This window comes from Bradyrhizobium sp. JR4.3 (assembly GCF_040547695.1).
Taxonomy (GTDB): domain Bacteria; phylum Pseudomonadota; class Alphaproteobacteria; order Rhizobiales; family Xanthobacteraceae; genus Bradyrhizobium; species Bradyrhizobium canariense.
Window position 1 is genome coordinate 1 of the sequence record NZ_JBEPQF010000038.1, and the last position, 55520, is coordinate 55520.

The 55520-nt window shown below is 64.4% G+C and carries 57 protein-coding genes (1 of these 57 running past the window's edge); 19 read left to right on the forward strand and 38 right to left on the reverse strand.

All coding sequences use genetic code 11. The features are described 5' to 3' along the window. The coding region (locus ABIB91_RS35380) for a GltB/FmdC/FwdC-like GXGXG domain-containing protein (protein ID WP_502917064.1) at positions 1-492 on the forward strand (492 nt) is incomplete at its 5' end. Positions 493-635: 143 nt separating this feature from the next. Continuing rightward, positions 636-2087 (forward strand): glutamate synthase subunit beta, encoded by a 1452-nt coding sequence (locus ABIB91_RS35385; protein ID WP_354171504.1) that lies wholly within the window; start codon positions 636-638, stop codon positions 2085-2087. A 214-nt stretch (positions 2088-2301) separates the two neighbouring features. Here ABIB91_RS35385 and ABIB91_RS35390 read toward each other — a convergent pair whose 3' ends face one another. Beyond that, positions 2302-4083, reverse strand: a complete 1782-nt coding sequence (locus ABIB91_RS35390) for an outer membrane beta-barrel protein (protein ID WP_354171502.1) — start codon at positions 4081-4083, stop codon at positions 2302-2304. Between the two features lie 191 nt (positions 4084-4274). On the opposite strand from ABIB91_RS35390, the gene ABIB91_RS35395 reads away from it, so the two are divergent. Next, positions 4275-5282 (forward strand): KpsF/GutQ family sugar-phosphate isomerase, encoded by a 1008-nt coding sequence (locus ABIB91_RS35395; protein ID WP_354171500.1) that lies wholly within the window; start codon positions 4275-4277, stop codon positions 5280-5282. Between the two features lie 105 nt (positions 5283-5387). Here the strand turns inward: ABIB91_RS35395 and ABIB91_RS35400 are convergent, their stop codons facing one another. After that, complete coding sequence (locus ABIB91_RS35400; protein ID WP_007597148.1) at positions 5388-5939, reverse strand: carboxymuconolactone decarboxylase family protein; 552 nt, start codon at positions 5937-5939, stop codon at positions 5388-5390. A 72-nt stretch (positions 5940-6011) separates the two neighbouring features. Between ABIB91_RS35400 and ABIB91_RS35405 the strand changes: the two genes are divergently transcribed. Then, the gene (locus ABIB91_RS35405; protein ID WP_354171497.1) at positions 6012-6341 is read left to right on the forward strand and encodes a winged helix-turn-helix transcriptional regulator; all 330 of its coding nucleotides are present in this window, start codon (positions 6012-6014) and stop codon (positions 6339-6341) included. 169 nt (positions 6342-6510) lie between these two features. On the opposite strand, the gene ABIB91_RS35410 is transcribed toward ABIB91_RS35405, so the two are convergent. From ABIB91_RS35410 to hemH, 4 genes are all read right to left on the reverse strand, one after another. After that, the gene (locus ABIB91_RS35410; RefSeq protein WP_219680332.1) at positions 6511-6957 is read right to left on the reverse strand and encodes an NfeD family protein; all 447 of its coding nucleotides are present in this window, start codon (positions 6955-6957) and stop codon (positions 6511-6513) included. Positions 6958-7027: 70 nt separating this feature from the next. Next, positions 7028-8029: an SPFH domain-containing protein gene (locus ABIB91_RS35415; RefSeq protein WP_219680333.1), complete on the reverse strand. Its 1002-nt coding sequence runs from the start codon at positions 8027-8029 to the stop codon at positions 7028-7030. A gap of 273 nt (positions 8030-8302) precedes the next feature. Then, positions 8303-9274 (reverse strand): ABC transporter substrate-binding protein, encoded by a 972-nt coding sequence (locus ABIB91_RS35420; protein ID WP_354171494.1) that lies wholly within the window; start codon positions 9272-9274, stop codon positions 8303-8305. 22 nt (positions 9275-9296) lie between these two features. Then, entirely contained in the window at positions 9297-10337 is a 1041-nt protein-coding gene (gene hemH, locus ABIB91_RS35425; protein ID WP_219680338.1) for a ferrochelatase, read from the reverse strand. 81 nt (positions 10338-10418) lie between these two features. Between hemH and ABIB91_RS35430 the strand changes: the two genes are divergently transcribed. Continuing rightward, complete coding sequence (locus ABIB91_RS35430; protein ID WP_354171492.1) at positions 10419-10817, forward strand: MAPEG family protein; 399 nt, start codon at positions 10419-10421, stop codon at positions 10815-10817. Positions 10818-10925: 108 nt separating this feature from the next. On the opposite strand, the gene ABIB91_RS35435 is transcribed toward ABIB91_RS35430, so the two are convergent. Genes ABIB91_RS35435 through ABIB91_RS35445 form a run of 3 tightly spaced genes read right to left on the reverse strand, consistent with a single transcriptional unit; the run spans position 10926 to position 14706 of the window. Then, the gene (locus ABIB91_RS35435; RefSeq protein ID WP_354171490.1) at positions 10926-11990 is read right to left on the reverse strand and encodes a nickel/cobalt transporter; all 1065 of its coding nucleotides are present in this window, start codon (positions 11988-11990) and stop codon (positions 10926-10928) included. Further along, the gene (locus tag ABIB91_RS35440) at positions 11987-12625 is read right to left on the reverse strand and encodes a DUF1007 family protein (protein WP_354171488.1); all 639 of its coding nucleotides are present in this window, start codon (positions 12623-12625) and stop codon (positions 11987-11989) included. Before ABIB91_RS35440 ends, ABIB91_RS35435 begins: the two co-directional genes overlap by 4 nt. Continuing rightward, positions 12625-14706: a M3 family metallopeptidase gene (locus ABIB91_RS35445; protein ID WP_354126803.1), complete on the reverse strand. Its 2082-nt coding sequence runs from the start codon at positions 14704-14706 to the stop codon at positions 12625-12627. The genes ABIB91_RS35440 and ABIB91_RS35445 overlap by 1 nt, the downstream gene beginning before the upstream one ends. Positions 14707-14842: 136 nt before the next feature. Between ABIB91_RS35445 and ABIB91_RS35450 the strand changes: the two genes are divergently transcribed. The 5 genes from ABIB91_RS35450 to ABIB91_RS35470 all read left to right on the forward strand — a co-directional run bounded on the left by ABIB91_RS35450 (position 14843) and on the right by ABIB91_RS35470 (position 19645). Continuing rightward, the gene (locus ABIB91_RS35450) at positions 14843-15097 is read left to right on the forward strand and encodes a hypothetical protein (protein ID WP_007597166.1); all 255 of its coding nucleotides are present in this window, start codon (positions 14843-14845) and stop codon (positions 15095-15097) included. Positions 15098-15769: 672 nt separating this feature from the next. After that, positions 15770-16912, forward strand: coding sequence for a type III PLP-dependent enzyme (locus tag ABIB91_RS35455; protein WP_354171485.1), 1143 nt, complete (start codon positions 15770-15772; stop codon positions 16910-16912). Positions 16913-17044: 132 nt separating this feature from the next. Continuing rightward, positions 17045-17632, forward strand: a complete 588-nt coding sequence (locus tag ABIB91_RS35460; RefSeq protein ID WP_354171483.1) for a GNAT family N-acetyltransferase — start codon at positions 17045-17047, stop codon at positions 17630-17632. 135 nt (positions 17633-17767) lie between these two features. Further along, a complete protein-coding gene (locus ABIB91_RS35465) occupies positions 17768-18157 on the forward strand; it encodes a RidA family protein (RefSeq protein ID WP_354126805.1) in 390 nt (129 codons plus the stop codon). A gap of 45 nt (positions 18158-18202) precedes the next feature. Continuing rightward, positions 18203-19645, forward strand: coding sequence for a homospermidine synthase (locus tag ABIB91_RS35470; RefSeq protein WP_354171481.1), 1443 nt, complete (start codon positions 18203-18205; stop codon positions 19643-19645). 73 nt (positions 19646-19718) lie between these two features. Here the strand turns inward: ABIB91_RS35470 and ABIB91_RS35475 are convergent, their stop codons facing one another. The 11 genes from ABIB91_RS35475 to ABIB91_RS35525 all read right to left on the reverse strand — a co-directional run bounded on the left by ABIB91_RS35475 (position 19719) and on the right by ABIB91_RS35525 (position 27769). Beyond that, on the reverse strand, positions 19719-20054 hold the full coding sequence (locus tag ABIB91_RS35475; RefSeq protein ID WP_007597175.1) for a hypothetical protein: 336 nt from the start codon (positions 20052-20054) through the stop codon (positions 19719-19721). An 88-nt stretch (positions 20055-20142) separates the two neighbouring features. Next, positions 20143-20859: an MgtC/SapB family protein gene (locus ABIB91_RS35480; protein WP_219680356.1), complete on the reverse strand. Its 717-nt coding sequence runs from the start codon at positions 20857-20859 to the stop codon at positions 20143-20145. A 30-nt stretch (positions 20860-20889) separates the two neighbouring features. Continuing rightward, a complete protein-coding gene (locus tag ABIB91_RS35485; protein ID WP_354171506.1) occupies positions 20890-21909 on the reverse strand; it encodes a WD40 repeat domain-containing protein in 1020 nt (339 codons plus the stop codon). Further along, positions 21909-22958: a CobW family GTP-binding protein gene (locus ABIB91_RS35490; RefSeq protein ID WP_007597188.1), complete on the reverse strand. Its 1050-nt coding sequence runs from the start codon at positions 22956-22958 to the stop codon at positions 21909-21911. Before ABIB91_RS35490 ends, ABIB91_RS35485 begins: the two co-directional genes overlap by 1 nt. 54 nt (positions 22959-23012) lie before the next feature. Further along, positions 23013-23876 carry a metal ABC transporter solute-binding protein, Zn/Mn family gene (locus ABIB91_RS35495; protein ID WP_007597189.1) on the reverse strand — a complete coding sequence of 288 codons (864 nt, stop codon included), beginning with the start codon at positions 23874-23876 and terminating at the stop codon, positions 23013-23015. Positions 23877-23881: 5 nt separating this feature from the next. Next, a complete protein-coding gene (locus ABIB91_RS35500) occupies positions 23882-24751 on the reverse strand; it encodes a metal ABC transporter permease (RefSeq protein WP_007597190.1) in 870 nt (289 codons plus the stop codon). A 6-nt stretch (positions 24752-24757) separates the two neighbouring features. Beyond that, positions 24758-25513, reverse strand: coding sequence for a metal ABC transporter ATP-binding protein (locus ABIB91_RS35505; RefSeq protein WP_354171477.1), 756 nt, complete (start codon positions 25511-25513; stop codon positions 24758-24760). Positions 25514-25515: 2 nt separating this feature from the next. Continuing rightward, positions 25516-25764, reverse strand: coding sequence for a hypothetical protein (locus ABIB91_RS35510; protein ID WP_354171475.1), 249 nt, complete (start codon positions 25762-25764; stop codon positions 25516-25518). Positions 25765-25808: 44 nt separating this feature from the next. Further along, positions 25809-26309 (reverse strand): hypothetical protein, encoded by a 501-nt coding sequence (locus ABIB91_RS35515; RefSeq protein ID WP_148775145.1) that lies wholly within the window; start codon positions 26307-26309, stop codon positions 25809-25811. Further along, positions 26306-26917, reverse strand: a complete 612-nt coding sequence (locus tag ABIB91_RS35520; protein ID WP_007597202.1) for a permease — start codon at positions 26915-26917, stop codon at positions 26306-26308. Before ABIB91_RS35520 ends, ABIB91_RS35515 begins: the two co-directional genes overlap by 4 nt. Before the next feature lie 255 nt (positions 26918-27172). Continuing rightward, positions 27173-27769 (reverse strand): superoxide dismutase, encoded by a 597-nt coding sequence (locus ABIB91_RS35525; RefSeq protein WP_007597204.1) that lies wholly within the window; start codon positions 27767-27769, stop codon positions 27173-27175. 238 nt (positions 27770-28007) lie between these two features. On the opposite strand from ABIB91_RS35525, the gene ABIB91_RS35530 reads away from it, so the two are divergent. From ABIB91_RS35530 to ABIB91_RS35540, 3 genes are all read left to right on the forward strand, one after another. After that, positions 28008-28535 carry a GNAT family N-acetyltransferase gene (locus ABIB91_RS35530; RefSeq protein WP_354171472.1) on the forward strand — a complete coding sequence of 176 codons (528 nt, stop codon included), beginning with the start codon at positions 28008-28010 and terminating at the stop codon, positions 28533-28535. 82 nt (positions 28536-28617) lie between these two features. Beyond that, the gene (locus ABIB91_RS35535; RefSeq protein ID WP_354171470.1) at positions 28618-30003 is read left to right on the forward strand and encodes an MATE family efflux transporter; all 1386 of its coding nucleotides are present in this window, start codon (positions 28618-28620) and stop codon (positions 30001-30003) included. A 107-nt stretch (positions 30004-30110) separates the two neighbouring features. After that, entirely contained in the window at positions 30111-30545 is a 435-nt protein-coding gene (locus tag ABIB91_RS35540) for a DUF2147 domain-containing protein (RefSeq protein WP_354171468.1), read from the forward strand. 4 nt (positions 30546-30549) lie between these two features. On the opposite strand, the gene ABIB91_RS35545 is transcribed toward ABIB91_RS35540, so the two are convergent. Beyond that, positions 30550-31689: a DUF3095 domain-containing protein gene (locus ABIB91_RS35545; RefSeq protein ID WP_354171466.1), complete on the reverse strand. Its 1140-nt coding sequence runs from the start codon at positions 31687-31689 to the stop codon at positions 30550-30552. Positions 31690-31864: 175 nt separating this feature from the next. Between ABIB91_RS35545 and ABIB91_RS35550 the strand changes: the two genes are divergently transcribed. Then, positions 31865-32290, forward strand: coding sequence for a ribbon-helix-helix domain-containing protein (locus ABIB91_RS35550; RefSeq protein ID WP_354171464.1), 426 nt, complete (start codon positions 31865-31867; stop codon positions 32288-32290). A 4-nt stretch (positions 32291-32294) separates the two neighbouring features. Here ABIB91_RS35550 and ABIB91_RS35555 read toward each other — a convergent pair whose 3' ends face one another. From ABIB91_RS35555 to ABIB91_RS35575, 5 genes are all read right to left on the reverse strand, one after another. Beyond that, entirely contained in the window at positions 32295-32510 is a 216-nt protein-coding gene (locus tag ABIB91_RS35555; protein WP_354171462.1) for a hypothetical protein, read from the reverse strand. A gap of 125 nt (positions 32511-32635) precedes the next feature. Continuing rightward, on the reverse strand, positions 32636-33358 hold the full coding sequence (locus tag ABIB91_RS35560; protein WP_219680369.1) for an SDR family NAD(P)-dependent oxidoreductase: 723 nt from the start codon (positions 33356-33358) through the stop codon (positions 32636-32638). Further along, a complete protein-coding gene (locus tag ABIB91_RS35565; protein ID WP_219680371.1) occupies positions 33351-34733 on the reverse strand; it encodes a class I adenylate-forming enzyme family protein in 1383 nt (460 codons plus the stop codon). The genes ABIB91_RS35560 and ABIB91_RS35565 overlap by 8 nt, the downstream gene beginning before the upstream one ends. Beyond that, on the reverse strand, positions 34720-34965 hold the full coding sequence (locus ABIB91_RS35570) for an acyl carrier protein (protein ID WP_007597226.1): 246 nt from the start codon (positions 34963-34965) through the stop codon (positions 34720-34722). The genes ABIB91_RS35565 and ABIB91_RS35570 overlap by 14 nt, the downstream gene beginning before the upstream one ends. A gap of 141 nt (positions 34966-35106) precedes the next feature. Continuing rightward, on the reverse strand, positions 35107-36921 hold the full coding sequence (locus ABIB91_RS35575) for a long-chain-acyl-CoA synthetase (RefSeq protein ID WP_354171459.1): 1815 nt from the start codon (positions 36919-36921) through the stop codon (positions 35107-35109). Between the two features lie 232 nt (positions 36922-37153). Here ABIB91_RS35575 and ABIB91_RS35580 point away from each other — a divergent pair, with 232 nt between their 5' ends. Continuing rightward, positions 37154-38134 carry a Bug family tripartite tricarboxylate transporter substrate binding protein gene (locus tag ABIB91_RS35580; protein ID WP_354171457.1) on the forward strand — a complete coding sequence of 327 codons (981 nt, stop codon included), beginning with the start codon at positions 37154-37156 and terminating at the stop codon, positions 38132-38134. Positions 38135-38222: 88 nt separating this feature from the next. Continuing rightward, entirely contained in the window at positions 38223-38924 is a 702-nt protein-coding gene (locus tag ABIB91_RS35585; RefSeq protein WP_007597229.1) for an SGNH/GDSL hydrolase family protein, read from the forward strand. Between the two features lie 58 nt (positions 38925-38982). Here ABIB91_RS35585 and ABIB91_RS35590 read toward each other — a convergent pair whose 3' ends face one another. Both ABIB91_RS35590 and ABIB91_RS35595 read right to left on the reverse strand, forming a co-directional pair. Then, positions 38983-39252, reverse strand: coding sequence for a DUF3551 domain-containing protein (locus ABIB91_RS35590; protein WP_219680377.1), 270 nt, complete (start codon positions 39250-39252; stop codon positions 38983-38985). 33 nt (positions 39253-39285) lie between these two features. After that, the gene (locus tag ABIB91_RS35595) at positions 39286-39567 is read right to left on the reverse strand and encodes a DUF3551 domain-containing protein (RefSeq protein WP_219680379.1); all 282 of its coding nucleotides are present in this window, start codon (positions 39565-39567) and stop codon (positions 39286-39288) included. Positions 39568-39986: 419 nt separating this feature from the next. On the opposite strand from ABIB91_RS35595, the gene ABIB91_RS35600 reads away from it, so the two are divergent. Further along, complete coding sequence (locus ABIB91_RS35600) at positions 39987-43124, forward strand: efflux RND transporter permease subunit (protein WP_354171454.1); 3138 nt, start codon at positions 39987-39989, stop codon at positions 43122-43124. Positions 43125-43152: 28 nt separating this feature from the next. Here ABIB91_RS35600 and htpG read toward each other — a convergent pair whose 3' ends face one another. From htpG to ABIB91_RS35620, 4 genes are all read right to left on the reverse strand, one after another. Then, a complete protein-coding gene (htpG, locus tag ABIB91_RS35605) occupies positions 43153-45030 on the reverse strand; it encodes a molecular chaperone HtpG (RefSeq protein ID WP_354171452.1) in 1878 nt (625 codons plus the stop codon). Between the two features lie 122 nt (positions 45031-45152). Further along, positions 45153-45566: a hypothetical protein gene (locus ABIB91_RS35610; RefSeq protein WP_354171450.1), complete on the reverse strand. Its 414-nt coding sequence runs from the start codon at positions 45564-45566 to the stop codon at positions 45153-45155. A 251-nt stretch (positions 45567-45817) separates the two neighbouring features. Continuing rightward, positions 45818-46417 (reverse strand): nuclear transport factor 2 family protein, encoded by a 600-nt coding sequence (locus tag ABIB91_RS35615; RefSeq protein WP_219680387.1) that lies wholly within the window; start codon positions 46415-46417, stop codon positions 45818-45820. Positions 46418-46579: 162 nt separating this feature from the next. Continuing rightward, positions 46580-47386 (reverse strand): response regulator, encoded by an 807-nt coding sequence (locus ABIB91_RS35620; protein WP_007597237.1) that lies wholly within the window; start codon positions 47384-47386, stop codon positions 46580-46582. A 221-nt stretch (positions 47387-47607) separates the two neighbouring features. Here ABIB91_RS35620 and ABIB91_RS35625 point away from each other — a divergent pair, with 221 nt between their 5' ends. Next, on the forward strand, positions 47608-47841 hold the full coding sequence (locus tag ABIB91_RS35625; protein WP_007597239.1) for a NepR family anti-sigma factor: 234 nt from the start codon (positions 47608-47610) through the stop codon (positions 47839-47841). Continuing rightward, the gene (locus tag ABIB91_RS35630) at positions 47841-48389 is read left to right on the forward strand and encodes a sigma-70 family RNA polymerase sigma factor (protein WP_007597240.1); all 549 of its coding nucleotides are present in this window, start codon (positions 47841-47843) and stop codon (positions 48387-48389) included. Before ABIB91_RS35625 ends, ABIB91_RS35630 begins: the two co-directional genes overlap by 1 nt. Positions 48390-48520: 131 nt before the next feature. Here the strand turns inward: ABIB91_RS35630 and ABIB91_RS35635 are convergent, their stop codons facing one another. The 6 genes from ABIB91_RS35635 to ABIB91_RS35660 all read right to left on the reverse strand — a co-directional run. Further along, positions 48521-49219 carry a nitroreductase gene (locus ABIB91_RS35635; RefSeq protein ID WP_007597241.1) on the reverse strand — a complete coding sequence of 233 codons (699 nt, stop codon included), beginning with the start codon at positions 49217-49219 and terminating at the stop codon, positions 48521-48523. A 139-nt stretch (positions 49220-49358) separates the two neighbouring features. After that, positions 49359-50603: an acyl-CoA dehydrogenase gene (locus ABIB91_RS35640; protein WP_354171446.1), complete on the reverse strand. Its 1245-nt coding sequence runs from the start codon at positions 50601-50603 to the stop codon at positions 49359-49361. Positions 50604-50741: 138 nt separating this feature from the next. Continuing rightward, positions 50742-51989, reverse strand: a complete 1248-nt coding sequence (locus ABIB91_RS35645; protein WP_354171444.1) for an acyl-CoA dehydrogenase — start codon at positions 51987-51989, stop codon at positions 50742-50744. 140 nt (positions 51990-52129) lie between these two features. Beyond that, the gene (locus ABIB91_RS35650) at positions 52130-53257 is read right to left on the reverse strand and encodes an acyl-CoA dehydrogenase family protein (protein WP_354171442.1); all 1128 of its coding nucleotides are present in this window, start codon (positions 53255-53257) and stop codon (positions 52130-52132) included. Positions 53258-53368: 111 nt separating this feature from the next. Then, entirely contained in the window at positions 53369-55240 is a 1872-nt protein-coding gene (locus ABIB91_RS35655; RefSeq protein ID WP_354171440.1) for an AMP-binding protein, read from the reverse strand. Between the two features lie 43 nt (positions 55241-55283). Continuing rightward, positions 55284-55520: the 3' portion of an enoyl-CoA hydratase/isomerase family protein gene (locus tag ABIB91_RS35660; protein WP_354171438.1), read on the reverse strand. The gene runs 570 nt beyond the window's last position; the window shows 237 of its 807 coding nt (coding positions 571-807); its start codon lies off the right edge, out of view; it ends in the stop codon at positions 55284-55286.

A 55520-nucleotide genomic window follows, 5' to 3' on the forward strand; every position in this document is an offset into this window, starting at 1 on the left:
CGCAATTCCGGCGCCGTGGCGGTGGTCGAGGGCGCGGGCGACCATTGCTGCGAATACATGACCGGCGGCATCGTGGTCGTGCTCGGCAAGACCGGACGCAACTTTGCGGCCGGCATGTCGGGCGGCATCGCCTATGTGCTGGACGAGACCGGCGACTTCGACAGGCTGTGCAACATGGCAATGGTCGAGCTCGAGCCGGTACTGTCGGAAGAGCTGATCAACGCGGGCACCTATCACCATTCCGGTGACCTCGAGGCGCACGGCCGGGTCGACGTGTTCAAGGACCTGCTCGCCTCCGACGTCGAGCGGCTCCACGTCCTGATCACGCGCCATGCCAAGGCGACCGGCTCCAGGCGCGCCGCCGACATCCTGGCCAACTGGAAGGACTGGCTGCCCAAATTCCGCAAGGTGATGCCGGTCGAATACCGGCGCGCGCTGCGCGAGATGGCCGCCAACGCGGACGCCGAGCCGAAAATCGCGATCGGGGCGTAGGACATCAGCGCCCGTCATTGCGAGCGCAGCGAAGCAATCCAGACTTTCTACTCGGAAGCAGACTGGATTGCTTCGTCGCAAGAGCTCCTCGCAATGACGGTGAGGAAACAACAAACGATTAGACGGCAGGGACTTCGGGTTTAATGGGCAAGATCACGGGTTTTCTCGAAATCGAACGGCATGACCGCAAGTACACCCCGGTCGCCGAGCGCGTGAAGCATTTCCACGAGTTCGTCGTTCCCCTCTCCGAGAAGGAAACGCGCGACCAGGCCGCGCGCTGCATGAACTGCGGCATTCCCTATTGCCACGGCACCGGCTCCGTCGCGCCCGGCACGCCGGGCTGCCCGGTCAACAACCAGATCCCGGACTGGAACGACCTCGTCTACCAGGGCAACTGGGAAGAAGCCTCGCGCAATCTGCACTCGACCAACAATTTCCCGGAGTTCACGGGACGCATCTGCCCGGCGCCGTGTGAAGCGTCCTGCACGCTCAACATCGACGACAACCCCGTCACCATCAAGACCATCGAATGCGCGATCGTCGACCGTGCCTGGGACAATGGCTGGCTGAAGCCCGAGGTCGCCGCCCACAAGACCGGCAAGAAGGTCGCGGTGATCGGCTCGGGTCCGGCCGGCATGGCCTGCGCGCAGCAGCTCGCGCGCGCCGGCCACGACGTGCATCTGTTCGAGAAGTTCGCCAAGGCCGGCGGCCTGCTGCGCTACGGCATTCCCGACTTCAAGATGGAAAAGAACGTCATCGACCGCCGCGTGGCGCAGATGGAAGGCGAAGGCGTCACCTTCCACTACAACAGCCATGTCGGCGTCGACGGCAACGTCGATCCGCGCGAGATGCTCAACGAGTACGACGCCGTCGCGCTGACCGGCGGCGCCGAAGCCCCGCGCGACCTGCCGATCCCCGGCCGTGACCTCGCCGGCATCCACTACGCCATGGACTTCCTTCCGCAGCAGAACCGCCGCGTGTCCGAGGAGCCGCTCGGCGGCGTCCAGGAGATTCTGGCCGGCGGCAAGCATGTCGTTGTCATCGGCGGCGGCGACACGGGATCCGACTGCATCGGCACCTCGCTGCGCCAGGGCGCGCTCTCCGTGACCCAGCTCGAGATCATGCCCGCTCCGCCCGAGCACGAGAACAAGGGCCTGACGTGGCCGAACTGGCCGCTGAAGATGCGGACGTCCTCGAGCCAGGCCGAAGGCGCGGTCCGCGAATTCGCAGTGCTGACGCAGAAGTTTTCGGGCGATAACGGCAAGGTCAAGAAGCTGCATTGCGTGCGCGTCGACGACAAGTTCAAGCCGATCGCCGGCACCGAGTTCGAGCTCGACGCCGACCTCGTCCTGCTCGCGATGGGCTTCGTCCATCCCGTGCACGAGGGCCTTTTGAAGCTGCTGTCGGTCGAGCTCGACCCGCGCGGCAACGTCAAGGCCAACACGCTCGACTACCAGACCTCACGCCCGAACGTGTTCACCGCCGGCGACATGCGCCGCGGCCAATCGCTGGTGGTCTGGGCCATCCGCGAGGGCCGGCTGTGCGCAAGGTCGATCGATACGTTCCTGATGGGGAAGACGGATCTGCCGCGCTGAACTTTGCGCGAGCCGCGCAAGCTCGGAGTCAGGCAATAAATCCGCTGTCGTCCTGGCGAAAGCCAGGACCCATACCGCGTGATCCCTCGATCGTTGGCCGGTCGCAGTACCAAACGACGAGTCTTCGCCAAACTACTCCCTGGGGTAATGGGTCCTGGCTTTCGCCAGGACGACACCTCGGGCTTGGTATCGCCAATGGCAACGGCCACACGCGCTAATTCTGCAGCCTCACCCCGACCATCACTACCGTCCCCTCCGAGCTTGAGCCCGCCTGGTTCGAATCCAGGATGTCGTGGCGGAGCGTGCCCTTGATCCAGATGTTGCGGTTGAGCTTGTAGATCAGATTGCTTTCGAACGAGTAGGTCTTGTCGTTGCGATTCTGGCCCTGGTAGTCGTAGGTGCCGTAGGTGAATTTGCCGACGGCAGTGAGCCAGCGGCGGAAGTCGTGATCGACTTCGACCCCGTAGGTATGCACCAGCACGCCGGAGGAGCCGGGGATAGTGGTTTCGGCGATCTGCGTGTCGGTGGCGAATTTCACCGTGGTGAGGCCGCTTGCGTTCCAGATCAGCGAGCCCGAGGTCAGGAAGCCGGAGAGCTGGCTCAGGCGCGGATCGACATAGTTGCGTGCGGAATAGCCGACCGAGACCTCGCCGGTCAGGATGCGCGAGAACTCGAAGGACGTGCCGACCTTGGCGTAGCCGCCGTTTGAATCGCGGAAGAAGCCGTTGCGGTCGGCGGCCTGGTCGTGCACGCGGGTGTCGCCCTGGATCTCGACGAACGGCTTCAAGCCCGGCTTCAATTCGTAGGAGAAACGCCCCACGCCGCCATACTGGTTGAAGTCGCGGTCATCGTTGCTGAAGGTCGAGCCGTCGGTGAGTTTCGAGTTGGTGTAGGCGGTGCGATCGACGGTCGCGCCAGCCGCGACCTGGAAGCGGTTGAAGGTCTGGTCGAAGCCGACGGTCGTGCCATAGGTGGCATAAACAGGAAATTTCTGCAGGCCGGCCTGCACGTTCGGACTGCCGGGATTGTCGGTGGCGAGCCGCAGTCTCAGCTGCGTGGTCAGCTTGAGATCGCGATTGACGTCGATGCGGCCGTCGATGTGGCCGTTGAAGTCGGGGCGGTCAACCTCGACCGGCGACGGCGAGGCAAAGCCGTCGATCGTCGCCGGCATGTTGTTGGTGTAGCCCGAGAACGAGCCGCGCAGATCCGCGACCAGCGCGTGGCGCTCCCAATCGGACGCCACGAGAAGGTCGGGCGCAACGACATAGGCCGGCGAGCCGACCGGCTTGTTCAAGCGCGCCGGGTTGGTGTCGTAGCCGGTGGAGAGCTCGAGCCCGCCCTTGATCAGGAAGCTGCCCGCATAGTCGCCGACCGCGCCGAACGCATCCTCGTCGAGCTTGAGGCGGCGGCGCAGCGGCTGACCGGGCACGTTGCCGGCCAGCGCCGGCGGCACCGGCGTCTTGTGCGCGGTCTCGGAGGGCGGCGGCGCGATGCGCGGCGGGCCGAGCGTTCGCTCCGGCGTTGCCGGCGGCACCGGCGAGCCGGGGCCGACCGGGCGCTTCGGCTTCGGCTGTCCGGGATAGAGCTTCGGCTGCTGTCGCTTGCGGTTGAGCGAATCGTAGCCGGAGGCGCTGGCGCCATTGGCGGCAGGCAGGCCGTAGATCGGGACCTGGTTGGTCGGGTTTGGGTTGGTCGGGTTTTGGCTGTTCGGGTTCTGGCCTGGGCGCGCCGGCGCCTGCTGGCGCTTTCGCAAATCGGCATTGGGATCTGGCAGCGTCGGCAGTGCATCCGACGGTGCCTGCGGCACGCCCGCGGTCCGGCGCGTCGGCAGCGTGTCGGGCGATGCGAAGCCACCGCGGTTAGGACTGAACAGATCGGGGGTGAGGCTCTGGGCCGTCCCGGGGGCGCTTCCGAGGACCGTCAGCGCAAAGCACGGCAAAGCCGCGCGCAGAAAATGCGCGCGCTTGCTCCGGCTCGTGCCTGGAGACGACCCCACGATGGAAGAACTCCAACGAAATCAAACACTTTCGCGATCATCCCAGCCGATCGGCGGGAACTATCGTTAATGGAGTTAAAACAATTATGGTTAACGACCGGTTGAGGGTTGGGGCGCCCTCGTCGCCTCGAAGGCCGTGGCGTGCTAAGCAGGCGCCAACGGACGAACGCCCCTCCTCCCTGGACCAGAACATGCCGAGTTCGAAACCGCTGATGACCCAATCATCCGGCCCCATTCCCGACAGCGTCGAATCCGCACTCCGCACGCTGGAAACGGAGAGCGGCGGTATCAACGCGCTCGCCGCCGCCCTGCGCGGCCCGCTTGGCGCGAGCTTCGCCCAGGCGGTCGATCTGATCCGCAACGCGAAGGGCCGCGTCATCGTCACCGGACTCGGCAAGTCGGGCCATATGGGCCGCAAGATCGCGGCAACGCTGGCCTCGACCGGCACGCCCGCCTTCTTCGTGCACACCGCCGAAGCCGCCCATGGCGACCTCGGCATGATCACCACCGACGACGTTATCATGGCGCTGTCCTGGTCCGGCGAGCAGCCGGAGATGAAGACGCTGGTGAACTATTCCGCGCGGTTCGCGATCCCCATGATCGCGGTGACGTCGAACGCGGCGTCCTCGCTCGGACAAGCGGCCGACATCGTGATCGAGCTGCCGAAGGCGCGCGAGGCCTGCCCGCACAATCTGGCGCCGACCACCTCGACCCTGATGCAGGCCGCGATCGGCGATGCGCTCGCGATCGCCCTGCTCGAAGGCCGCGGCTTCACCGCGCTGGAGTTCGCGCATTTCCACCCCGGCGGCAAGTTAGGGGCGATGCTGAAGTTCGTCCGCGACTACATGCGCACCGGCGCGGAGATCCCGGTTAAGCCGCTCGGCACCAAGATGTCGGACGCGGTGATGGAGATGTCGGCCAAGGGCCTCGGCTGCGTCTGCATCGTCAACGATGCGGCCGAGGCTGTCGGCATCATCACCGACGGCGACCTGCGCCGTCACATGCGGCCGGACCTGCTGGCGGCATCGGTCGATGACGTCATGACCAGGCAGCCGAAAACCGTGCCGCCCTCGATGCTGGCCACCGAGATGATCGAGGTGCTCAACACCCGCAAGATCACGACGCTGGTGGTGACCGAGGCTGACAAGGTGGTGGGCATCGTGCACCTGCACGATTTGCTGCGGGCGGGCGTGGCGTAGGGGGCCCATCTCCTCCGTCATTGCGAGCGTAGCGAAGCAATCCAGACTGCCTCCGCGGAAAGACTCTGGATTGCTTCGCTACGCTCGCAATGACGACGGTTAAAGCTACGCCGGAAATCTTGCCGCCGTCTCCTCCAGCGGCAACCGCAGTCCGTTCGCCAGATACGAGACCGTGCGGTAGAAGCCGCACAGCAGCATGATCTCCAGGATCTGCGCCTCGTCGTAATGCGCCGACAGCGCGGCGAACTCGGCGTCGTCAAGCGACGCACGGTGATGCAGCGCGTCAACGGCTGCGATCAGCGCCTGCTCGGCCGGGGACCAGCACGATGACGCCGCATCGCCCTGCACGGTCGCACGCACCTCGTCATTGGTAAGCCCCGCCGGCGCGCCGAAGATCGCGACGTGCACGCCCCATTCATATTCGCATTTGTTCAGCGCGCAGGTGCGGTCAATGACGATCTCGCGCTGGCGCAACGAGAGCGGGCCGGGATCGAGCAGGCCGGCGGCGCGAAATTTGTCCCAGGCGCGGGTTTGGCCCGCCATCACCCGGAACAGCAGCAGCGGCGGCGCACCGCGCATGATGCGGTCGAACTGCGCCTGGATCTCCGGGGGATAAGGCGGGGTGAGCGGGGCAATGCGCGGCGTGGCCTGGGACATCGGCCGTCTTCCTTGCTACATTTACTGTAGCATTACGCTACACTATTTGTAGCGACACGCAAGAGGCCGACAATGGCGAAACAGACCACTTCCAGATCGCGCGGCGTCCGTGGCTCGCGCACCGGGCGGCCGACCATGGTGCTGCTCGACCTCCTGGGACGACGCTGGAGCCTGCGGATCCTGTGGGAATTGCGCGATGCCCCCCTCACCTCGCGCGCATTGCGCACCGCCTGCGACGAGGCCTCGCCGACGGTGCTGCAGGCGCGGCTGGACGATTTACGCGAGGCCGGGTTCGTGGCGCTCGGCGAAGCCAGCGGTTACGGGCTGACGGCGCTCGGACGGGAATTGTGCGAGACGTTCATGCCACTGCACCGGTTTGCGGAGAGGTGGAAGAAGAGCTGAGATGCAGCGGCGCTTCCGACCTTCCTTCTCCCCTTGCGGGAGAAGGTGGCGCGAAGCGCCCGATGAGGGGTGTGCATCCCCAAACTCAGTTCGGCATTCGGGGAGAGATACCCCTCACTCGCCGCTCCGCGGCGAGCCACCCTCCCCCACAAGGGGGGAGGGAAAATAGCTACGCCGCCGCCACCGTCAGATTCGCGCCGTCCACTTGCACCACCTTCACACGCGTGCCTGCCGGCGTATCGGGGCCTGCGACGCGCCAGACGGTGTCGCCAATGCGCATGGTGCCGTTGCCGTCGACGATCGGCTTCTCCAGCGTGAACTCGCGGCCCAAGAGCGCCTCGGAGCGCTTGTTGAGGAAGGGGCTGGCGGCAATTGCATCCGGCTTCGGCCGGGCGAGGCGGCGCCATACCGGCACGGCGGCGGCGGCGAAGATCGCGAACATCACGAGCTGGATCTGCCAGGATATCGCTACTCCGAACGAGATCAGCCCGACCAGCAGCGCGGCGAGTCCGAGCCAGAACAGGAAGACTCCCGGCGCCAGCACCTCCAGCGCCATCAGGATGAAGCCGAAGATCAGCCAGTTCCAGGTGCCGAGCGATACGAACATGTCGGTCATGACACGACCTCTTTCAAATGACGCATGCCCTTGTCGGAAAACCGGTGTCCACTTTTCCGGGGCATGCGCTTTACCCCTGACGCGGCGGCACCGCGGGTGGCGTGCTGCCGGTCGTCGGCACCGAGCCGCGGCGGGCGGCAGCGGCCGCGGACGCCGCGCTTTCACCGAACGTTGCCTTTGCAATCTCGCCGATGCCGGCGAGCGAGCCCAGCATGCTCATGGCTTCGACCGGAAGCATGATGACCTTCTGGTTCGGCGATTCAGCCAGTTGCCCGAACGCCTTGATATACTTGTCGGCGATAAAATAGTTCAGCGCCGCGACGTCGCCCTTGGCGATGGCTTCACTGACCATCTGCGTCGCCTTGGCCTCAGCTTCCGCCGACCGCTCGCGTGCTTCGGCGTCGCGGAAGGCGGCCTCGCGGCGACCTTCCGCCTGGAGAATTTGGCCCTGCTTGGCACCCTCGGCGCGCAGGATCTCGGACTGGCGTGCACCTTCAGCCTGAAGGATGTCGGCGCGTTTGACGCGCTCGGCCTTCATCTGTCGGCCCATGGCTTCGACGAGGTCCGCCGGCGGCACGATGTCCTTGATCTCGATACGATTGACCTTAAGGCCCCAGGGCGAGACGGCGGCATCGACCACACGCAGCAGGCGCTCGTTGATTTCGTCGCGATGCGACAACACCTGGTCGAGATCCATCGACCCCATCACCGAACGGATGTTAGTCATGGTCAGCACGGTGACGGCTTGGGTCAGGTTTGAGACCTCGTAGCTCGCCTTGGCGGCGTCGAACACCTGAAAGAAGGCGACGCCGTCGACGGTCACGGTGGCGTTGTCCTTGGTGATCACCTCTTGCTCGGGAATGTCGATCACCTGCTCCATCATGTTGATCTTGCGTCCGACGCGATCGAAATAGGGCACGATCAGATTGAGCCCGGGGCTCAGCGTCTGGGTGTATTTGCCGAACCGCTCGATGGTCCAGTCATAGCCCTGCGGCACCGTCTTTACGCCGGCCACCAGCGTGACGATGACGAGCAAAACCAGGACAATCGCGAAAATGTCGAAACCGCTCATATTTCCTCCAAGGCGGAAAAGATTGTTGGAAAAGGCCCTTTTCCGCGCTGTCATTGGTCGGGATCACGACCCCAAGGGTTCAGTAAAGCGTTCGGTAAAGGATCCAGTGTTCAGCGGTCGTAGATGATTTCGGCATCGGCAGGATTCTACACAAGACGCCGGGAGAGGGAATGGTCGCGATTATGTATTTGCGAGGCGCTCTTGAAAGCGCGCTGGAGCAGACCTAGCGACGACGTTAACGAATCCGGCCGTGCCGGCGGTCGCAGCCAAATCCTACTCGATGACCTCGTTCGCGGTTGCGAGCAGGCTTGGCGAAAGCGTGACGCCGATCGCCCTGGCCGTCTTCAAGTTGATCGCCAGCTCGAACGTGGTTGGATTTTGGACCGGCAGGTCGGCCGCCCGCGCCCCCTTCAGGATGCGATCGATATAGGAGGCGGCGCGGCGGAGCTGCTCGGCGCTGTCGGTGCTGTAGGACATCAAGCCACCCTCGTCGACGAAGGTACGGCTCCAGAACACCGCCGGCACGCGCGCTTCATTGATGGCCGCCAGCAGAAGCGCACGGTTGGACATGGTGAAGAAGTCCGGCAGCACCAGCAGGCCGCCGTCTTTCCGCGAAGCCAGGGCGACGATCGAGGCCGTGTCATGGATCGGCGCCGGCTCCACCGTCACATCGAGCGCGCGGCCAGCATCCTCGATCGTACCCAGCATCAGCGGCGCGAACGGCGCGGTGGCGGGATTGTAGACCACGAAGACACGGGACGGTCTTGGCACGACCTGCGTCAGCATCTCGAGCCATTTTCCGGCCAGCGGGCCGTCGTAATCGGTGAAGCCGGTGACATTGCCGCCGGGATGGGCGAGATTCTGGACAAAGCCCTGGCTGACCGGATCGGTGACGACGGCGAAAACGATCGGGATCGTCGTCGTGCGCCGGCGCAGCTCCTCGACCGAGGGCGTGCCGACCGCAAGCAGGATGTCGGGCTTGAGCGCCACGAGTTCGTCAGCGAATTGCGCGATCCGTGCGCGGTCGCCGCCGCCGTTGCGCCAATCGATCTTGAGGTTGTCGCGCTCCTTCCAGCCATGGCCGGCAAGCGCCTGGACCAGGACCGCGCTACGCGTCGGCCCGATCGCATCGTCGGCCGCCGTGACCGAGAGCACGCCGAGCCGGCGCGTCGGCTGCTGCGCCAGCACTGAGGCCGGCAGCGCAGCGGCCACCCCAAGAAGCGCCAGAACCTCGCGGCGGTTCATGGGGCGCTCCTCGGATCCAGGCTCACTCTATCCAGCCCTGGAGTTCGCGCAGCACCAGCGTTCGGATCACATCCATGCCGGGGTTGCTGTCGTTGAGGCAGGGGATCGCGGAAAACTGCTCGCCACCATTGTGCTCGAAGATCTCGGCATTCTCCTGCGCGATCTCCTCCAGCGTCTCGAGGCAGTCGGCGGAAAAACCCGGCGTGATCACCGCGATGCGGCGCACGCCCTCTTTCGCCAGACGCTCCATGGTCTTGTCGGTGTAGGGCTGCAGCCACTCGTCGAATCCGAAGCGCGACTGGAAGGTCAGCAGCAACTTTGTCTCGTCCATCCCCAGCCGGCGGCGCAGCGCCTCCGTCGTGGCCACGCATTGGTCCTGATAGGGATCGCCCTTGTCGACATAGGCCTTCGGCATGCCGTGGAAGGAGGCGACGATCAGCTCCGGCTTGAACGGCAGGCTCGCCAGATGCGTCTCGACCGAGGTGGCGAGCGCCTCGATATAGGCTTCGTCCTCGTAATAAGGCGGCGTCACCCGCAGCGTCGGCTGCGCGCGCAGCCGCGCAAGCACGCGAAACACCTCGTCGCAGACGGTGGCCGACGTCGCAGCCGAATATTGCGGATAGAGGGGTACGGCAAGAATGCGATCGCAGCCCTTCGCAATCAGCGCATCGACGCCCGACTTGATCGAGGGGTTACCGTAGCGCATCGCCCATTCCACCGTCACCTGCTCGCGGTCCGACAGCATGGCTCCGAGCTTGTCGCTCTGCGAGCGCGTGATGGTCTTGAGCGGCGACTCGTTCTTCTCGGTGTTCCAGATCTTGAGATAGTCGCGCGCCTTGGCGCGGGGGCGGGTGCGCAGGATGATGCCGTTCAGCACCAGCTTCCAGATCAAGCCCTGATCCTCGATGACACGGGCGTCCGAGAGGAACTCCTTCAGATAGACCCGCACGCCGCGCGCGTCGGCGGTATCGGGCGTGCCGAGATTGACCAGGAGCACGCCGACGCGCGAGGGGGCGGGCTGCGTGGCCGGCATCGCGGTCTTGAGAGGGGCTAGGGTTGTCATGCCTCGTTGGGTCGCGCGTTGCCCCGAGCTTGTCAAGATCAGGCCGGTTTCGCTAGGGTCGCACCGAGGCGGGGAGGAAAGATGACACTCGCGGAATGGTGCGTCTTCGGAGCATTGCTGCTCTATTTGGTGACGATCGCCTCGGTCAAATGGATCAGGTTTCGCGGGTTCGACAATTCACGCCCGCGCGATCCCGCCTTCTACGAAGACGCCATCGCGCAGCGCGCGCTCGGCGCCCACCAGAATGGTATCGAGACCTTTCCGTTCTTCGCCTTTGCGGTGCTGCTGGCCGAATACAGGGATTCGCCGCAGCGCCTGATCGACGAGCTCGCGGTGCTGTTCCTGATCGTGCGGATCGCCTATGTGCTGACCTATCTCGGCAACCGCCCGACGCTGCGCTCGATCCTCTGGAGCATCGGCTTTGCGATCAATCTCGGGATATTCTTCATGCCGGCGTTGAAGCAGTTTCTGCCGGTGTGAGTTCGTGAAACCGTAGCCCGGATGGAGCGAAGCGTAATCTGGGGTCCCCTCCACGGCGGCACTGTCCCGGATTGCGCTTCGCTCCATCCGGGCTACAACACCTGCCGCTCAAAAACACGTCGTCCGTTCGGCCGCGACGTAACCCAACAACAGGCCTGCGCCGAACAGCAGCACGAGGCCGGCGGCGGCGAATTCGATGCCGCGCATGAACATTGCGCCGCTGCCGTCGCGTCCGGCGCTCAGGCGGGCGGCGATGTCCTTGGCGGAGACGGCGACCACCGCAATGGCCGCGACGGTGATCGCGGTGCCGAGCCCCATCAGCAAGGTCGCGGCGATGCCGGCCCAGAACAGGCCTTGGGCCAGCGCGAACACCAGCACCAGGATCGCGCCCGAACAGGGACGGATGCCGACGGTCAGGATCGCGGCAAAGCCGCGTCCCCAGCCACCCGGGCCGCCGAGTTCGCTCGGGGTGGGGCCGTGGGAATGGCCGCAATGCTCGTCATGGACGTGGTCATGCTGGTGGTGATGATGGGCGTGCGCATGGTGATGGTCGTGATCATGGTCATGCGGCACGCCCGCGATCGCCGGCACCGGCTGGACCACCTGGAGCGCGCGGATGAAGGTGCGGCCCTTGACCCAGACCAGGCGCAGACCGAACAGCGCGATCAACGCGTAGCTCGCGATCTCGATCACGCCCTCCGCCTTGCACATAGTCTTGGCGGTCGCATTCAGCACCCAGGCCGAGATGCCGACCATCAGGATCGCCACCAGCGACTGCATCAACGCCGAGGCAAACGACAGCGCGATGCCCCGCCGGGCGGTCTCGCGATTGGCGACGAGATAGGAGGCGATCACCGCCTTACCGTGGCCCGGGCCGGCCGCGTGGAAAATGCCATAGGCAAAGGAAATGAACAGCAGCGTCCACACCGCGGAGCCATCGGACTTCGCGGCGCGGATGGTCGCCGACATCTGCCGATAGAATTCCGACTGTTTTGCCAACAGCCAGCCGATCAAGCCGCCGGCCTCGGGCTGGGCAGCTTGTGGCGAACGCGGCGCGCCGAACGGGTTCTGCGCGAGGAGATCGTGGAGCGCCGCATCGGTCACGCCCACGACGAGAAGAACGCCGGCGCAGACAGCGAGCCCGCGTGCCATGGGCGTGAGTTGCCGCTTCACGGGCAATCCACCGTGATCTTGTTGGCGAACATCATGCCGAAATTGGAATTCTCGCCGTTCATGAAGGTCTGCTCGTTGAGCTTCTGCGCACTCGCGGTGCCGTCGCTCGGCCGCTCAAGTTTCATCTGGCAGCCGGCGGGCGCGCCGACCAGCTTGACCGGTTTGTCCTTGGCCATCTGGAAGTCGATGAAGAAGGAGCGGTCGAACACTTCGAGCATCAATTGCTTGGGCTTGACCGGGTTCTTCAGCGGCAGCGTGAAGTGCAGGGTCAGCACGGTATCCTTGTAGTCGAGGAAATAGTCGACCGGCTCCTGGAATCGCTCCTTCTTGCCGTCGGCTCGCGCGAAGGTGAAGTAGGCATATTCCTTCAGCGACTCGACATTGGTCTGCGCCAGCGGCCCCAGCTCCTCGCGGGTGTAGGCGCCCTTGGTCTTGCTCTCGAGCCCCTGCACCGCATAGGCCGAGAACATGTCGTCAAACGTCCAGGCGTGGCGCACGCCGGTGATGCTGCCGTCCGCGGCATAGAGCAGCTCGCTCATCGCTGTGATCCAGACATGCGGGTGCGCCTGCGCCGCGCCCGAGGTGAGCGACAGGGCGACACCGAGCAGCAGCCCCAACAGGGCCCGCATGCCCATCAGGCCGCCTTCGGAGCGTCGAGCAGGCCGCGGCGACGCAAGAGCGCGTCGGGCTCCGGCGGGCGGCCGCGGAAGGCCTCATAGGCGGCTTCCGGATCGACCGATCCGCCGCTCGAGTAGATGTCGTCATGCAGGCGTTTTGCGACGGCGGGATCGAAGATGTCGCCGGCTTCCTCGAACGCGCCGAAGGCGTCGGCATCCATCACCTCCGACCACATGTAGCTGTAATAGCCGGCGGCATAGTGATCGCCGGTGAAGATGTGACCGAATTGCGTGGGACGGTGACGCAGCGAGATCTCCTCGGGCATGCCGATCTTTTCCAGCTCGCGTCTCTCGAAGGCGCGGACATCCTGCGCGGCGGAGGCCGGCTGGGTGTGGAATTCGAGATCGATCAGCGCCGAGGAGACGAACTCGACGGTGGCAAAACCCTGGTTGAATTTTCGGGCGGCCAGGAACCTTTGCAGCAGATCGTCCGGCAGCGGCTCGCCGGTCTGGTAGTGGCGGGCGAACTGCTGCAGCACCTCCGGTCGCTCCTGCCAGTGCTCGTAGAGCTGCGACGGCAACTCGACGAAATCGGTGAACACGGAGGTGCCCGACAGCGACGGATAGGTCACGTTGGAGAGCATGCCGTGCAGGCCGTGGCCGAACTCGTGGAACAGGGTGCGGGCGTCGTCCGGCGACAGCAGCGAGGGTTCCCCATCCGCGCCCTTTGAGAAGTTGCAGATGTTGAGGATCAGGGGTGCGACCTCGCCGTCGAGCTTCTGCTGGTCGCGCAGCGAGGTCATCCAGGCGCCGGAGCGCTTCGACGGCCGGGCGAAGTAGTCGCCATAGAACAGCGCCTTGTGCTTGCCGTCCTGCCCCTTCATCTCCCAAACCCGGACGTCCGGATGCCAGACCGGCACGTTCTTGCGCTCCTCGAAGGTGACGCCGAACAGGCGCGTGGCACAGTCGAAGGCGGCGGCGATCATGTGATCGAGCGCCAGATACGGCTTGATCGCGGCGTCGTCGAAATTGGCGCGCTGAAGGCGGAGCTTTTCGGCATAGAAGCGCCAGTCCCAGGGGGCGAGCTTGAAATTGCCACCCTCCTCCGTGATCAGCGCCTGCATGTCGTCGCGGTCGGCGAGGGCCCGCGCCCGCGCCGGTTTCCAGACCCGCTCCAGAAGGCCGCGCACCGCTTCCGGCGTCTTGGCCATGGAATCCTCGAGCCGGTAGGCCGCGAAAGTCGGATAGCCCAGGAGATTGGCGCTCTCCTCGCGCAGCTTCAGGACCTCGACGATGGTCGCGTTGTTGTCGTTGGCATTGCCGTTGTCGCCCCGCGCGGTGAAAGCCTTGTAGACCTTCTCCCGCAGGTCACGCCGGGCCGAGCTCTTCAGGAACTGTTCCACCGAGGAGCGCGACAGCGTGACGATGGCCTTGCCGGCCATGCCGCGTTCTTCTGCCGCAGCCTTGGCGCTGGCGACAAAACTCTCCGGCAGGCCCTGGCGGTCGGCTTCGCCGAGCTCCATGAACCATTCCTGCTCGTCGCCGAGCAGATGATGACTGAAGCTGGTGCCGAGCTGGGCGAGTCTCTCGTTGATCTCTGCCATCCGCGTCTTTGCCTCTTCGGAGAGGCCGGCGCCGGAACGGTGGAAGCGGGTGTAGGTACGCTCGAGCAGGCGGAGCTGTTCCGGTGTCAGACCGAGATTGGCGCGGTTCTCGTGCAGCTGGGCGATGCGGCCAAACAGCACGGCGTTCATCATGATGGGATTCCAGTGCCGCGCCATCCGCAAGGAAACCTCCTTGTCGATCTCCAGGATGGCCGGGTTGGAATGCGCCGAGACGAGGTCGTAAAAGACTGACGCAACCTTGCTGAGCAGCTTGCCCGAGCGCTCCAGCGCCGTGATGGTGTTGGCGAAGTCGGGCGCAGTCGGGTCGTTGGTGATCGCAGCGATCTCGGCGGAGTGGTCCGCGAAGGCCTGCTCGAAGGCCGGGAGGAAGTGCTCCGGCCTGATCTCGTCGAAGGGCGGGGTCGCAAATGGCGTCACCCAGGCCTTCAGCAGCGGGTTGGTCTCGGAGTCCGTAGTTTGGCGGGTTTCTGACATTACAAGTCCCGATTTGTGGCTCGATTGTTGCGGCCAGCTATAGCACGCGATGGGGCTTTTTTGGGCCATTTGCCCTTGCTCCCGGCTGCCTTTTCGGGGAGATTGCGGCCCTTCAAAGCCTAGGACCCCTGAGCTCATGAACGCGACTTCCTCGTCTTCCCGTCGGATCGTCTGGCCGAGCGTCATCACCGTCATCAGCGCCGCCATCCTGATCGGCGCCGAGGTGTTCGGCGCGGCGTTTGCCGGCGGCTGGGCGCTCGCGATCCTGTTCGGGCTGGGCGAGCAGGGCACGCACATCCTTCAGGCCGCGCTGTTCGCGCTCGGCGTGCTCGTCATGACTGCCTTCATCCGCGCCGCTCAGCGCGTCGAGCCGTTCACGAAGCGCGGCTGAAGCGCGCACGCGCGCGAGTGACGCGCGCCGCACAGAAAACTTAACGCGCGTTCATCTTCCGCGTCGCTCGCGCAACACTGCGCAAGCAGATGTTAGGCAATTCTGTTCGCAGGCTAAAAAATCTCTTGCGAAGCAGAGTCAAAACACTTATGTGCGGATTGCCCAATTTCGCACGTGCCTGTGGTCGTGTGTCAGTCGGTAGGTATCCGGACAAGAGGCCGGACAGCCGCCAAGGGGTGAAGAAGCCGAGGGGCTCTTCGGAAGTGTGGAAGTCGGAAGGCTCATAGCCGGAAGACGAAAGCAAACCCGGAGCGTCCAGCATCTCTCTCAAAGAGATGCCTTGTCGAAGGTGACTTTGCTCTTTGCAACCGTGACTGGCAGCCGGAGGCGAACCGGCGCACCCCGCTCTCAACGGGGGACGCGACTTAAAGCAACGACGGATCGGGCTTTTTTGGTCTCTACCGGCAGTCCAACGCCGGCGCGGGCTACTGAAAAGGCTTGTCCTTCATTGCCAGGTGTGCGGGCGGGAACATTCCCAACCAATCCACGGCAGCACAGTCTGATCTGAGTCTTTGGCTCGTCGCGCCTCCATCGCGCGATCTGGCCGGAGCGCTCTTATCCGACGTCATTTTTTGAACGGATCCCCGTCGCTGGGCCGTTTGGGAGAGTGCTATGACCGACCGTATCCAGGAATTCCTGCGCAACCGCCGCAGCGAGGGCCTCGACACCGAACCGTGCCTCGTCGTCGACCTCGAAGTCGTGCGCGACAATTACCAGACCTTTGCCAAGGCGCTGCCCGACAGCCGCGTGTTCTATGCCGTCAAGGCGAACCCGGCGCCGGAAGTGCTGGCTTTGCTCGCCTCCATGGGCTCCTGCTTCGACACCGCCACGGTCGCCGAGATCGAGATGGCGTTGGCCGCCGGTGCGACGCCCGACCGCATCTCCTTCGGCAACACGATCAAGAAGGAGCGCGACATCGCGCGTGCCTTCGCGCTCGGCATTCGGCTGTTCGCGGTCGATTGCGTCGCCGAGGTCGAGAAGGTCGCCCGTGCAGCCCCCGGCGCAAAGGTGTTCTGCCGCATCCTCTACGACTGCGCCGGCGCCGAATGGCCGCTGTCGCGCAAGTTCGGCTGCGACCCGGAGATGGCCGTCGACGTGCTCGACGTTGCCAAGCGTCTGGGCCTGGAGCCGTGCGGCATCTCCTTCCATGTCGGGTCGCAGCAGCGCAAGGTGAAGGCGTGGGACCGTGCACTGGCGATGGCCTCGCAGGTGTTCCGCGACTGCGCGGAGCGCGGTATCAACCTGACCATGGTCAACATGGGCGGCGGTTTCCCGACCAAGTACCTGAAGGACGTGCCGCCGGTGGTCACCTACGGGCGCTCGATCTTCCGCGCGCTGCGCAAGCACTTCGGCAACCAGATTCCGGAGACCATCATCGAGCCGGGCCGCGGCATGGTGGGCAACGCCGGCATCATCGAGTCCGAGGTCGTGCTCATCTCCAAGAAGAGCGACGAGGACGAGGTGCGCTGGGTCTATCTGGACATCGGCAAGTTCGGCGGTCTCGCCGAGACCATGGACGAGTCGATCCGTTACGCCATCCGCACCCCGCATGACGGTGCGGACATGACACCGTGCGTGCTCGCTGGGCCAACCTGCGACAGCGCCGACGTGCTGTACGAGAAGAACCCGTATCCGCTTCCGGTGACGCTCGAGATCGGCGACAAGCTGCTGATCGAAGGCACCGGGGCCTATACGTCGACCTACTCGGCGGTGGCGTTCAACGGCATCCCGCCGTTGAAGACCTACCACATCTGATCCGCCTCTCGTCTGAGGCCTGACGAACCCGGGAGCCGGCTTGCCGGCTCCCTCCCTGACATTTCGATTTCTGACGACGCCTTGGACCGGCGTGCTTTGCGCACGTCGGCTTCAAGCGGGGACTGACGCGCCATGACTGCTCTTCGGAAGACACAGGTTGACCCCACCTCGAAAGCCGCTCCGTTCGCGATCCGTGCGGAGCGTGCTGGCGACGTTGCGATGCGTGAAGCGCTGCTCGATGCGTCCTTTGGCGATAACCGCCATGGCCGCACCTGCCAGCGCCTGCGCGACGGACGCGCACCCGCAGCCGGCCTTGCGCTGGCCGCGATGCGCGAGGGGAAGCTCGTGGGAACCGTGCGGCTGTGGCACGTCAGCGCCGGAGGCAGGCCCGCTCTGGTCCTCGGACCGCTGGCGGTGGACCCTGCCTGCCGCGAGCTCGGGATCGGCGCCGCGCTGATGCAACAAGCGCTGGCTGCCGCCCGGGCGCGCGGGCATGAAGCCGTGATCCTGCTCGGCGATGCCCCTTATTATGCTCGCTTCGGTTTCTCGCCCGAGAGGACCGGCGCGCTGGTGCTGCCCGGCCCGTTCGAGCGCGACCGCCTGCTGGCGGTCGAATTCCAGACCGGTGCGCTGGATGGCGCCGAAGGGATGATCGTCCCGACCGGCGCGGCCTTGCCCAAACGGAGGGTAGTTCGCGCCCTCGAGGCGCGCGCGGCCTAAGGGATTGCCATGATGGCGAGGACCGAAGCCGCATTGAGCGGCGATGCTCGCGCGTGTCCGTTTCTTTAGGGTTGCGCGGGCCTGAGAAACGCCCTTTAACCCGCCAAACGCCCCCTTCAGTCGAGGCCCAAGACCATGTCCCGTCGCCTGATCTCCACCGGCTCTCCGCTTGAGAAGACCGTCGGCTACAGCCGCGCCGTGATCGACGGCGAGTTCGCCTTCGTCGCGGGCACCACCGGCTATGACTACACGACGATGGCCATGCCGGCCGATGTCACGAGCCAGTCACGCAACTGCTTCAAGACCATCGAAGCCGCCCTGCAGGAGGGCGGATTCGAGATGGCCGATATCGTCCGCGCGACCTATTACGTCACCGACGCTAGCTATATCGATGCCCATTTCGCCGTCTGCGGCGAGGTTCTCGGTGACATCAGGCCGGCCGCGACCTTGCTGGTCGTCAGCGGCCTCGCCAAGCCCGAGATGAAGGTCGAGATCGAAGTCACCGCCAAGCGCCGTAGCGCTTGATCCACCCACCCTTTGTCCGCCAGCACGTTCCGGAGAAACCATCCCATGAGCCCCGCCTCGCAGATCTACGCGAAGATCACTGGTCCCATCGTCATGGTCGGCTTCGGCTCCATCGGGAAAGGCACGTTGCCGCTGATCGAGCGGCATCTCGATTACGACAAGTCGCGCGTCACCGTGATCGATCCCAAGGACGAGGGCCGCAAGGCGCATTGCGAGAAGCACAATGTGCGTTTCATCCAGAAGGCCGTGACCAGGGACAATTATCGCGAGTTGCTGACCCCGCTGCTCACTGAGGGCGGCGGCCAGGGCTTTTGCGTCAATCTCTCGGTCGATACCGGTTCCACCGACATCATGGAGCTCTGCAACGAGCTCGGCGCTCTCTATATCGACACCGTCAACGAGCCCTGGCTCGGCTTCTATTTCGACTCCTCGAAAGGCCCGGAAGCGCGCTCCAATTACGCCCTTCGCGAAGCGACGCTGGCTGCCAAGAAGGCGCGCCCCGCCGGCTCGACGACGGCGGTCTCCTGCTGTGGCGCCAATCCCGGCATGGTCTCGTTTTTCGTGAAACAGGCGCTGCTCAATGTCGCCGCCGATCTGAAGCTCAATGCCCCCAAGCCGAAAACCAAAGCCGAATGGGCGGACTTGATGCGACAGGCCGGCATCAAGGGCATCCACATCGCTGAACGCGACACCCAGCGCTCCAAGAAGCCGAAAGAGCCGGATGTCTTCGTCAACACCTGGTCGGTGGAAGGTTTTCTGTCGGAAGGCGTGCAGCCATCAGAACTCGGCTGGGGCACCCATGAAAAATGGATGCCCGAAAATGCGCGGACTCACGAAGCCGGCTGTGGCGCTGCCATCTATCTGATGCAGCCCGGCGCCAACACGCGCGTGCGCACCTGGTGCCCGACCCGCGGCGCGCAGTATGGCTTCCTCGTCACCCACAACGAGTCGATCTCGATCGCCGACTATTTCACCGTGCGCGACGCATCGGGCACGGCGGTGTACCGTCCGACCTGCCACTATGCCTATCATCCGGCTGACGACGCCGTGCTGTCACTGCATGAAATGTTCGGCCGCGCCGCGAAGATGCAGGAGAAGCACCACATCCTCGACGAGAACGAGATCGTCGACGGTATCGACGAACTCGGCGTGCTGCTGTTCGGCCATGACAACAATGCCTATTGGTACGGCTCGCAGCTCTCCATCGAAGAGACCCGCAAGCTCGCGCCCTACCAGAACGCCACTGGCCTGCAAGTGACCTCCGCCGTGCTCGGCGGCATGGTGTGGGCGCTCGAAAACCCGAACGAAGGCATCGTCGAAGCCGACGAGATGGATTTCGATCGCCTGCTGGAAATTCAGCTGCCGTATCTCGGCCCGGTGAAGGGGTTTTATACCGACTGGACGCCGCTGACGGATCGTCCGGGACTGTTTCCGGAGGATATCGATACGTCAGATCCGTGGCAGTTCCGGAACGTTCTGGTGCGGTGAGAGCCGTCACCCAACTCTCCGCTCGTCATTCCGAGGCGCGCCACTTGGCGCGAGCCCGGAATGACAGGGGAGCCTACTTCCTCTCAATCGGCGGCGCGATCTTCTCGGCTGGCGCTGGCGGCAATGCTGGTTTAGCCGCACCGGCAGCCCCTTGCGTCTGTGGGTCGGGTCGCGCCGGCTCTGGGGCGGGCGTGGTCGGCCGGTCGCCGCCGGGCTTGGCTTCCGCGGGCTTGTTCTGATCGTCGGACGGCGTGCCCTGAAGGGGTTGCGTCGCCTGGGCCGTCTGCATCCGGGTCTCGGCGCGGATTTGCGCCAGCGACATGCCTGACACTACGACGCCTGCCGCGAACAGCGAGCAGGCAACCATCAGGTCGAGCTTCAGTCTGCGCTTGTCATATTGGCCGGGCATGTCGATCACCGCCTTTGTCCAGGGGATCAACGAAATCGCCGGTCTGCGGTTCCCTGCCCGTGACGGCCGGAACTCGACGCCTGCGCGCTCAATCCGTGGTGCTGACCTCCCAGGTGGCGTGGCGGACGCCGGGCAGGTGCTGGAGATCGGTCGCCACCGCATTCAGCTCGTTCGGATCGACGGCGCTCGCGACCAGCTTTGCCACGATCTCGATCAAATCATCCCCGGTTTCGACCATTTCGATATCGGCCACCAGATATTTTGCGCCCTCGAGCTTCTCGACGAGCCGGTCGCGCATGTCGGGCAAGGCGTCCGGTGCGACCGCGAGCTTGAAGTAATAGGTCGCCTCGGAGGTCTTCTCGTTCAGCGGAATGCGGTTGATGGCGTTGACCAATGGCCGCAACATGGTGTTGCCGGCAATCACGAACACCGTCAGCGCCGCCGCCTGGGCAATCATGTCGGCGCCCGCGCAGGAGCCGACCGCGGCTGAAGCCCATAGCGTCGCCGCGGTATTGAGCCCGCGCACGTCCATGCCCTGCTTCATGATGACGCCGGCGCCGAGGAAGCCGATGCCCGAGACGACGTAGGAGATCACCCGCACCGCGCCGTCGGCGCCGGTCAGGTGCATGGCGAGATCGACGAAGGCGGCGGCGCCGACCGCGACCAGCACGTTCGTACGCAGGCCCGCGGTGCGCTGGCGGTACTGCCGCTCGGCACCGATCAGCGTGCCCAGCACGAAGGCCGTGAACAGACTGACCAGCGTGTCCGCAAAGTCAGCGATCTGGAAGGTCGTCAGAAACCGCATGGCCCCATCTACGGCCGGAACGATGACAGATCAAAGCTCCAGCAGCCCGCCATCCCCATTTTCGTCGGCGAACGCCAGCAGCGTCCCCTTGGCGTTCCAGGCGAGCGCGGCCACCGGCGGCGTGCCATTGCGGCGGACAAGGATCTCGGCGCCGTCCTCCAGACGCACCATCAGCACGGTGCCGTCGCTATAGCCGGCGGCGAAGATGTCGTTCCTGGGATGGCATGCGACGACCGACACGCGCGCCTGGAGCGGCGCGAGCATCGCGGGCTCCTTGCCCATCGGGCCGTCCTTGCTGGCAAACGGCCACAGGATCACCGTGTCGGCGCCCGAGGTCGCCAGCGCCTTGCCGCCCGCGCTCCACGACATCGAGCGGACGCGGCCGGGATAGCCGGTCATACGCATGTGCCTGTTGTCGGCAAGCCGCCACCCGTGCAGCGCGGATTCGTGCATCGTGGTGACCAGGAATTTGTTGTCCGGGCTGAAGGTGACGCCGAGATGCGAGCCAGCCCAGGGCAGGAATTCGGCCGATCCCGCCATGTTGGGAAACCACAGCGTCGCGCCGTTGTAATGGGCGATCGCGAGACGCTGGCCCTTCGGCGCAAACGCGAGGCCGCCAACGGTTGAGGGCACCTCAAGCGACTTCTCCTCGCTCTTGCCGCTCTTGAAGAAAGCGGTCTTGCCGGCCGACCAGGCGTAGGCACCGTCCGGATGCAGCGCCACCGCATCGATCCAGCGCCGTTTCGGGTCGCTCGCAAGCAGCGTCACCTCGCCCTTGGCGTCGAGCGACACGACTTTTCCATCGTCGCCGCCCATCACGAGGCGCTTGCCATCGGAGGCGGCCGAGAGAATGCCGCCGCTGTGCACGGCGACCTTGCTGATCTCGCCCTGGCCATCCACGAACGCGACATTCTCCTCGCCGCCGACGAAGGCAGCGCGGGGCCCAAGGAAATGCACGGAGGTCACGACCATGCCGAGCGCGAGCGGCTTGACGCGCTCGGTGACGGAGACGATCGAGGCGGAATCGGCGGGCGGCGTAAACTCTTTCATCACGAGACGATGCAGCTCTCAAAACCCTGGCGAATGAGATCTTGCGGCAATTCGCGGCCGATGAAGACGAGGCGGCTCTCGCGCGGCTCGCCGTCCTTCCACTTCCGCTGGTGGTTGCCCTCCAGCATCATGTGGACGCCCTGGAAGACGTAACGGTCGTCGTCGTCGTGGAAGGCGAGGATGCCCTTGGAGCGCAGGATCTTGCCGCCCTCCACCTGCACCAGATTCTGGAGCCAGGGCATGAACACGTTGGGATCGAGCGGCTTGTCGGTCTTGAGCGACAGCGATTGCATATCCTCGTCGTGATAGTGCTTCAGGCCGTGGCCGTGATCATGATCGTGATGATGGTCGTGGCCGTGGTGATGATGATCATGGTCGTGGTCATGATCATCGGCATTCAGGAAGTCCGGCTCGATGTCGAGGATGCGATCGAGGTCGAAGGCGCCGCGGTCGAGCACGTCGGCCAAAGCCACCGAGCAGCGCTCGGTGCGGTGCAGCTTCGCATAGGGGTTGATGGCACGGATGCGGGCCTCGACCTCGGCAAGCTCGCCCTTGGTGACGAGATCGGTCTTGTTCAGCACGATGACGTCGGCAAAGGCGATCTGGTTCTTGGCCTCGGGCGCGTCCTTGAGACGGTCGGACAGCCATTTTGCGTCCGCAACCGTGACCACCGCATCGAGACGCGCGTTCTTCTGCACGTCCTCGTCGACGAAGAAGGTCTGGGCCACCGGTGCCGGATCGGCAAGACCGGTGGTCTCGACGATGATGGCGTCGAACTTGCCCTTGCGCTTCATCAGGCCTTCCATGATGCGCACGAGATCGCCACGCACGGTGCAGCAGATGCAGCCGTTGTTCATCTCGAACACTTCCTCATCGGCGCCGATGATGAGGTCGTTGTCGATGCCGATCTCGCCGAATTCGTTGACGATGACGGCGTACTTCTTGCCGTGGTTTTCCGACAGGATGCGGTTCAACAGCGTGGTCTTGCCGGCACCGAGATAGCCGGTCAGGACGGTCACGGGAATTTTTGGGGCGGTCGCTTCAGACATAACAACTCCGGACTTCGGGCTTTTCGCGCGACGCGAGGCGGGGTGGCCCCTGCCCTAGTGGTCAAGCGCGCTGGTCAGGGCCTTTATATTGTGCCTGACCATATCAATGTAAGTGGGTGCAGGCCCCTTTTCGCCGGTCAAACCGTCCGAAATCAGGGTCCCGCCGACTTTTGAGCCGGTCTCCGCCGCGATCCGCCGGATCAGCCGGTCGTCGCTGATATTTTCCAGGAACACGGCTGGGATTTTCTGGGCCTTGATCTGGCCGATGATGGTGGCGATGTCCCGCGCGCTGGGCTCGGTTTCCGTGGAGACGCCGAGCGGCGCGATGAATTGGACGCCGTATTCGGCGGCGAAATAGCCGAAGGCGTCATGGGTCGAGATCACCTTGCGCCGCTCCTGCGGGATTTTGGCCACGGCATCGCGGACCTCGCGGTCAAGCGTTTCGAGCTTTTCCAGATAGGCCTTGGCCTGGGCGCGGAAGAGCTCCGCGTCATCAGGGTCGGCCGCGGCCAGCGCATTGGCGATGTCGGTGACGTAGATTTTGGCGTTGGGAACGGACTGCCAGCCATGCGGGTCGGCGGCCGAACCGAGCTTGAGCGGCGCGATGCCGGCGCTCGCGGTGATCACCTGCGCCTTGGATCCGGAGGACTGCACGAGGCGCGGCAGCCAGCCCTCGAGACCAAGGCCGTTGACGATGACCAGCTTTGCGTCCGCGATCCGCTTCGCATCGCTGGGCGCGGGCGTGTAGACGTGGACGTCGCTGTCGGCCCCGACCAGCGTCGTCAGATTGATCCGGTCGCCGCCGACATTACGGACGAAATCGGCGAGGATCGAGAAGCTCGCGACGACCTTCAGCTGCTCCGCAGCGTGCAGCGGCGAGGCGATCAGCAAGAGCACACAAAGCAGGATGCGCCGCATCGCTGTCACGCTTCCAGATGCCGGCCGGGAAACAGCTGCCTGACGACGCCGCCGACCCGGCCGAACAGGACGGAGACGGTGTAGAGCGCGCTCGCCACCAGAATGATCGCAGGGCCCGAGGGCACACGGGTCTGGAACGACAGCACAAGACCTGCATAGCCGGAGACGGCGGCAGCGACGACCGCGATGCAGATCATGACGGTGAGATCGCGCGACCAGAACCGCGCGATGCCGGCCGGCAGGATCATCAGGCCGACCGCGAGCAGCGTGCCGAGCGCCTGAAAGCCGTTGACGAGGTTGATCACGACCAGCGCAAGGAAAGCGAGATGCGCAGGCCCGCCAGCCCGGCTCACGGTGCGCAAGAACAAGGGATCGACGCTCTCGATCACCAGCGGGCGATAGATCACGGCGAGCACCAGCAGCGTCACCGTGGCGTTGAAGGCGACGACCAGCAGCGTCTGATCGTCCATCGCGAGGATATTGCCGAACAGCACGTGCAGCAGGTCGATATTGGTGCCCTTGATCGAGACGATGGTCACGCCCAGTGCCAGCGAGGCCAGATAGAAGGTCGCGAGCGAGGCATCCTCCTTCAACCCGGTCGAGCGTGCGACGAGGCCTGCGAGGATCGCGACGGCAAAGCCCGCGATCAGGCCGCCGGCCGTCATCGCGAACAGGTTGAGACCGGAAAGCAGGAAACCGACAGCGGCGCCGGGGAGGATGGCATGCGCCATGGCGTCGCCGACCAGGCTCATTCGCCGCAACATCAGGAACACGCCGATCGGCGCGCCCGCGAGCGACAGCGCGATGACGGCCGCGAGCGCACGTCGCATGAACTCGAATTCGGTGAACGGGCCGATCAGCGCGTCATAGAGCATCGGATATCAAGCCGCCCGTGAGCGGGCATCATCGGCCGAGCAGGCGGCGGCGCTGTCGTCGAAGGCTTCGCACATCCGCATCGCGACCATAAGGTTTTCCGACGTCAGCACCTCTGCCGTCGGGCCCCACGCCACGGGCCCGCGCGCCAGCACCAGCGTCTCGCTGAAATGGGTGCGCACCATCTCCATGTCGTGCAGCGCGGCGAGCACGGTGCGGCCCTCGCCATGCCAGTGCTTCACCAGCGCCAGCAGATCGGCCGTGGTCTTGCTGTCGATGGCGTTGAAGGGCTCGTCCAGCACGATCAGCCGCGCGTCCTGGAGCAGCACGCGCGCAAACAGCACGCGCTGCATCTGGCCGCCCGAGAGTGTGCCGATCGGGCGGTTTTCGAAACCGTTGAGACCGACGGAAGCGATCGCGCGGAGGATCTTTTCGCGCGCCGCCTTGCCGATGCCGCCGAACAGGCCGGTCCCGCGCCACAGCCCGGTGGCAACGAAGTCCAGCACCGAAATCGGGAAGCTGCGGTCGATCTCCGCACTCTGCGGCAGATAGGCGATATCGCGGCTGTCGAGCCCGCCGAGATGGATGCTGCCGTCGAGTGGTCTGAGGATGCCGACAATGCCGCGCAGCAGTGTCGACTTGCCGGCCCCGTTCGGGCCGATCACGGCCAGCAACGCGCCCGGGGCGACCTCACCATTGAGGTGGTGCACGGCCGGGTGACGGTCATAGCCGAGCGTAACGTTGTGGAAATGCAGCGCCGCCATGGTCACCTCATCGCCAGGAAGACCACGCCCCAGAGCACGGCACAGACCGCGAGCGCGGCCGCGAGGCGGGCGGCCATCGTCATGCGCAGGATCGACCAATGCGCCGCCTGAGCCGGATGCGGAGAGGCCGCACCATGGATGTGTGCGTGGGTATGATCGTGTCCATGCGAATGCCCGTGGTCACGGGAATGATCATGGGAATGGCCATGAGCATGATCGTGATGATGGGCTTGGGACGCGGCGGGAACCATGCCGAAACGTTATATTATAACATTACCTCTGTCCACGCCGGGCTCTAGGGCTTCCCGATCACCATGGCGATGGCGGCGGCGACGAACGGGAACGGCACCGAAACCGCACAGCGGAACCAGACGAAACGGGCCGGCATGAACGGAATTTCCCACAAAATCACCCGCTGGAAGGCAAACAGCGCCCAAGCGACGACATAGGCGACCACCTGCGGTACCCCACCGCCCGATTTCAGCGCCACCGTACCGATCGAGAACCCGATCACCGGGCCGCCGGGGGTCGCGGCCCCGGCGACCACGGCAGTCGCAACCCCGAGCCAACCGCTGTCCGGGCCGAGCCAGCCGCTGATCACCTCCTGCGGGATGATGGCGGCGATGTAGCCGGAGCCGATCACCCCCAGCGCGATCCGGGGCACGATGTTGATGAAGTCCATGGAGCCTTCGCGCAGCGAGGCCTTGAACACCGGTGGGCCGCGGCGAAAGGCGATCAGGCCGACGCCGAACACCGAGCCCCACAACAGGATGTCGATCAGAAGCGCGGCGCTCAATTCTCGTCGTCCTTCAGGGCTGGCTTCGGATAGAGCCGGACATAGACGAAGCGGCCGAGCGCGCCTGCGAGCACCGGCAACGGCAGCGAGATGACGATGCGCCACAGCGTGAAGTCGGTACCCATGATCGGGATTTCCCAGGCCACCGCCCGGCCATAGCCGATCAAGGTCCAGCTCACGACCATGGCGATGGTGGCACCGAAATCGGCGCCGACCGCGAGCAACGCACTCGCCACGGGATAGGCGGTGAAGGGACCGCCGGGCAGGATCGCGCCGAAGGCAGTGCCGATCAGAAGGCCTTTCAGGCCCGATTTCGGCCCGAGCGCGCGCGAGACTTTTTCGTGCGGCAGGATCTCGGAGATGAACGCACCGAGCAGGCAGCCGGCCAGCACGCGCGGCAGGATGCCGCCGAACAGCGAGAGATCGTGGGTCAGGATCTCGAGAACACCGTCGGTGCCGTCACGCCGCCAGACCAGACCCGCGCTCACCGCCACCAGCGCTGCGATGATGATGGTCGACCAGCCGATCGGCTTGCGCACGCGCCCCGGCCGTGGCTCGGAGTCCGCGTCCTCGGCGGGCGCCGGGTCTTTCGGGGAGGGTTCTGACAACGGGCGCGTTCGGCTCGAGGGTGATGCCCGTCCTGATTAAGGGCGCCGCAGATGCGATGCAAACAGTACGATGACGGGAGCGATGCGCACCTCGCGCAGGGCCATGCGGGGCCGAATTCCGCACAGCAAAAAGGCGGCCGCACGTGCGACCGCCTTCCGTTGTTTCCGTCATTCCGGGGCGGCGAAGCCGAACCCGGAATCTCGAGATTCCGGGTCTGGTGCTAGCGCACCATCCCGGAATGATGGCGTAAAATCTTACGCCTTGTCGAACAGGGACTCGACGTATTCCCAGTTCACGAGGTTCTCGACGAACGCCTTGAGATAGTCCGGACGGCGGTTGCGATAGTCGATGTAGTAGGAGTGCTCCCAGACGTCGCAGCCGAGGATCGGGGTGGCGCCGTGCACCAGCGGATTCTCGCCGTTCGGGGTCTTGGATATCTCGAGCTTGCCGTTCTTGACTTGGAGCCAGCACCAGCCGGAGCCGAACTGGCCGACGCCGGCCGCCTGGAAGTCGGTCTTGAACTTCTCGAAGCCGCCGAGATCCTCGTTGATCTTCTTCTCGATCTTGCCCGGCAGCTTGGTGCCGCCGCCATTGGGCTTCATCCAGCTCCAGAAATGGATGTGGTTGTAGTGCTGGCCGGCATTGTTGAACACCGCGGGGTTCTTGCCGAACGAGCCCTTGACGATCTCCTCAAGGGACTTGCCTTCCCATTCGGTGCCCTTGAGTGCGTTGTTGCCGTTGGTGACATAGGCCTGATGATGCTTGTCGTGGTGGAATTCGAGCGTTTCCTTCGACATGAATTGCCCGAGGGCGTCATAGGCGTAGGGGAGTGGGGGCAGCGTAAAGGTCATGGGTGTTGTCCGCGACTGATGGGGGAACGAGACTTAACGGTCACCCCTTATAGAAGGTTCCGTGGCCGTTAAATACCGCGAATTTTCCAGAAGGCATGGTGCGGCGGCTTGGCCGGATTGCATAAAATCGTCGCAAGGATGTGGGGCGTTTCAACCGGGCCGTAAAATATCATTGCCTTTGAGGTGCTTATGGCAGAACGAAACGCACCCACGGCGCGGAGATGCGAAAGAGAGAGCGATGAGCATCGAGATCGACATTTTGAACGGCGACGCCTCGTGGCCGATCGCACAGCCCCTGCTCAGCGCCGTCTGGGGACGCGACGCCGCCGAGAAGCCCTCCTGGGCTCACGTCAAATGGGCCAATGCCGATTTGCGCGTGCTGATCGAGACGCCCGAGGATGGTCTCGTCTGCCATGTCGGCATCTACTTCCGCACCGTCACCTGGAACGGGCAGAAGGTTCACATCGGCGGCATCGGCGGCGTCTGCACGCGGGAGGACCGGCGCGGCCGCGGCTATGCCACCATGGCGATCGAAGCCGCGCTGCATACCATGCGTGCCAACGAGGCGGTCCGCTTCGCGCTGCTGTTCTGCGAGCCGCACAATGTCGCGTTCTACCAGAACCGCAGCTGGCTCCCCTTCAAGGGCGAGGTCTATTGCGAGCAGCCGGAGGGGCGGATCCGCTTCACCCACATGGCGCCCTATGTCTGCAACATCGTCAGCGCGCCGACGCTGGGCACCATCGACCTCTGCGGCCTGCCCTGGTGAGCCCTGCGTGAAGCGAGGCTGGCGCCGGCGCCGCACGCCATATAATATGTCGGTCATCATCCAATATTCCGCGCGGTGACACATGACGATCGACGCCTCGATAGACGCCGTGCCGCCGCCTGCCCCGGTCGCCTCCCCCATCGCCGGCTTGCTGACGGCACCGATCCTGCCCACACTGCTGCGGCTTGCGATCCCCAATATGATCGCGATGGTCGGCAGCACGCTGGTTGCGGTCGCCGAGACCTCCTATATCGGCCGGCTCGGCACCATCCCGCTCGCAGCGATCGCGCTGGTGTTTCCGTTCGCCATGCTGACGCAGATGATGAGCGCGGGCGCGATGGGCGGCGGCGTCTCGTCTGCGATCAGCCGCGCGCTCGGCGCAGGCGACCGGAACCGTGCGGCGACGCTGGCGCTGCATGCCGCCATGATCGGCCTCTGCGGCGGGCTTTTCTTCACGGTGACGATGCTCGTCTTCGGCCGCTCGTTCTTTACGCTGCTGGGCGGGCGCGAGCGCGTGCTCGAGGAAGCCAGCGGCTATTCGCAAATGCTGTTCTCCGGCGCGGTCGCGATCTGGCTCGTCAACACGCTGGCCTCGGTGATCCGCGGCACCGGCGACATGCGTCTGCCCTCGATGGCCCTGATCGGGACGAGCGTGCTCCAGATCGCGCTCGGCGGCACGCTGGGGCTCGGCCTGTTCGGCGTGCCGCAATTCGGCATGCCCGGCGTCGCCGCCGGTCAGTTGATCGCGTTCACCTGTGCTGCGATCTTTTTCCTCTGGTATCTCTGGTCCGGCCGCAGCCGGCTGCCGCTGGATTTCCGCGCCTTCCATTTCGATCGCGCGTTGTTCTTCGACATCCTCAAGGTCGGCGCGGTCGCCTGCCTGTCGCCGCTCCAGACCGTGCTCACCATTTTGATCTTCACCAAGATCCTGGCGACCTTCGGCACCGAGATGTTGGCCGGTTACGGCATCGGCTCGCGACTGGAATTCTTGCTGATCCCGATCACCTTCGCCTTCGGCATCGCATCGGTGCCGATGGTCGGCATGGCGATGGGCGCCGGACAGGTGAAACGCGCGCGGCGCGTGGCCTGGACCGCGGCCGCGGCCTCGGGAATTACGGTCGGCCTGATCGGCCTCGTCATCGCGCTCGATCCGTCTCTGTGGGTTTCGCTCTTCACCAGGGATGCCGGCGTCGCCGCCGCCGCGCACAGCTACTTCCACTGGGCGGGCCCGACCTTTGTGTTCTTCGGCATGGGCGTGTCGCTGTATTTCTCCTCGCAAGGCGCGGCGCGGGTCGGCGGTCCCGTGCTCGCCTCCACCGCGCGCCTTCTGATCGTCGCGATCGGCGGCGGCACCCTCATGATGGCGCAGGCTCCAGCCTGGACCCTGTTCGCGCTGGTCGGCGGCGCCATGGTGGTGTTCGGGCTTTCGACCGCAGGGTCGGTCGCCTTGGTGCGCTGGGGCAAATGAGCGCAGGTCATTGCACGCAGGCAGATAAACTCAGGAATGTGATTCCATCCAGCGTTGCACTATCCTGCTGGGCTGCTATGGAGGCGCTCCACTTCGGGGCTCTCTCCATGACTTCCAGATTCGCTGCTCTCATCGTCCTTCTGGCTGCGCTCCTTGGCGCGACTGCCGCCCGTGCGCAGAGCGCCGACGGGACCTGGCTGACCCAGGCCGGCGATGCCCGCGTCAAGATCAGCAAATGCGGCGGCGGCATCTGCGGCAACGTCATCTGGCTGCGTGAACCCCACGACACCGCGACCGGCCAGCCCGCCACCGACAGCAAGAATCCCAATCCCGCCCTCGCCAAGCGCCCAATGATCGGCTTGCCGTTGTTCAGCGGCATGCAGCCTTCAGGGCCGAACAAATGGTCGGGCCAGATCTACAATGCCGACGACGGCAGCACCTATGCGAGCAGCGTGACCGTGACATCAGCGGATTCGCTGCGGGTCGAAGGCTGCGTCGGCGCGCTCTGCGGCGGCGAAACCTGGACCCGGGCGGGACGCTAGCGCTTCACGCCGTCATCGCCTTCAGCGCCGTCGCAGCCGAGGCATAGCCGCCCCGCGCGCCGTCGATGAAATGGACGTGGTCGCTGCGCAGCGCCGACGGGGTGAAGCAAGTCATCATCGCGGCGTCCTGCTGGTGGAGGCCGTAACGCACGATGCCGTCGCGCGCGGCAGTCGCAAGGCGATCGCTGAGGGCGCGTTCGAGCTCCGGCGTACAGTCGAGGATCATGCGCAGGCCGTCGTCATATTTTCGGAAATCGGAGTTCTCCACGACCTGCCGTGTATAGAGCTTCGGCACGAAGCCGCCGACCTTGAGATCGAAGCGCATGATCAGATAGACGAAAAGCGTGTAGGCCAGCACGCTGGCGCGGCGCCCGAGCAGCGGACCTCCGCGCTTGGTGCGCGCCTCATATTCCAGCCCCTGCGGCGGCCATGTCAGCGGCGGCCCTTGTGGCGGCACGGGCCGACCGGCATCCGGGCTGCGCTCGACGAGGTGGATGATGTCCTCGATCACGTTGCGGAATGCCGAGGGATCGGCGCCCTGGGCCGGCATGACCAGCACGGACAGGATCAGGCCGCGCGCAGCCGGAATCACCTCGAAGCGGCAGGACAGGCCGGAGAGATCGGGCTGCGTGCCCGCGGGCGCTTCGATGATCGCAAACTCGCCGCACTTCATCGCTGCGTCCGCCCAGGCGAGCCCGCCGCCAGAAAACATCGCATAGGACAAATTGGCCGACGGGCCGAAGCGCGCGACGCGCACGTCGAGGCCCTGCGCGCGAATGGCGCTCACCGGCACCAGCGCGACGCGCATCCGCAAATCGAGATCTTCCCGCACCCAGGTCGCGGTCGCAGCCAAAGCCTCGCGGGCCAGTTCGAGATCATTAGGCGCGACCGCAAAACTCGCGCCGTCTCCGCCGAACACGAAGGGAAATTCGCGTCCCTCCAATGCGTTCGTCACCGCCGCGATCACGGCGGCACCGGCCATGTTCACCGCCTTGTAGCGCTGCGCCGCGATGGCCTTGGTGGAATCCACGATGTCGGCAACGCCGACGCTCCAGTCGTCGGGCAGCGGCGAATACAAAGCGGGGTCCATCAGGCTGGTGAAGCCGCGAAAGACCGGAATGCCGCTATAGAACGCTGATGTCATCGGATGATGCCGGATGGTTGGGACGCGCGTCCAAAAGACATACGTAGCAGGATCGATTCGGGTTCGCCGGGGGGCGCCCTTGCAACCAGTGGCCGAAATGGACCCGGACAACAAGATGAGGGCGCGCTGCAATGCCACAGAAGGTCATTGATCGGCATCAAACAGTTGGCCGTAAATGGCGTCTAGTCTCGATGATCTCACATGGTTGCGCGGGAACATCGACGTGTCCGACTTCGACAGGAAGGACTCCATCGCTCCGGTAAGCCGGCGCACTGGCCGTGATCCGATCAGCGCGGTGAAGATGCCGGAAAGCCTGACCGCGGCCGTCGATAGCTGGGCGGAAACCCATCACCTGTCGCGCTCCGATGCCATTCGTACGCTGGTCGAGCTGGGCCTAAAGGTCGCGCCCCCGGCACTCCCGCCAGGGCACCCGCTCGCCTCGGATGCCACCAGGATCGAAGAGCTTGCAGTGCATGAACTCGAGGCGCTGCTCGATCCTGCCCTGTCTGAAGACGAACGCGAGCGCCGGATCCGCCGCCTGACCGACGGCCCGCCGGAGTTCTCACACGAACGGATTGACCTGCCGAAGCACCGGACCTGAACGTCTAGTGCAACTTCTCGCCCTCGCGCTTGCGTAGCGCGGATGAGGGTACGTCATGGCAGCCGACCAGACGGACGAATTTCTGCGGATACATTTCGTAACCGTGATCACCTGAATTTTGATGAGACATCGGTTGGCAGTGAACGGTCTGGCAGTGGACGTCGCTTTGCTGTGCGGAAGATGACTTTACCGACGCCTTGTCCGGGCTCGCAGCGGTCATTGACTGCTCCCTATCGATTAGGGCAGATCGATTGACGTAAGCCAATCGATTGCGCGGCAGCTTACGACCAAATCCGGATGATGTCATTGCGCCGGATCAATGCAATTGTGGCAGTAGAGTTCCGCCTACGCCGTGTTGCCCGCGTCGACCGTGAACACGCTACCCGTCACGTTGCGCCCGCCCTCTCCCAGCAGATATTCCACCATGCGCGCGACGTCGTCGGTCTCCGGCAGGCGGCGCAGCGCGCTGCGGCCAGCGATGCGCTTTCGGCTATCGTCGGAGAGATTGTGCGTCAGCTCGGTGTCGATGAAACCGGGCGCGATCGCGTTCACGGTGATGCCGAGCTTGCCGACCTCGCGCGCAAGCGAACGGGTGAAGCCGGTAGCGGCGGCCTTGGTCGCACCGTAAACGGAGAGGCCGTTATAGCCGGTGGTCGCGATGATCGACGAGATGTTGATGATGCGGCCGGCACCGTCGGCCATCATCTGCCGTGCGACATATTTGGTGAGAATGATCGGTGACAGCACGTTGAGCTGCACCAGCGCCTCGATCTCGGAATTGTGCATGGTCGCGAGCAGGCCTTCGGTGCCGAGGCCGGCATTGTTGACGAGGCCGTAGATCGGGCCGAATTCATCGCGCACGAGTTTTGCGAAAGCGGGAATCGCGTCGATCACGGCGAGGTCGCAGGCGCGGAAATGCAGGCGCCCCTCCGACCCGGCAATCGCCGCCTTGAGCGCGTCGCTCTCGCGCCGCGCCGCCGCGATCACGTTGTAGCCGCCATCAACAAGCCGCTGGCCGATTGCAAGGCCGATGCCGCGGCTACCACCCGTGACGAGAACATTATGCATCGGTGCGCGCCAGTTTGCCGGCCGGGGTGACGTCGAGCGCCTCGACGAAGCGGATCACCGCCGGCACCTTGTGGGACGCGAGCTGCGCGCGGCACTGATCCAGGATCTGGTCGCGGATCTCTTTCGCGCGCGCCGTATCGGTACCGTCGGCGAGGATCGCGTCGGCGACGACGATGCCGCCGGTGATCGGGCTCTTGCGTGACTTCGCCCGCGACATCCGTACGTCGGGATGACGGTTGATCACCGCCTCGATCTCTTCGGGGTGAACCTTCAGCCCACCGATATTGATGATGCCGCCGCGGCGGCCGACGAAATAGTAGCGGTCGCCGCGCAATTCGACGATATCGCCGCTATCGACATACCCGTCCGCATCGGTGAGCGCGGCCGCGTCGCGGCCGATATAGGCGTGCGCTGTGCGGGTCGAACGGATGCGTAGCGAGCCGTCGACGACCTTCATTTCGACGCCGTTGCGGTTGCCGAGATAGTCCGCCGGAAAGCCTTCCAGCCCGTCATTGACGGCAAAGCCGACGCCGGCCTCGGTTGATGCATAGGCATGACCGACGGAGGAATTCGGGAACGCCGCCTTCAGGCCGTCCAGCACCGCCTGGTCGGCGATCTCGCCGGAGAGGCGGACATAGCGCGGCGCGAACTGCGCGGCCGAGCCGCTCATCAACAATTTGCGCCAGTGCGAGGGCGTGCCGGAGATATGGGAGACGCCGCGCGCGTTCAGCCGCGTGACGTGATCGCCGAGCGCCTCATGCGGATCGGACAGCACCATCGAGCCGCCCGAGAGGACGGCGCGGAGGAATATCTGCAGGCCGCCATAGCGGCGGATGTCGTAGAACGTCGCCCATATTGGCGCGGGTCCGCGCGCCGGGCCTTCGGCGACGATGGCGCCGGTGAGTGCTTCCAGCGTATGGCCGACGATTTTCGGCACGCCCGACGTGCCCGAAGTGAGCATCAGCCACTCCGTGGCACATTCGGTCCTGGCCGGCGCAGTGGCTTGAAGCGGCAGTTGTGCGGTGACGACCAGCGGCACGCCGGTCTCGGCCCAGCGATCGGGCTCGTCGGTGACGACGGCATCGATCCCGGCATCCGCCATCAGCGCATCGAGATGCGCGGGGTTGAGATCGGGCGGGCATAGCAGCATGCGGCGGGCAATACCGTCGAGCTCGATCATGGCAAGACCCGATCGGAGCTGGTCAGACAATTTCAGCAGCACGGCGCGGCCGGACAGCTCGCCCAGGCGGCCAGCCAGGACCGTCTGCGACAGGATATCCGTCAGCGACACGACATCCTGCGCGTCCGACAGCGTGCGTCCGGTCAGCTCCGCGCCAAGATGGTCGCGGAGCGCAAAGATCTCACGCGGGGACATTTTCGTAGGCCCGCACGAAATCGCCCACGGTGGCAGGGAACGCTGCGTCCTCGGAAATGGTGAAAGGGTCGACGCCGGTCTCGTCCTCGAGGCGCGCCACCAGGATGGCGAAGGCGAGCGAGTCGAAGCCCGTCTCGTGCAGGGACAGATCGTCCGAGAGTGCGGGAAGCGCGACGTGCTGTTCCTTGGCGATCTGCTGGATCGCTTCGATGACCTTAGACCGTACCGACATGGCTGGCTCGCTTCTGTTGTCGTTCGTGTTCCGGCGGCTCTTGATGACCGCCTCCCTTGGCCGCTTGTTTACCCGACAGAAGTAAATGGCTTCTTGGACAATTCGGATAAAATTGGACCTATCTGGCGGATTTTCGCGCGGCTAGAGCCGGATCGTACCCTCGTTGATTTGCGCATATGTCTCTGCGTCCAGCGCGACATAGGCGCCGGTTTTCGGGTCCAGCATGAACAGCGGATCGGAGACCGCGCCCGGATCAAACCCCTCGCGCGCGAGCTCGCCCTTTTTCTGCTTGAACGTCTCGGTCGCATCGAGCTCGCGCGAGATGCGTATGAAGACAGGATGAGCATAGGCCGGCAGGCGCTGTGCGAGATGGGCGGGCAGCGCCTCGAGGACGAAGCCCTCGTTCACCACGATCGCGCTCATGCCGGCGCGGCCATCAGTGCCGGGGATGCTGACGCCGTAGGTGGTGGCGTCGATCACGCCGCTGAAATCGCGCACTGCGTCGTTGACCTCCGAAGTCGCGACGTTCTCGCCCTTCCAGCGAAAGGTGTCGCCGATGCGGTCGACGAAGTGGAAGAATCCCTTCTCGTCGAGCCGCATCAGGTCGCCGGTGCGGAACCAGGAATCGCCCTTGGCAAAGACATCGCGCAGGATCTTCTTCTCGGTCTCGCTCGCCTCGGTGTAGCCCTCGAAGCGGCCGCCGCCCTCATCCGCCGTGCCGATGCGGCCTATGGCTTCGCCGGGCTCGCCGCGCGCGCAGGCGATGCAAAACCCCTCTGCATTGCGCAGCGGCGCGCCGTTATCGGGATCGAGCTTGACGAGACCGGCAGGGAAACGATGCGCGAGCAGCGGCGGAACGCGGCCGATCGCGCCGGGCTGGCCCTCGACGTTGAACAGCGAGAAATTGCCTTCCGTCGCCGCGTAGAATTCGAGGATGCGCGGAATGGCGAAACGCGCCTGAAAATCGTCCCAGATATCACCGCGCAGGCCGTTGCCGCAGACGAGCCGCAGGCGATGCCGGTTCTCGTATTCCGACGGCGGCGCCTTGAGCAGGTAGCGACAGAGCTCGCCGATATACTGAAACAGCGTACAGTCGTGGCGCACAATGTCGGGCCAGAAATTCGAGGCCGAGAATTTTTCCGCGATCACCACCGCACCGCCGGCAGCGAGCATGCTGCATGGCGCGACGATGCCGCCGACCGAGTGGAACAGCGGCAGGCAATCGTATAGCCGATCCTGCGGCGTCGCGCCGGTGAGGCCGGCGAACCAAAAGCCCCAATTGAGGATGCGGCGGTGGCTGATGCTGGCGGCTTTCGGCAGGCCGGTCGTCCCGGACGTGTAGATCAGCAGGGCCCGGTCGTCGATGGTGACGTCGCCACGCTCGTCCGGCGAAAGCGGCCCGTCGTCGAGGGCGGCAAGCGCGACATCGATCGCACGTTCGCTGCGGGCATCTCCATGAGTCCAGACCTTTGCTTCCGTGTTCAGGGGTGGCGACGCGCCGTCCAGCGCATCCTTAAGCTCGTGCGCGACAATGATGTGGGCGGGCCTTGCGACACCGATGCAATGCGCGAGCGACCGGCCGACGAGCTTGGTGTTGATCAGCGCGACCACGCCACCGACCCGGCTGATGCCGAGCCAGGCCGCGACATAGTCGATGCCGTTCGGCATGATCAGCGCGACACTGTCGCCCTTGGCCACACCGGCCGAGCGCGCCCACCGCGCATAGCGATTGATGCGTTTCGAAAGCCCCTCATAGTCGAGGCTCGCGTCATCGGTGGCCAGCGCAATGCGATCGGGCTGGCGCTGCGCCCAATCATCGACGACGTCGGCGAACAGCCGGCCCGGCAACGTCTCGATCCGTGCCGTGAGCTCGATCGCCTTCAGCCAGATTTTCGAAACCGAAGGTGCGCGCGCGGCTTTCGGTTGCTCGATGACGCCGGTTGTCATGCCGTTCATTCTTTCGGAACGTGTCTGCTGGTTCCGAGAGCTTAGCTCGCACGCCCTGCCCAGGTGTTAAGAGACAAGGTAAAACCGGGTTAGTGCGCGATTAACTCTAGTCATCCTTTACCAAACCGGTGGGATGGGCGTGCGCAGTCTCGCAATCCTTGCGATAGCAAAGCCAGTTGTCGGGGCGCGCTACGCGTGCCCCCTTGCCTCGCTTGCGGCGCGAGGTGAACTGGAGAGCATGATGATCACCAAGCGACATTTCCTTCAGGCTGCAGCCTCTGCCGCAACCGTGCTCGCCACGCCACGCGCCTTTGCGATCGGCAACCCCTCCTATCCCTCGCGCAGCGTGAAATGGGTGGTACCCTATGCGCCGGGTGGGGCCACCGACGTGCTGTCGCGGCTGCTCTGCCAGCGCCTCTCCGACCGGCTCGGCCAGACCTTCGTCGTCGAGAACAAGCCCGGCGCCGGCAGCAATATCGGGACACAGGCGGTGATTACGTCCGCCCCCGATGGTCACACCCTGCTGTTGACCTCGACCGCCAACGCCATCAACGCCTCGTTCGACCCGGCGCTGCCGTATGATTTCGCCAAGGGCATCGCGCCGGTCGCCGGCGTCGCGCGAATTCCGCTGGTGCTGGTCGTCAACAACGACCTGCCGGTGAACAGCGTCGCCGACTTCATCGCCTACGCCAAGACCAATCCCGGCAAGATGTCGATTGCCTCTTCCGGCATCGGCACCTCGCTGCATCTCTCCGGCGAGCTGTTCAAGTCGCTGGCCGGCGTGCAGTTCATCCACGTGCCCTATCGCGGCTCGGCTCCCGGATTGACCGACGTGATGAGCGGCCAGATTCAGGGCATGTTCGACAACGTCACTTCATCCTTCGAGCTCGTGCGCGCCGGCAAATTGCGCGCACTCGGCGTCACCACGCGCGAGCGTTCGGAGATTTTGCCGGACGCGCCGCCGATCGCGGACACGCTCAGCGGCTACGAGACGAGTTCATTCTACGGTGTCGGCGCTCCACACGACACGCCGCGCGAGATCATCGACCTGCTCAATCGCGAAATCGACGCCGCGCTGTCCGATGCGGAGATCAAGTCCCGCATCGCCGGGCTCGGCGCGATCCCGCTGCACGGCAATGCCAGCGAATTCGGCGGCATGCTGACGGCGGAGACCGACCGTTGGCGCAAGGTGGTGGAGCTGTCAGGCATCCGGAAGCAATAGCAATCGGGCCTCGCGACGCTAGGTGACCTCGGGGAAACGGGCTATTCTTTCTGCCGGCGTTGTTCTGGCTGCGAAAGGAAAGCGACCCGTGGCTCTCGATCCCTTAGAGTTTCCCGTCCGGGCCGCGCCTTTCGAGCAGCCGCTGACAAATTTTGCTCACCGAGTGAAGGGCGGACAGGCCAGGCTGGTCGCGATCGGCTCGTCGACCACGGCGGGCGAAGGGGGTATTGCGCCCTATCCGCAGCGGCTGCTGTCGGACCTTCGGATAAAATTTCCAAACGTCGCAATCGAGGTGATCAACCGCGGCGTCGGCGGCGAAGATGCTCGTTTGGAGTTGAATCGGTTCGAGCATGACGTCTTCGATCTGAAGCCCGATCTGGTGATCTGGCAGGTCGGTACCAATTCAGTGTGGCAATCCGCCGGTCCCTCGTTCGAGGACACCACGCAAGCGATCCGCGAGGGTGTTGACCGGCTGCTCGACGCCAAGCAGATCGATGTGATCCTGATGGACCTTCAATATGTGCCGGCGCTGCTGACACCGGCCAAGGCCAGGAAGGCAAGCGCCATGGTCAAGGCGATCAGCCAGATCGCGCAGGAGAAGCGCGTCAACGTCTTCGGCCGTTTCGCGCTGATGAAGGGCTGGCATGATGTCGCCGGGATTTCGTTCGACCGCATGGTCGACCCAGGCGACGACGACAGGCTGCACGCAAGCGACTGGACCACGGACAAGATGACGTGGCAATTGACCAACGCAATCGTCGATGCTGTCAACATGGCGCCGCCCTCCTAAAAGGCACGCGGCGGCTCATCCGATGCCCCACGGACCGCCGGGACGTAATTGCCCCGCGCTAGCCGCCGCGCTGATGGCGCAAGCGCTGCGGTGGTGCGTTGAACGGATAATACGGATTGAGATCGCAGCTGGCGGAGCGGCCTGAAGCGGTAGCTCGGCACTGAGGCACGGAGGTGAAGGAGCAATCGTACCACTCCCCGCCACCCCCGTTCGCACCGGAATAGACGTGCATGCAGACGGGATAGCGCGGATCGAAGGTCTGTGCATGCGATGGCGCGGCCGTGAGCAGGGCACCGACGGTCATGATCAGGCCGAATAAGCGACGCATGAAAATTCCCCCTGAAGGCCGCATTGCGGATCGCTAGTGCACGTTCTTGTGGCGCCGGCGCGGCGGCGGCGGGGGTTGGTCGAACGCGTAGTAGGGATTGACGTCGCAGCTTGCCGAGCGGCCCGAAGCCGTGGCGCGGCACTGCGGCAGCGAGGTGAAGGAGCAGTCGAAATAGTCGCCGCCACCACCGCCAAAACCGCCGGGCATGTAGACGTGCATGCAGACCGGGTAACGCGGATCGTAGGTCTGGGCGCTGGCATCTGCCGCCGCGAACAGCGTGACAATTGCGGTGAGGGTCAGGATCGGCAGGCGCATCGGACATTCCTCGAATCGGTGGCAACGGCACGCGTTATGTCATTTCGATATGGCACAACTGCGCGGCAGAAGCGATTGTTCCTATTTCATACCTCTCCGGCTTGTGACACGCGACGAAATGAGTGAGACACAGCGCCGCAAAGATGCGGAAGCGGAAAGCACCCAGTTTTCCGGCCTGCGCGGAACGCATAACTCGCTGCAGCTCTCCTTCGACAAAGGTCGCAAAGCATCCAGCGCAGGAATCCGTTCGCTGGCCCAAGCGAACGTACTAGTCTTTCTATCACAACGCCGGCCCGGACCGACGACGTTCCAGGGCAATGAACAAGCAAATGGGCTGAAGGAAACGCACTTGCGCTCTCGGGCGCGACTCCGCTGTGCGCGGGGAGAAGATGCGCTGGCCAGGGCTGTGGTGTCAGGGCATGCAAGAGAGCTTCTCGTCTCCGTTCATCCGCTATCCGATCGGCACCTCACTGCTGATGGCGGGTATCCTGTTCGTTGGCCTCGTGGCCTATCCTCTGCTGCCGGTTGCACCGCTGCCCCAGGTCGACTTTCCGACCATTCAGCTCTCGGCCTCGCTCCCCGGCGGCAGCCCCGAGACCATGGCCTCTTCCGTGGCGCAGCCGCTCGAACGCCAGCTCGCACAGATCCCCGGCATCACGCAGATGACGTCGACCAGCTCGCTGGGTTCGGCGTCGATCACGATCCAGTTCGACCTCAACCGGAAGATCGACGCCGCCGCCAACGATGTGCAGGCAGCGATCAATGCAGCGAGCGGCCAATTGCCGAAGAACCTGCCCTCGCCTCCCACCTATCGCAAGGTCAACCCGGCGGATTCGCCGGTGATGATCCTGTCCGCGACGTCCGACACGCTGCCGCTGACCGTCGTCAGCGACCGCACCGATGCGCAGCTCGCGCAACAGATCAGCCAGTTATCCGGCGTCGCCCAAGTGTTCGTCGGCGGACAGCAGAAACCCTCGGTACGCATACAGATCGATCCGGCCAAGCTCGTCGCCAAGGGCCTGTCGCTGGAGGACGTGCGCGCCCAGATCGCGGCTGCGACCACCGACAGCCCGAAGGGCAGCATCGACGGGGCCAAGCGCGCCTACACGATCTACGCCAACGACCAGCTCACCCAGGCCCAGCATTGGCAGGACGTCATCGTCGCCTATCGCAACGGCGCTCCATTGCGGATCCGCGACATCGGTGAGGCCGTGGCAGGGCCGGAGGACATGAAGACGGCGGCCTGGGCCGACGGCAAGCGCGGCGTGTTCCTCGTCATCTTCAAGCAACCCGGCGCCAACGTCATCGAGACCGTCGATCGCATCAAGGCGCAGCTGCCGCGGCTGATCGCGGCCATCCCGCCCGCGATCTCGATCAAGATCATCAGCGACCGCACCATCACCATCCGCGCCGCCGTCGAGGACGTACAGATCACGCTCATGACCACTATCGCGCTCGTGGTGATGGTGATCTTCATCTTCCTCCGCAGCTTCTGGGCGACGATCATCCCGAGCATCACTGTGCCGCTAGCGCTACTGGGAGCCTGCTCGCTGATGTGGGTCTTCGGCTATTCGCTGGATAACCTCTCCTTGATGGCGCTGACGATCGCGGTCGGCTTCGTGGTGGACGACGCCATCGTGATGCTGGAGAACATCACCCGTTACGTCGAGCAGGGCGAGAGGCCGCTTGCTGCGGCCTACAAGGGCGCGGCCGAAATCGGCTTTACGATCGTCTCGATCAGCATCTCTCTGATCGCGGTGCTGATCCCGTTGCTCCTGATGGGCGGCATCATCGGCCGGCTGTTCCGCGAATTCGCGGTCACGCTGGCGATGGCGATCCTTGTTTCTCTGGTGGTGTCGCTGACCCTGACGCCGATGATGGCCTCGCGCTTCCTGCGCGCCAACCACGAGGCTCGGCACGGCCGCTTTTACCAGTGGAGCGAGCGGATGTTCGAAAGGGTGCTCGGCGCCTACGAACGCGGGCTCGACGTCGCGCTGCGCCACAGTTTCGTCACCCTTTGCATCTTCTTCGCGACCGTAGCACTCTCGATCTACCTCTTCATCCTGATCCCGAAGGGTTTCTTCCCGCAGCAGGACAACGGCTTCCTCACAGCCGTGTCCGAGATGCCCCAGGACATCTCCTTTGCCGAGATGAAACGGCGCCAGGTGGAGCTCAACACCATCGTGCAGGCCGACCCCGCCGTCGCTTCGATCGCGATGTTCATCGGCGGCGGCGGTACGGCACTGAACTCGGGGCGCATGTACATCACCTTGAAACCGCTGGAGGAGCGCGATGCCGGCGCACAGCAGATCATCGCGCGGCTGCGGCCCAAGATCGCCAAGGTGGAGGGCGCCAAGCTCTATATGCAGGCCTCGCAGGACGTTCGTCTCGGCGGCCGCGCCACCCGCACTCAGTTCGAATTCACGCTCCAGGACGCTAACCTCGCCGAACTGAACGAATGGGCGCCGAAAATCCTCGATGCGATGAAGACGCTGCCGCAACTGCGCGACGTCGCGACCGACCAGCAAACCGAAGGCACGACGGTTCAACTCAGGATCAATCGCGACACCGCCGCACGCTACGGCATTCAGCCGCAGCTGATCGACGACACCCTCTATGACGCGTTCGGCCAGCGTCAGGTCGCGCAATATTTTACCCAGACCAACAGCTATCACATCGTCCTGGAGATCACACCGGACCTGCAAGGGCAGCTCGGTACGCTCGACAAGATCTATCTCAAATCACCGCTTACCGGCGACGAGGTGCCGCTCTCGGTGTTCTGCAACTGGACCAATGTGCCCGTGCGACCGCTTGCGATCTCGCATCAAGGCCAATTTCCGTCGGTGACGATCAGCTTTAATCTTGCCGAGGGCGTGGCGCTGGGGCAGGCGACCGACGCGGTGCTGCACGCGGTCCGCGAGATGCGCGCGCCGCCGGCGCTGGCAACAAGTTTTCAGGGTACCGCGCAGGCATTCCAGCAATCGCTCGGCACCGTGCCGTTGCTGATCCTCGCCGCACTGGTCGTGGTCTATTTGATTCTGGGCGTGCTCTACGAGAGCTACATCCATCCTCTGACCATCCTGTCCACGTTGCCCTCGGCTGGCGTCGGCGCCGTCGCGATCCTGATGATCTTCGGCTTCGACTTCAGTCTCATCGCCCTGATCGGAGTCATTCTCCTGATCGGCATCGTCAAGAAGAACGGCATCATGATGGTGGATTTCGCCATCGCGGCCGAACGCGAGCAGCATCTCACCCCGGAGCAATCGATCCGCCAGGCGGCGCTGCTGCGCTTTCGCCCGATCATGATGACAACGATGGCCGCCCTGCTAGGCGGCGTGCCGCTGATGCTCGGAAGCGGCACCGGCTCCGAAATCCGCCAACCGCTCGGTTATGCGATGGTCGGCGGCCTTCTCGTGAGCCAGGCGCTGACGCTGTTCACGACCCCGGTCGTCTACCTCTACCTCGACCGCTTCTCCGACCTGCTCTCGCGCTGGATGGAGAAGAAGCCGCAAGCTACCGTCGCGTGCGATGAGCGGAAGGATCACGCGGCGGAATGAGCGCGGCGGCACATATGGCCTGCGCCCGCTACCCGCCGAGCCCCTGCAACACCAGCCGGTTCAGCCTTGCCGCAAACGCCGCAGGGTCCTCCGGCAGCTCGCCGTCCAGGATCTGCGCCTGTTCGAGCAGGAGCAGGCTGAGATCGTCAACCGTCTTGGAGCCGGCCTGAGCCTTCGTGATCGCCGTGACCAGCGGATGGCGCAGGTTGATCTCGAGGATCGGCTTGGTGCGCATGCCACGGTTCTGCTGAGACAGGATGCGCTCGAGCTCGCGGCTCGGGCCCTGGCTGTCGGCGACGAGGCAGGACGCGGAGCTGGTCAGACGCGTCGAGGCCTTGACGTCGCTGACGCGCTCGCCGAGCGCGGCCTTGATCACCGCGATGGTGGCGGCCTCGTCGGCGGCCGGCTCGTCCTTGTTCGCCTCGTCGGCCTCGTCGACGCGCGGGATCAGGTCGAGATTGAGATCGCCCTGGCTCAGCGACTTCAGCGGCTTGCCGTCAAACTCCGAGGGCATCGAGGTCCAGAAGGCGTCGACGGGATCGGACAGCAGCAGCACTTCGATGCCGCGCGCAGTCGCCGCCTCGAGCCGGGGGTTCGACTTCAGCCGCTCGATACTGTCGCCGACGAGGTAATAGATCTCGGTCTGGTTCGGCTTGAAATCGGCGATGACGTCCTTGAGCGAGCGCTTCTCGCCCGAGGTCGTGGTGAAACGCGACAGCGCGAGCAGCTTTTCGCGGCGCTCGAAATCCTCGTAGATGCCTTCCTTCAGCACCGCGCCGAAGGCCTCCCAGATTTTCGCGAAGTTCTCCGGATCCTTCTCCGCAAGGCTTTCGAGCTCGGACAGTACGCGGGTCGCTACGGCCTTGCGGATCTGCGCGAGTTGCGGATTGTTCTGAAGCATCTCGCGGGAGATGTTGAGCGGGAGATCCTCGCTGTCGACGACGCCGCGGATGAAGCGGAGATAGCCCGGCAGCAGATCGGCATCGTCGGTGATGAACACGCGGCGGACATAGAGCTTGACGCGCCCCTTGCGGTTTGGCTCGAACAGGTCGAACGGCTTTGTCGATGGCGCGAACAGCAGCACGGCGTAGGAGTAACGCCCCTCCGCGCGATAATGCAGCGTCATCGCGGGATCGTCGAAGGCGGAGGCGATCTGCTGATAGGCCTTCTTGTAGTCTTCCGGCGTGAGCTCGGATTTCGAGCGCTGCCAGAGCGCGCTTGCAGAATTGATCTGGCGCGGTTCGCCCTCTTCGGGCACGAGCTCGATGGGGAAGAGGATGTTGTCGGAATAAGCGCCGATGATGCGCTCGATCTCGTAAGCTTCGAGATATTTCTTCGCATCGTCCTTGAGGTGCAGGACGATCTCGGTGCCGCGCTGCACGCGGCCCGCATCCTCCTCGCTGGCACGCGCGATCTCGAAGCCCGAGCCGCCCGAGGACATCCAGGTCCAGACGTCGCTCTCGCCGGCGCGGCGGCTGACCACGACGATCTTGTCGGCGACCATGAAGGCGGAATAGAAGCCGACGCCGAACTGGCCGATCAGGCCGAGACCATCCTTGGCCTCCTTGAGCTTCGACACGAAGTCCTTGGTGCCCGAGCGGGCGATGGTGCCGAGGTGGTCGATCAGCTCCTGCCGCTCCATGCCGATGCCATTGTCGGCGATCGCAAGCGTTCCGGCCGTCTTGTTCGGAATGATCCGGATCTTGAGCGCGTCGCCGTCACCCAGCAGCGCCGGAGTAGCGATAGCCTCATAGCGCAGCTTGTCGCAGGCGTCCGATGCGTTCGAGACGAGCTCGCGCAGGAAGATGTCGGTCTCGGAATAGACGGAGTGCACCATCAGGTGCAGAAGCTCGGAAACCTCGGCCTGGAAGGGCTGCGTATGCACAGCCGTGTCTGACGTCGTCATGCGTTTACCCGGTCAATCGAAAGGGGAAGAAACCCGGGATATAACGCGAGGGGGCAGGGGATCAAGTGGACGGCAGCAATCGCCCTCCGGACGGAGGGCGACTTGTCCGTGGCAAATGCCGGTCAGGTCACGCAGCGGCCGGGCTGGAGCAGTTTTGCGACCTCGGTCAGGGAGCTGACCATCGGCTCGCAGGCGATCGTCGGCTTTTTGCGGCTCTGCTTCTGGTCCGGGAGCAACACCGGCGGCTTGGCGTTGCCGGCCTCGATCACTGCGGGGACCCGCAGCAGCACCGACGTGTCGGCCAGATCGTTCAGCCGCATCGACACGGTGCGGGTCGGAACCTCAGCCTGCTTGATGTCGGCCAGCCGGTCGGCTTTGCTGGCGCGATTGACGTTATGGCCCGGCTTGTCAGCGACCGCCTGCCAGCGGTCGGCCAGATCATGGCCGGAGGCCAGCTGCACGGCGCCCACCTGGACAGCGCCAAGCGTCGCGGCGATCGCGACCGCGCCTAAAAATACCTTTAGAATCTGTGACATGGCTGTCGGTCCCTCGCCCCATGGCGATCGCGGGAACAACGCGAGGAGAGGACCCAGAGTTCTCAGTCGTTAAGATCACTTAACCGTGTGCGAAAGGGCACGGTCCCCGCGAAAAAAATTTCGCAACCGCCTGGAACGACTTTCGCGGACGGGAGTCGTCTCAACAGCCGGCTATTCCCCCCTGCCCCATAAGCCGGTGACGTAGGGCGCGACTGTGGTGATGCCAGTCGCGCCTTACTTTTGTCTGGAGTTCAGTTCGCCTTCCCCGCCAGCCAATCCCGACCCTCGGCATAGAGCTTCTCGACCTCAGGCCCGGTCAGGCCCGGCATGTCGCGCTTGACCTTGTAGCCGATCAGCTCCTGCATGTAGGCGAGGTGGCGGTAGCCTTCCGGGAGCGCGGCAAGGGCTTTCTGGTCGAGCTGAAGTGTCGCGGCGGGATCGACCGGGTCGATCCGGTCCTTCTCGTAGATCGGCTGGCGGCGGACGATGCCCCATTTTCCCTGCCGCTTCTCCAGGAAATCGTAGAAGCGCCCGGTGCAGACCACGTCGCAGGGCACGTCGTGCACCGGCGCGCGCTGCGAGATGGTCATCTTGGTCTGCGCGATGGCGCGCGCCCCCTCGAGGTCGATACTGGTGCCGCCGAGGAAATGCAGGATGCGCACGCCCTTGGCGAACCCCTCCTGGCTGACCCGCATGAAATCCCGCGCCGGCCCCTGAAACCAGGTGGCGGACATCCAGCCTTCCTCGTGCCAGACCGTGGCAAAGCGCTCCCAGTCGCCGGCATCGCGCCACACCGCCCAGTTCTCGACGAGGTCGCGAATGGCGAGGCGGTCGAGGAGTTGCTGGTCCATGAACACGTCTCCGATGGCACCGCGGCTGCAACGCGGCCGCTGCACGAGGTATGAGCGGCGAATTCGATGGCCGTCAAGCGTGGCAACCGGTCAACGAAAATCCGGCGCACCTTGCGGCACGCCGGATCGGGATTTCGTCAAATGCCTGGCGCAGGCGCTTCCTTACGCCGCCGGCACTTTCGGCGCGCGGTTGCGCGAGTTGCGCTGGAAGAACAGCGCCTGGCTCGCCACCGCCGACACCATCGCCGGCTGGAATGGCTTTGAGATCAGGAACGCCGGCTCGGGACGCTCGCCGGTGAGGAAGCGCTCAGGGTATGCCGTGATGAACACCACCGGCACCTCGAAGGTGCGGAGCAGCTCGTTGACGGCGTCGAGGCCCGACGAACCATCGGCGAGCTGGATGTCGGCGAGGATCAGGCCAGGACGCTTGTTCTTTGCCAGCGCGACCGCATCGGCGTGGGTGCGGGCGACGCCGACGACATTGTGCCCGAGGTTCTTCACCAGGCTCTCAAGATCCATGGCGATGAAGGTCTCATCCTCGATGATCAGCACGTCGGTGGCGATCTCGGCGGCCATCTCACGCCCTGCGGCATCCGCAAGCCGCCGCGTCTCGCCGACGTCGGTGCCGAGAATGTAGCCGACCTCTTCCTCCGAAAAGCCCTCGAGCGAGAGCAGCAGGAAGGCCTGCCGCGGCAACGGCGTGATGTTGGACAGCCGTCGCTCCGGCGGCATCGGCAGGTTCGTCACCTCCGAATCGTCGTTGACGGAAACGGAATTCCAGATTTGGGTGAACAGCCGGAACAGGCCGGCGCGCGGCCCGTGGCTCTCGTCGAGCACCGACGGATCTCCCAGCATGGCTTCCAACATGGCTGCGACATAGGCGTCACCGGAGGACTGGCTGCCCGTCAGGGCGCGTGCGTACCGGCGCAACAACGGCAAGTGTTCAGCAACGAGCTGTGAACGGGACATCCCCACTCCATATCATCTTCGGGCCGACCTTGACGTGCAGGCGTTAGGCGGGGGGCCCGGGTTCCCCTGCTGGGCTGATTACGCCTCAGACCAAGAAAAGTTCCGCATCGGGGCGGAACTTTTTCTCGCAACTCGCATTGAGCCTATCCAGGGAACGGCTCCCGGTTGAGAGAACTTCTCGATTTTACAGTTACTTAACTCGGGGAAACGTGGAACAGGTCATGAAAGATCTCAAGTCTCAAGCCAGCAAAAGCACGACCCCCGGCAAGGGAGGGCTCACTCCGGAGATTCAGTCCCGGATCGGGCACCAGCTGCGCGCCATGTACGACGACGTGGTGCGGCAGGGGGTTCCGGACCGGTTCGCGGAACTGATCAAGAAACTTGATGCGCCGGGAGCGACACCCCAAGTGGAAAATGGTGGCGGCTCTAACGACAACAACAATGGGAGGGATTGATGCCTCTCACGGACTCCCTGCGTAACGACATCCTGGCGGCCGTGCCCAGTCTGCGCGCGTTCGCCATCTCGCTCAGCGGCAATGCCGATCGCGCCGACGATCTTGTCCAGGAGACGCTGTTGCGCGCGCTCGCCAACATCGACTCGTTCCAGCCCGGCTCAAATCTGCCGGCGTGGCTGTTCACGATCCTGCGCAACCTGTTCCGCTCCGACTATCGCAAGCGGCGGCGGGAAGTCGAGGATGCCGAAGGCAACTATGCCAAGACGCTGAAGACGCAGCCCTCGCAGAACGCCCATCTCGAGTTCGAGGAATTCCGCACGGCGCTCGACAAGCTTCCGCAGGACCAGCGTGAAGCGCTGATCCTCGTCGGCGCCTCCGGCTTCTCCTATGAGGATGCGGCCTCGATCTGCGGCTGCGCGGTGGGCACGATCAAGAGCCGCGTCAACCGCGCGCGCTCCAAGCTCGCGGCGCTGCTCTATGTCGACGGCGCGGAGGATTTCGGGCCCGACGAGACCATTCGCGCCGTGATCGGCGGCAGCGGGGGCTGACGGCGGGCGTTATTCGGATTGAGACCGCGATGAAGGCGGCCGCTTCCGCGGCCGTCTTCGTATGTCTGACGTGATCGCGTCTGAAACGTGATGCGGGGCGTGCGCCGCCTCGATCACCGATCCACGCCTGATTACTTGTCCACGAAGGTCACGGTCTCGGCCACACTCGCACGCGACGTGCGGTAGCTGTTGACCTTATGGGCGTTGTCGGCATAGCCGAACGAAATGCCGCAAACGATGCGGCGATCATCAGGCAGATTGAAATGGCGGCGGATCAGGCCGGAGTGGCGCGCGAGCGCCGCCTGCGGAATCGTACCGAGCCCGAGCGCCTGCGCGGCCAGCATGAAGTTCGAGACATAGGCGCCGCAATCGATCGCACCGTAGATGCCGAGCGGCTCGTCGGTGTGGATGATGGCCACATGCGGCGCGCCGAAGAAATTGTAGTTCTCTAGCGCCTGCTTCGCGTACGCCGTCTTGTCTCCGCGCGCGATGCCGAGGGTGTTGTAGAGCTGAAAACCGCTCTCGCGGCGGCGTTCGAGGTACGCGCCGAGATATTCGCGTGGCGGCGGGAAATCATAGTCGTCCCCGAGACCGCCCGAAGCCTCCTTATAAATCAGATTGCGGAAACGCTCCTTGGCCTCGCCGCTGGCGATGACGATCTGCCAGGGCTGGCTGTTGCACCAGGACGCCGTGCGCTGCGCGGTGGTCAGCAAATGTTCGATCGTCGCGCGATCGACCTCCTTGGCCAGGAAGGCACGGACCGAGTAGCGCTCGTTGAGCAGCTCTTCGAGCACGCCGATGCGGTCGTCTTGCTTTACTTGTGCGTCCATGGATCAACTCGCGCCTTCTCTTCGTAAGGTGGGCAAAGGCGCATAGCGCCGTGCCCACCGACAGACTTACCTCGGCGCATCTGCATATGGTGGGCACGCTTCGCTTTGCCCACCCTACAAGATACAGCGAGAGGCTAGATCACCGTCCCTTGGTCGGAATCTTGTTATACGGCACGTCCTTGTCGACGCGGATGTCGCCCGGCAATCCCAGCACGCGCTCGGCGATGATGTTGCGCAAGATCTCGTCGGTGCCGCCCGCGATGCGCATCGAAGGCGAGGACAGCAGCATCTGCTGGAACTGGCCCTGCACGGTCTCCTCGTCAGTGCCGGTGAGAACGCCGGCCGCGCCCTGGAGGTCCATCGCATAGGTCGCGATGTCCTGGAGCATCATGCCGGACACGAGCTTGCCGATCGAATTCTCCGGCCCCGGCCGTTCACCCTTGGACAGCGCCGAGATCGCGCGGTAGCTGGTGTATTTCAACCCGCTCGACTTCACCGCCCAGCTCGCGAGTTTTGAGCGCACGGCGGGATCGTCGATGGCGAGGCCATCCTCCATCATCAGATTGGAGCAGAACTCGAACATCTCGGGCACGCCGGTCGCAAGCCGCGAGCCGATCGACATCCGCTCGTTCATCAACGTGGTCAGCGACACGCTCCAGCCCTCGCCGACGGCGCCGAGGCGCTGGCTGTCGGGAATGACGACGTCGGTGAAATAGACCTCGTTGAACTCCTGCATGCCGTTGGCCTGCTTGATCGGCCGCACCTCGACGCCAGGGCTCTTCATGTCCAGGAAGAACATGGTGAGACCCTTGTGCTTGGGCACATTGGGATCGGTGCGCGCGATCAAAAGTCCGTAGTCGGAATAGTGCGCGCCGGAGGTCCAGATCTTCTGGCCGTTGACGACCCAATTGTCGCCCTTCTTCTCCGCGCGCGTGCGCAAGCCCGCGACGTCGGAGCCCGCCGACGGCTCGGAGAACAGCTGGCACCAGATCTCCTCGCCTGCGGCCAGCTTCGGCAAATGGCGCCGCTTGGCGTCCTCGCTGCCAAAAGCCATCACGGTTGGGCCGCACATGCCCTCGCCGATCTGGAACGGCTGCGTCAGCTTGCCGTAGACGCCTTCCTCCTGCTGCCAGATCACGCGCTCGATCGGCGTCGCACCCCGGCCGCCATATTCCTTCGGCCAGTGCAGGCAGGCCCAATTGCCCTCGAACTTCTTCTTCTGCCAGGCCTTGCCGACATCGACGATGTCGTGCTTGGCAAGCCGGATGCGGCCGAGCGAGGATTTCGACAGCTCGGCCAAGAACTCCTTCGGCGCGTTGGCCTCGACCCATTTGCGTGCGGTCTCGCGGAATGCGGCTTCCTGCGGGGTGTCGTCGAAATTCATGGCGGACCTCTTCGTTCTTGCTCTGTCTTAGTCCCTCATGGTGAGGAGGCGCGCAGCGCCGTCTCAAACCACGAGGCCCCCAGTCGGGCCTGCATCCTTCGAGACGCCGCGTTCCGCGGCTCCTCAGGATGAGGATCATCAACCTCTTCCCTTCGTCGGGATCTTGTTGAACGGCACGTCCTTGTCCACCCGGATGTCGCCGGGCAGGCCCAACACCCGCTCCGCGATGATGTTGCGCATGATCTCGTCGGTGCCGCCTTCGACGCGGGTACCAGGCGCGCGCAGCAGCATCGCCTGGAAACGGCCGGCGAGTTCGGAATCTTCAGGACCGCTGATCACACCGGCGGCGCCTTGCAGATCCAGCGCGTAGGTCGCGACATCCTGGATCATGGAGCCCGCGACCAGCTTGCCGATGGAATTTTCCGGCCCCGGCCGCTCGCCCTTAGACAGCGCCGAGATCGCGCGCATGCTGGTGTATTTCAGCCCGCTCGCCTTCACCGCCCAGCTCGCCAGCTTCGCGCGCACCGCGCGGTCCTCGATTGCCGGGCCATCGTCCAGCATCAGGCTGGAGCAATATTCGAACAGCTCGGGGAAGCCTGTCGAGACGGCCGCGCCGATCGCGCTGCGCTCGTTCATCAGCGTGGTCAGCGAGACGTTCCAGCCGTCACCGACCTCGCCGAGGCGCTGATGATCGGGAATGCGAACATTGGTGAAATAGACCTCGTTGAAGTCGGAAGCGCCGCTGGCCTGCTTGATCGGCCGCACCTCGACGCCGGGGCTCTTCATGTCCAGGAAGAACATGGTCAGGCCCTTGTGCTTGGGCACGGTCGGATCGGTGCGGGTGAGCAAAATGCCGTAATCGGAATAGTGCGCGCCCGACGTCCAGATCTTCTGGCCGTTGATGACCCACTCGTCGCCGTCTTTCTCCGCGCGCGTGCGCAGGCCCGCAACGTCGGAGCCGCCCGCGGGCTCGGAGAACAGCTGGCACCAGACCTTTTCGCCGGAGGCGAGCGGCGGCAGATAGGCGCGCTTGTGCTCCTCGCGCGCGAACGCCATCATGGTCGGCCCGCACATGCCGTGGCCGATGATGAACATGCGGGATAGCTGGCCGAACGGCCCCTCTTCCTGCTGCCAGATCACACGCTCGATCGGCGACGAGCCGCGGCCACCATACTCCTTCGGCCAGTGCAGACAGGCCCAGCCGGCATCGGCCTTCTTCTTCTGCCAGGCCTTTGCGACGTCGAGGATGTTGGCGTTCTTCAATTGCGTGCGGCCGAGCGAGGACTTGCGAAGCTCTTCCTCATACTGCTTCGGTGCATTGGCCGCGATCCAGGCGCGAGCAGTGGCGCGAAATTCAGCTTCCTGCGGGGTATCGTCGAAGTTCATGGTTCTATTCTCTCTGTCATTCCGGGGCGCGCGAAGCGCGAACCCGGAATCTCGACGTTATTCACTCATCTCTGGATTCTCGGATGTGCAATTGCACATCATAGTTCGCCGCTCTGCGGCGCCCCTGAATGACGATAACGTCACGCCGCGTTCTTCTTGCGCATACGGTCGATCAACTGGTCTTCCCAATAGGACAGGCTGCCGAGCCCGAGCGCCATGGCGTTGGCACGGCGGTAGTACATGTGGCAGTCGAACTCCCAGGTGAAACCCATGCCGCCGTGAACCTGGATGTTGTTCTTGGCGCAGTGCTGGAACGCCTGCGTCGCGCTGATGCGCGCGGCTGCAGCCGCTTCCGGCAATTCGGATGCATTGGTCGAGAGCGCCCAAGCGCCGTAATAGCTGTTGGAACGTGCCAGCGTCGCCGACACGTACATGTCTGCCAGCATGTGCTTGACGGCCTGGAACGAGCCGATCTGTCGGCCGAAGGCGATGCGGTCGAGCGCGTAGTCGCGGCCCATCTCCAGCGCGCGGTCGGAGCCGCCCACCTGCTCGAACGCGCAGAGCACCGCGGCGCGATCGAGCACTTGAGTCAAGATGCTCCAGCCTTCGCCGGCCGCGCCTAGCGGCTCTGCCTTGCAATCCCTGAAAGTGATCTCGGCCTGTCCGCGGGTCGGATCGAGGTTGGTCAGGCTTCTCACCTCGACGCCGCCGTCCTTGAGATCGACGATGAATAAGGAGATGTCGCCGTCGCGCCCGCTCGATCCCGTGCGTGCCGCGACCACCGCGAAGTCGGCGATCGCGCCATCAGCGACCGGCTTCTTGACCCCGTTGAGCACGCCATTCGCAGCCGTGAGCTTGACGTTCTTCGGCGACGGATTGCCCTTGCCCTCGAACAGCGCCAGCGTGCCGATCGCCTCTCCCGAGGCAATCGCCGGCAACCATTTCTTCTTCTGCGCATCGCTGCCGGCAATCAGCAGCGCTTCGGCAGCGAGGTAGACGGTGGAGGAAAACGGCACCGGTGCGTTCGCCCGGCCCATTTCTTCGGCGATCACGCAGAGCTCGAGATGGCCGGCACCGGCGCCCCCAAAGTCCTCTGGGATTGCGACGCCGAGAAAACCCATCTCGGCGAGGCCTTTCCACAGCTCCTTGTCGTACGGCGCCTTGCCGTCGAGGACTGCGCGCACCGCCTTGGGTGGGCATTTCTCGGCGAGGAATTTGCGCGCCTGATCGCGGAGCTGCTTCTGGTCGTCGGAGAAATCGAAGTTCATGGCGCGTATCCCGTCATTGTTGTTCTGTAGGATGGGTGGAGCGAAGCGATACCCATCAACTGTCTGACTACGAGCGATGGGTTTCGCTGCGCTCTACCCATCCTACGGCGTTCATTTCAACACGATCACATCCCGGTCGGGCTTGTCGGCATAAAGCCGCTCCACCAGGGCGGCACGGCGCTCCAGGCCGGCGCGCTGGTTGATGTAGCCCTTGTCGGTGAGCTCGTTGCCGTCGATCGAGGGCGGTTCCGCCATCAGCATGGCGCGCGCGATGATACGGCTGCTGGCGCCTTCGCACTCCTTGTTGTGAGCCTCCAGCCCGCGCCTGAAGCAGGCGATCACCTCGGGATGCTTCACTGCGTCTCCGAAGCTGAGATCGGGATTGCCGACGAGCTGGCGGCAGGCATGCAGATTCGGCCAGGCCAGCAGGCCGATGAAGGCGCGATCCTGCCCCGCGACCAGCGCGTCGTGCACGACCGGCGTCGCAGCGGCGATCGCATCCGTGCGCAGCGAGCCGACATGGACGAAGGTGCCGGTGGTCAGCTTGAAATCCTCGACCACGCGCCCAGCAAAGATGATGCCTTTCACCGGATCGGTTTCGTCGACGAAGACGCCGGCGTCACCGATGCAATAAAAACCTTCCTCGTCGAACATTTTCTTCGTCAGGTCAGGCTGGCCGAAATATCCCGGCGTCACGTTGACGCCGCGCAGACGCAGCTCGTATTTCGAGCCGCAAGGCACCATCTTCAACTCGACGCCGGGGAACGGCAGGCCGATCAGGCCGACGCGCTCGGTGTCCCAATAGGTGCCGGTCGAGGTCGGCGCGGTCTCGGTCGAGCCCCAGCCGGTGTAGAACACGATGCGCTCGCCAGTGGTCTTCACGGCCAAAGCCTGCATGCGGTCGTAGAGATCATCCGGCAGTCGTGCGCCGCCATAGGCCATGATCGAGAGGTTCTTGAAGAAGGACCGGCACAGCGCCTCGTCCTTCTCCATGGCCGCGGCGAGCGCGGCATAGCCGGCGGGCACGTTGGCGTAATAAGTCGGCGAGATCTCGCGCAGATTGCGCAGCGTCTCATCGAACTGGCCCGGCATGGGCCGGCCGTCGTCGATATAGAGTGTGCCGCCGTCGACCAGGATCGGGTGGAACGCCGCATTGCCGCCCATCGTGTGGTTCCAGGGCATCCAGTCCAGCATGGTCGAGATCGGACCGCCGGGATCGCGCGGCCGCACCTGCATCATCATCGCCGCATTGGCGCACATCATCGCTTGCGTGTTGATGACGGCCTTGGGCATGCCGGTCGAGCCTGACGTGAACAGCAGTTTGCCGACGGTCTCAGGCGTGATCTTTGCAATCGACGTTTCGACATCGGCAGTCACGGCCGTCGCCGCGAGCGCGGCAAAGCTGACGCTCTCGATGCCCTCGCAGGGCCGCAAGACGTGAACGACGGTGACGCCGGTGAGATCGAGGGCTTTCAGCGCCTTCTCGAAAGTCGGGCCGTCCTGCACCATCACCACGCCGGGCTTGATCAGGTCGAACAAATATTTCAGCTTGACGTGATCATGGCTCATCAAGGAGTAGGCGGGCGACACCGGCGCGGCGGGTACGCGAGCCTGCATCGCGGCCTGCGTCATCAGCGCGTGCTCGATCGAATTGCCGGAGAGGATCGTGACCGGGCGGCCGTCGAGCGCGAGATTGAGCAGGCCTTGCGTCAGCGCATCCACGGTGCGCTTGGCCTTCCCATAGGACACCTTACGCCATTCGCGGTTAGGGCCGCCGCGCTGGGCAAGCCAGATCCGCTCGGGCGCTTCCTTCGCCCATTTTGCCAGCGAAGCCGGGATATGCTTCTCGTAGGTCTGCAGCGGGATGCGCGACTTCAGCACCACCGTGCCGTCGTCGCGGCGCTCGACATCGATGTCGCGCGCAAGCCACTTGACCTTGCGAAAGGCGGGCTTCGTCATCACCGCCGCCGCGCTTCCACTCATTGTGCGTCTCCCGGAATTTCTCGTCCTTTACGGATCTTCATTGTCAGCGCCTGATATAGACAGGCTTTCGCTTCTCAAGGAAGGCCCTGATGCCTTCCGAAAATTCCTCGGAGCGGCTGCACAGGACCTGGTTGCGATCCTCCATCGCGATCACGGCTTCCAGCGATCCGGCATCGACGCTCATGTTGAGACATTCCTTGGACAGGCGCAGGCCCACGGGCGAGGCCGTGATCATCGCGTCGACATAGGGTTCGGCGGCATCATCGAGCTTGTCCTCCTC

Bases quoted from the DNA above. Each gene is read 5' to 3' on its own strand.
- ABIB91_RS35635 (WP_007597241.1), bottom strand. From the start codon at position 49,219: ATGGACGCACAAGTAAAGCAAGACGACCGCATCGGCGTGCTCGAAGAG.
- ABIB91_RS35445 (WP_354126803.1), bottom strand. From the start codon at position 14,706: ATGTCAGAAACCCGCCAAACTACGGACTCCGAGACCAACCCGCTGCTG.
- htpG (WP_354171452.1), bottom strand. From the start codon at position 45,030: ATGACGACGTCAGACACGGCTGTGCATACGCAGCCCTTCCAGGCCGAG.
- ABIB91_RS35525 (WP_007597204.1), bottom strand. From the start codon at position 27,769: ATGACCTTTACGCTGCCCCCACTCCCCTACGCCTATGACGCCCTCGGG.
- ABIB91_RS35455 (WP_354171485.1), top strand. From the start codon at position 15,770: ATGACCGACCGTATCCAGGAATTCCTGCGCAACCGCCGCAGCGAGGGC.
- ABIB91_RS35410 (WP_219680332.1), bottom strand. From the start codon at position 6,957: ATGACCGACATGTTCGTATCGCTCGGCACCTGGAACTGGCTGATCTTC.
- ABIB91_RS35650 (WP_354171442.1), bottom strand. From the start codon at position 53,257: ATGAACTTCGATTTCTCCGACGACCAGAAGCAGCTCCGCGATCAGGCG.
- ABIB91_RS35460 (WP_354171483.1), top strand. From the start codon at position 17,045: ATGACTGCTCTTCGGAAGACACAGGTTGACCCCACCTCGAAAGCCGCT.
- ABIB91_RS35545 (WP_354171466.1), bottom strand. From the start codon at position 31,689: ATGACATCAGCGTTCTATAGCGGCATTCCGGTCTTTCGCGGCTTCACC.
- hemH (WP_219680338.1), bottom strand. From the start codon at position 10,337: ATGACAACCCTAGCCCCTCTCAAGACCGCGATGCCGGCCACGCAGCCC.
- ABIB91_RS35560 (WP_219680369.1), bottom strand. From the start codon at position 33,358: ATGCATAATGTTCTCGTCACGGGTGGTAGCCGCGGCATCGGCCTTGCA.
- ABIB91_RS35510 (WP_354171475.1), bottom strand. From the start codon at position 25,764: ATGGTTCCCGCCGCGTCCCAAGCCCATCATCACGATCATGCTCATGGC.
- ABIB91_RS35645 (WP_354171444.1), bottom strand. From the start codon at position 51,989: ATGAACTTCGACGATACCCCGCAGGAAGCTGAATTTCGCGCCACTGCT.
- ABIB91_RS35465 (WP_354126805.1), top strand. From the start codon at position 17,768: ATGTCCCGTCGCCTGATCTCCACCGGCTCTCCGCTTGAGAAGACCGTC.
- ABIB91_RS35405 (WP_354171497.1), top strand. From the start codon at position 6,012: ATGGCGAAACAGACCACTTCCAGATCGCGCGGCGTCCGTGGCTCGCGC.
- ABIB91_RS35420 (WP_354171494.1), bottom strand. From the start codon at position 9,274: ATGAACCGCCGCGAGGTTCTGGCGCTTCTTGGGGTGGCCGCTGCGCTG.
- ABIB91_RS35485 (WP_354171506.1), bottom strand. From the start codon at position 21,909: ATGAAAGAGTTTACGCCGCCCGCCGATTCCGCCTCGATCGTCTCCGTC.
- ABIB91_RS35555 (WP_354171462.1), bottom strand. From the start codon at position 32,510: ATGACCGCTGCGAGCCCGGACAAGGCGTCGGTAAAGTCATCTTCCGCA.
- ABIB91_RS35540 (WP_354171468.1), top strand. From the start codon at position 30,111: ATGACTTCCAGATTCGCTGCTCTCATCGTCCTTCTGGCTGCGCTCCTT.
- ABIB91_RS35570 (WP_007597226.1), bottom strand. From the start codon at position 34,965: ATGTCGGTACGGTCTAAGGTCATCGAAGCGATCCAGCAGATCGCCAAG.
- ABIB91_RS35430 (WP_354171492.1), top strand. From the start codon at position 10,419: ATGACACTCGCGGAATGGTGCGTCTTCGGAGCATTGCTGCTCTATTTG.
- ABIB91_RS35575 (WP_354171459.1), bottom strand. From the start codon at position 36,921: ATGAACGGCATGACAACCGGCGTCATCGAGCAACCGAAAGCCGCGCGC.
- ABIB91_RS35475 (WP_007597175.1), bottom strand. From the start codon at position 20,054: ATGCCCGGCCAATATGACAAGCGCAGACTGAAGCTCGACCTGATGGTT.
- ABIB91_RS35490 (WP_007597188.1), bottom strand. From the start codon at position 22,958: ATGTCTGAAGCGACCGCCCCAAAAATTCCCGTGACCGTCCTGACCGGC.
- ABIB91_RS35640 (WP_354171446.1), bottom strand. From the start codon at position 50,603: ATGAATTTCGACGACACCCCGCAGGAAGCCGCATTCCGCGAGACCGCA.
- ABIB91_RS35495 (WP_007597189.1), bottom strand. From the start codon at position 23,876: ATGCGGCGCATCCTGCTTTGTGTGCTCTTGCTGATCGCCTCGCCGCTG.
- ABIB91_RS35620 (WP_007597237.1), bottom strand. From the start codon at position 47,386: ATGTCCCGTTCACAGCTCGTTGCTGAACACTTGCCGTTGTTGCGCCGG.
- ABIB91_RS35610 (WP_354171450.1), bottom strand. From the start codon at position 45,566: ATGTCACAGATTCTAAAGGTATTTTTAGGCGCGGTCGCGATCGCCGCG.
- ABIB91_RS35470 (WP_354171481.1), top strand. From the start codon at position 18,203: ATGAGCCCCGCCTCGCAGATCTACGCGAAGATCACTGGTCCCATCGTC.
- ABIB91_RS35440 (WP_354171488.1), bottom strand. From the start codon at position 12,625: ATGGGCATGCGGGCCCTGTTGGGGCTGCTGCTCGGTGTCGCCCTGTCG.
- ABIB91_RS35625 (WP_007597239.1), top strand. From the start codon at position 47,608: ATGAAAGATCTCAAGTCTCAAGCCAGCAAAAGCACGACCCCCGGCAAG.
- ABIB91_RS35595 (WP_219680379.1), bottom strand. From the start codon at position 39,567: ATGCGCCTGCCGATCCTGACCCTCACCGCAATTGTCACGCTGTTCGCG.
- ABIB91_RS35600 (WP_354171454.1), top strand. From the start codon at position 39,987: ATGCAAGAGAGCTTCTCGTCTCCGTTCATCCGCTATCCGATCGGCACC.
- ABIB91_RS35580 (WP_354171457.1), top strand. From the start codon at position 37,154: ATGATCACCAAGCGACATTTCCTTCAGGCTGCAGCCTCTGCCGCAACC.
- ABIB91_RS35400 (WP_007597148.1), bottom strand. From the start codon at position 5,939: ATGTCCCAGGCCACGCCGCGCATTGCCCCGCTCACCCCGCCTTATCCC.
- ABIB91_RS35535 (WP_354171470.1), top strand. From the start codon at position 28,618: ATGACGATCGACGCCTCGATAGACGCCGTGCCGCCGCCTGCCCCGGTC.
- ABIB91_RS35615 (WP_219680387.1), bottom strand. From the start codon at position 46,417: ATGGACCAGCAACTCCTCGACCGCCTCGCCATTCGCGACCTCGTCGAG.
- ABIB91_RS35450 (WP_007597166.1), top strand. From the start codon at position 14,843: ATGAACGCGACTTCCTCGTCTTCCCGTCGGATCGTCTGGCCGAGCGTC.
- ABIB91_RS35385 (WP_354171504.1), top strand. From the start codon at position 636: ATGGGCAAGATCACGGGTTTTCTCGAAATCGAACGGCATGACCGCAAG.
- ABIB91_RS35500 (WP_007597190.1), bottom strand. From the start codon at position 24,751: ATGCTCTATGACGCGCTGATCGGCCCGTTCACCGAATTCGAGTTCATG.
- ABIB91_RS35415 (WP_219680333.1), bottom strand. From the start codon at position 8,029: ATGAGCGGTTTCGACATTTTCGCGATTGTCCTGGTTTTGCTCGTCATC.
- ABIB91_RS35550 (WP_354171464.1), top strand. From the start codon at position 31,865: ATGGCGTCTAGTCTCGATGATCTCACATGGTTGCGCGGGAACATCGAC.
- ABIB91_RS35590 (WP_219680377.1), bottom strand. From the start codon at position 39,252: ATGCGTCGCTTATTCGGCCTGATCATGACCGTCGGTGCCCTGCTCACG.
- ABIB91_RS35505 (WP_354171477.1), bottom strand. From the start codon at position 25,513: ATGGCGGCGCTGCATTTCCACAACGTTACGCTCGGCTATGACCGTCAC.
- ABIB91_RS35395 (WP_354171500.1), top strand. From the start codon at position 4,275: ATGCCGAGTTCGAAACCGCTGATGACCCAATCATCCGGCCCCATTCCC.
- ABIB91_RS35630 (WP_007597240.1), top strand. From the start codon at position 47,841: ATGCCTCTCACGGACTCCCTGCGTAACGACATCCTGGCGGCCGTGCCC.
- ABIB91_RS35565 (WP_219680371.1), bottom strand. From the start codon at position 34,733: ATGTCCCCGCGTGAGATCTTTGCGCTCCGCGACCATCTTGGCGCGGAG.
- ABIB91_RS35655 (WP_354171440.1), bottom strand. From the start codon at position 55,240: ATGAGTGGAAGCGCGGCGGCGGTGATGACGAAGCCCGCCTTTCGCAAG.
- ABIB91_RS35480 (WP_219680356.1), bottom strand. From the start codon at position 20,859: ATGCGGTTTCTGACGACCTTCCAGATCGCTGACTTTGCGGACACGCTG.
- ABIB91_RS35530 (WP_354171472.1), top strand. From the start codon at position 28,008: ATGAGCATCGAGATCGACATTTTGAACGGCGACGCCTCGTGGCCGATC.